Annotated in this window: 59 protein-coding genes, 1 tRNA gene and 1 pseudogene (1 of these 61 running past the window's edge); 21 read left to right on the plus strand and 40 right to left on the minus strand. The window is 56.5% G+C overall.

The window, feature by feature from the left end; translation table 11 throughout:
• Window positions 1-356: 356 nt before the first annotated feature.
• From HY868_00750 to HY868_00780, 7 genes are all read right to left on the minus strand, one after another.
• On the minus strand, window positions 357-1,571 hold the full coding sequence (locus tag HY868_00750) for a P1 family peptidase (protein MBI5300636.1): 1,215 nt from the start codon (window positions 1,569-1,571) through the stop codon (window positions 357-359).
• Complete coding sequence (locus HY868_00755) at window positions 1,546-1,983, minus strand: GNAT family acetyltransferase (GenBank protein MBI5300637.1); 438 nt, start codon at window positions 1,981-1,983, stop codon at window positions 1,546-1,548. Before HY868_00755 ends, HY868_00750 begins: the two co-directional genes overlap by 26 nt.
• Window positions 1,984-2,316: 333 nt before the next feature.
• Window positions 2,317-3,495, minus strand: a complete 1,179-nt coding sequence (locus HY868_00760) for a LysM peptidoglycan-binding domain-containing protein (protein MBI5300638.1) — start codon at window positions 3,493-3,495, stop codon at window positions 2,317-2,319.
• Between the two features lie 388 nt (window positions 3,496-3,883).
• Entirely contained in the window at window positions 3,884-4,129 is a 246-nt protein-coding gene (locus tag HY868_00765; protein ID MBI5300639.1) for a DUF433 domain-containing protein, read from the minus strand.
• A 5-nt stretch (window positions 4,130-4,134) separates the two neighbouring features.
• The gene (locus HY868_00770) at window positions 4,135-6,432 is read right to left on the minus strand and encodes a putative DNA binding domain-containing protein (GenBank protein MBI5300640.1); all 2,298 of its coding nucleotides are present in this window, start codon (window positions 6,430-6,432) and stop codon (window positions 4,135-4,137) included.
• Window positions 6,433-6,947: 515 nt separating this feature from the next.
• A complete protein-coding gene (gene lon, locus HY868_00775) occupies window positions 6,948-9,443 on the minus strand; it encodes an endopeptidase La (GenBank protein ID MBI5300641.1) in 2,496 nt (831 codons plus the stop codon).
• A gap of 6 nt (window positions 9,444-9,449) precedes the next feature.
• Window positions 9,450-9,869 carry an Hsp20/alpha crystallin family protein gene (locus tag HY868_00780; protein MBI5300642.1) on the minus strand — a complete coding sequence of 140 codons (420 nt, stop codon included), beginning with the start codon at window positions 9,867-9,869 and terminating at the stop codon, window positions 9,450-9,452.
• A 290-nt stretch (window positions 9,870-10,159) separates the two neighbouring features.
• On the opposite strand from HY868_00780, the gene HY868_00785 reads away from it, so the two are divergent.
• Both HY868_00785 and rpoD read left to right on the plus strand, forming a co-directional pair.
• Window positions 10,160-11,065 (plus strand): isoaspartyl peptidase/L-asparaginase, encoded by a 906-nt coding sequence (locus HY868_00785; protein MBI5300643.1) that lies wholly within the window; start codon window positions 10,160-10,162, stop codon window positions 11,063-11,065.
• A 197-nt stretch (window positions 11,066-11,262) separates the two neighbouring features.
• A complete protein-coding gene (gene rpoD, locus HY868_00790) occupies window positions 11,263-12,555 on the plus strand; it encodes an RNA polymerase sigma factor RpoD (GenBank protein MBI5300644.1) in 1,293 nt (430 codons plus the stop codon).
• 68 nt (window positions 12,556-12,623) lie between these two features.
• Here the strand turns inward: rpoD and HY868_00795 are convergent, their stop codons facing one another.
• Window positions 12,624-12,908, minus strand: a complete 285-nt coding sequence (locus HY868_00795; GenBank protein ID MBI5300645.1) for a hypothetical protein — start codon at window positions 12,906-12,908, stop codon at window positions 12,624-12,626.
• A 38-nt stretch (window positions 12,909-12,946) separates the two neighbouring features.
• The gene (locus HY868_00800; GenBank protein MBI5300646.1) at window positions 12,947-14,050 is read right to left on the minus strand and encodes a winged helix-turn-helix transcriptional regulator; all 1,104 of its coding nucleotides are present in this window, start codon (window positions 14,048-14,050) and stop codon (window positions 12,947-12,949) included.
• Between the two features lie 441 nt (window positions 14,051-14,491).
• On the opposite strand from HY868_00800, the gene HY868_00805 reads away from it, so the two are divergent.
• The 12 genes from HY868_00805 (at window position 14,492) to HY868_00860 (ending at window position 24,030) form a co-directional block, all read left to right on the plus strand.
• Window positions 14,492-15,157, plus strand: coding sequence for a response regulator transcription factor (locus HY868_00805; GenBank protein MBI5300647.1), 666 nt, complete (start codon window positions 14,492-14,494; stop codon window positions 15,155-15,157).
• A gap of 281 nt (window positions 15,158-15,438) precedes the next feature.
• Window positions 15,439-16,119 (plus strand): hypothetical protein, encoded by a 681-nt coding sequence (locus HY868_00810; GenBank protein MBI5300648.1) that lies wholly within the window; start codon window positions 15,439-15,441, stop codon window positions 16,117-16,119.
• Window positions 16,120-16,296: 177 nt separating this feature from the next.
• On the plus strand, window positions 16,297-16,659 hold the full coding sequence (locus HY868_00815; protein MBI5300649.1) for a PilZ domain-containing protein: 363 nt from the start codon (window positions 16,297-16,299) through the stop codon (window positions 16,657-16,659).
• A 165-nt stretch (window positions 16,660-16,824) separates the two neighbouring features.
• The gene (locus tag HY868_00820) at window positions 16,825-17,691 is read left to right on the plus strand and encodes a LysM peptidoglycan-binding domain-containing protein (GenBank protein MBI5300650.1); all 867 of its coding nucleotides are present in this window, start codon (window positions 16,825-16,827) and stop codon (window positions 17,689-17,691) included.
• Window positions 17,692-17,764: 73 nt separating this feature from the next.
• Complete coding sequence (locus HY868_00825) at window positions 17,765-18,295, plus strand: NUDIX hydrolase (protein ID MBI5300651.1); 531 nt, start codon at window positions 17,765-17,767, stop codon at window positions 18,293-18,295.
• Window positions 18,296-18,316: 21 nt separating this feature from the next.
• Window positions 18,317-18,931: a GNAT family N-acetyltransferase gene (locus HY868_00830; GenBank protein ID MBI5300652.1), complete on the plus strand. Its 615-nt coding sequence runs from the start codon at window positions 18,317-18,319 to the stop codon at window positions 18,929-18,931.
• Window positions 18,932-18,938: 7 nt separating this feature from the next.
• Window positions 18,939-20,078, plus strand: coding sequence for an alanine--glyoxylate aminotransferase family protein (locus tag HY868_00835; protein MBI5300653.1), 1,140 nt, complete (start codon window positions 18,939-18,941; stop codon window positions 20,076-20,078).
• 438 nt (window positions 20,079-20,516) lie between these two features.
• A complete protein-coding gene (locus HY868_00840) occupies window positions 20,517-21,179 on the plus strand; it encodes a metal-dependent transcriptional regulator (GenBank protein ID MBI5300654.1) in 663 nt (220 codons plus the stop codon).
• 8 nt (window positions 21,180-21,187) lie between these two features.
• Complete coding sequence (locus tag HY868_00845) at window positions 21,188-21,709, plus strand: hypothetical protein (GenBank protein MBI5300655.1); 522 nt, start codon at window positions 21,188-21,190, stop codon at window positions 21,707-21,709.
• Window positions 21,710-21,711: 2 nt separating this feature from the next.
• The gene (gene feoB / locus HY868_00850) at window positions 21,712-23,712 is read left to right on the plus strand and encodes a ferrous iron transport protein B (GenBank protein ID MBI5300656.1); all 2,001 of its coding nucleotides are present in this window, start codon (window positions 21,712-21,714) and stop codon (window positions 23,710-23,712) included.
• Complete coding sequence (locus HY868_00855; GenBank protein MBI5300657.1) at window positions 23,693-23,902, plus strand: hypothetical protein; 210 nt, start codon at window positions 23,693-23,695, stop codon at window positions 23,900-23,902. Before feoB ends, HY868_00855 begins: the two co-directional genes overlap by 20 nt.
• Before the next feature lie 52 nt (window positions 23,903-23,954).
• Window positions 23,955-24,030 (plus strand) — tRNA-Trp (locus HY868_00860).
• Window positions 24,031-24,121: 91 nt separating this feature from the next.
• Here the strand turns inward: HY868_00860 and HY868_00865 are convergent.
• The 9 genes from HY868_00865 to HY868_00905 all read right to left on the minus strand — a co-directional run bounded on the left by HY868_00865 (window position 24,122) and on the right by HY868_00905 (window position 31,964).
• On the minus strand, window positions 24,122-24,826 hold the full coding sequence (locus HY868_00865) for a hypothetical protein (protein MBI5300658.1): 705 nt from the start codon (window positions 24,824-24,826) through the stop codon (window positions 24,122-24,124).
• Between the two features lie 20 nt (window positions 24,827-24,846).
• A complete protein-coding gene (locus tag HY868_00870; protein MBI5300659.1) occupies window positions 24,847-25,593 on the minus strand; it encodes a hypothetical protein in 747 nt (248 codons plus the stop codon).
• Between the two features lie 61 nt (window positions 25,594-25,654).
• A complete protein-coding gene (locus HY868_00875; protein ID MBI5300660.1) occupies window positions 25,655-26,764 on the minus strand; it encodes an isocitrate/isopropylmalate dehydrogenase family protein in 1,110 nt (369 codons plus the stop codon).
• 93 nt (window positions 26,765-26,857) lie between these two features.
• On the minus strand, window positions 26,858-27,388 hold the full coding sequence (locus HY868_00880) for a 3-isopropylmalate dehydratase (GenBank protein ID MBI5300661.1): 531 nt from the start codon (window positions 27,386-27,388) through the stop codon (window positions 26,858-26,860).
• A 2-nt stretch (window positions 27,389-27,390) separates the two neighbouring features.
• Window positions 27,391-27,900, minus strand: coding sequence for an NUDIX hydrolase (locus HY868_00885; protein ID MBI5300662.1), 510 nt, complete (start codon window positions 27,898-27,900; stop codon window positions 27,391-27,393).
• Window positions 27,901-27,985: 85 nt separating this feature from the next.
• Window positions 27,986-28,765: a class I SAM-dependent methyltransferase gene (locus HY868_00890; GenBank protein MBI5300663.1), complete on the minus strand. Its 780-nt coding sequence runs from the start codon at window positions 28,763-28,765 to the stop codon at window positions 27,986-27,988.
• Window positions 28,762-29,796 carry an adenosine deaminase gene (gene add, locus HY868_00895; protein ID MBI5300664.1) on the minus strand — a complete coding sequence of 345 codons (1,035 nt, stop codon included), beginning with the start codon at window positions 29,794-29,796 and terminating at the stop codon, window positions 28,762-28,764. The genes HY868_00890 and add overlap by 4 nt, the downstream gene beginning before the upstream one ends.
• A 59-nt stretch (window positions 29,797-29,855) precedes the next feature.
• Window positions 29,856-31,274 carry a ribosomal protein L7/L12 gene (locus tag HY868_00900; protein ID MBI5300665.1) on the minus strand — a complete coding sequence of 473 codons (1,419 nt, stop codon included), beginning with the start codon at window positions 31,272-31,274 and terminating at the stop codon, window positions 29,856-29,858.
• A 60-nt stretch (window positions 31,275-31,334) separates the two neighbouring features.
• Entirely contained in the window at window positions 31,335-31,964 is a 630-nt protein-coding gene (locus HY868_00905) for an O-methyltransferase (GenBank protein ID MBI5300666.1), read from the minus strand.
• A gap of 65 nt (window positions 31,965-32,029) precedes the next feature.
• Here HY868_00905 and HY868_00910 point away from each other — a divergent pair, with 65 nt between their 5' ends.
• The gene (locus HY868_00910) at window positions 32,030-32,533 is read left to right on the plus strand and encodes a hypothetical protein (GenBank protein MBI5300667.1); all 504 of its coding nucleotides are present in this window, start codon (window positions 32,030-32,032) and stop codon (window positions 32,531-32,533) included.
• A gap of 24 nt (window positions 32,534-32,557) precedes the next feature.
• Here HY868_00910 and HY868_00915 read toward each other — a convergent pair whose 3' ends face one another.
• The 22 genes and pseudogenes from HY868_00915 to HY868_01020 form a co-directional block, all read right to left on the minus strand.
• Window positions 32,558-33,484, minus strand: a complete 927-nt coding sequence (locus HY868_00915) for a hypothetical protein (protein MBI5300668.1) — start codon at window positions 33,482-33,484, stop codon at window positions 32,558-32,560.
• 2 nt (window positions 33,485-33,486) lie between these two features.
• A complete protein-coding gene (locus HY868_00920) occupies window positions 33,487-34,806 on the minus strand; it encodes a 3-isopropylmalate dehydratase large subunit (protein MBI5300669.1) in 1,320 nt (439 codons plus the stop codon).
• 55 nt (window positions 34,807-34,861) lie between these two features.
• A complete protein-coding gene (gene lysS, locus HY868_00925) occupies window positions 34,862-36,028 on the minus strand; it encodes a homocitrate synthase (GenBank protein MBI5300670.1) in 1,167 nt (388 codons plus the stop codon).
• An 83-nt stretch (window positions 36,029-36,111) separates the two neighbouring features.
• Window positions 36,112-36,975, minus strand: coding sequence for a lysine biosynthesis protein LysX (gene lysX / locus HY868_00930; protein ID MBI5300671.1), 864 nt, complete (start codon window positions 36,973-36,975; stop codon window positions 36,112-36,114).
• Window positions 36,976-37,048: 73 nt separating this feature from the next.
• Complete coding sequence (gene lysW / locus HY868_00935; GenBank protein ID MBI5300672.1) at window positions 37,049-37,213, minus strand: lysine biosynthesis protein LysW; 165 nt, start codon at window positions 37,211-37,213, stop codon at window positions 37,049-37,051.
• Between the two features lie 227 nt (window positions 37,214-37,440).
• A complete protein-coding gene (hisE, locus tag HY868_00940; GenBank protein MBI5300673.1) occupies window positions 37,441-37,731 on the minus strand; it encodes a phosphoribosyl-ATP diphosphatase in 291 nt (96 codons plus the stop codon).
• Window positions 37,732-37,807: 76 nt separating this feature from the next.
• Window positions 37,808-38,155, minus strand: coding sequence for a phosphoribosyl-AMP cyclohydrolase (gene hisI / locus HY868_00945; GenBank protein ID MBI5300674.1), 348 nt, complete (start codon window positions 38,153-38,155; stop codon window positions 37,808-37,810).
• 57 nt (window positions 38,156-38,212) lie between these two features.
• Window positions 38,213-38,532: pseudogene (locus HY868_00950) on the minus strand (GxxExxY protein).
• Between the two features lie 97 nt (window positions 38,533-38,629).
• Window positions 38,630-39,421 (minus strand): imidazole glycerol phosphate synthase subunit HisF, encoded by a 792-nt coding sequence (hisF, locus tag HY868_00955; protein ID MBI5300675.1) that lies wholly within the window; start codon window positions 39,419-39,421, stop codon window positions 38,630-38,632.
• Window positions 39,422-39,583: 162 nt separating this feature from the next.
• The gene (locus tag HY868_00960) at window positions 39,584-40,045 is read right to left on the minus strand and encodes a four helix bundle protein (GenBank protein ID MBI5300676.1); all 462 of its coding nucleotides are present in this window, start codon (window positions 40,043-40,045) and stop codon (window positions 39,584-39,586) included.
• Between the two features lie 32 nt (window positions 40,046-40,077).
• The gene (gene hisA, locus HY868_00965) at window positions 40,078-40,809 is read right to left on the minus strand and encodes a 1-(5-phosphoribosyl)-5-[(5-phosphoribosylamino)methylideneamino]imidazole-4-carboxamide isomerase (GenBank protein ID MBI5300677.1); all 732 of its coding nucleotides are present in this window, start codon (window positions 40,807-40,809) and stop codon (window positions 40,078-40,080) included.
• A gap of 20 nt (window positions 40,810-40,829) precedes the next feature.
• On the minus strand, window positions 40,830-41,444 hold the full coding sequence (hisH, locus tag HY868_00970; protein MBI5300678.1) for an imidazole glycerol phosphate synthase subunit HisH: 615 nt from the start codon (window positions 41,442-41,444) through the stop codon (window positions 40,830-40,832).
• A 79-nt stretch (window positions 41,445-41,523) separates the two neighbouring features.
• The gene (gene hisB / locus HY868_00975; GenBank protein MBI5300679.1) at window positions 41,524-42,117 is read right to left on the minus strand and encodes an imidazoleglycerol-phosphate dehydratase HisB; all 594 of its coding nucleotides are present in this window, start codon (window positions 42,115-42,117) and stop codon (window positions 41,524-41,526) included.
• Window positions 42,107-42,748 carry a histidine phosphatase family protein gene (locus HY868_00980; GenBank protein MBI5300680.1) on the minus strand — a complete coding sequence of 214 codons (642 nt, stop codon included), beginning with the start codon at window positions 42,746-42,748 and terminating at the stop codon, window positions 42,107-42,109. The genes hisB and HY868_00980 overlap by 11 nt, the downstream gene beginning before the upstream one ends.
• A gap of 99 nt (window positions 42,749-42,847) precedes the next feature.
• Entirely contained in the window at window positions 42,848-44,008 is a 1,161-nt protein-coding gene (hisC, locus tag HY868_00985) for a histidinol-phosphate transaminase (GenBank protein ID MBI5300681.1), read from the minus strand.
• 40 nt (window positions 44,009-44,048) lie between these two features.
• Window positions 44,049-44,849 (minus strand): carbon-nitrogen hydrolase family protein, encoded by an 801-nt coding sequence (locus HY868_00990; GenBank protein ID MBI5300682.1) that lies wholly within the window; start codon window positions 44,847-44,849, stop codon window positions 44,049-44,051.
• Window positions 44,850-44,907: 58 nt separating this feature from the next.
• A complete protein-coding gene (hisD, locus tag HY868_00995) occupies window positions 44,908-46,233 on the minus strand; it encodes a histidinol dehydrogenase (GenBank protein ID MBI5300683.1) in 1,326 nt (441 codons plus the stop codon).
• Window positions 46,234-46,284: 51 nt separating this feature from the next.
• On the minus strand, window positions 46,285-46,908 hold the full coding sequence (locus HY868_01000; protein ID MBI5300684.1) for an ATP phosphoribosyltransferase: 624 nt from the start codon (window positions 46,906-46,908) through the stop codon (window positions 46,285-46,287).
• A gap of 83 nt (window positions 46,909-46,991) precedes the next feature.
• On the minus strand, window positions 46,992-48,170 hold the full coding sequence (gene hisZ, locus HY868_01005; protein MBI5300685.1) for an ATP phosphoribosyltransferase regulatory subunit: 1,179 nt from the start codon (window positions 48,168-48,170) through the stop codon (window positions 46,992-46,994).
• A 274-nt stretch (window positions 48,171-48,444) separates the two neighbouring features.
• Window positions 48,445-48,699: a YgiT-type zinc finger protein gene (locus HY868_01010; protein ID MBI5300686.1), complete on the minus strand. Its 255-nt coding sequence runs from the start codon at window positions 48,697-48,699 to the stop codon at window positions 48,445-48,447.
• A complete protein-coding gene (locus tag HY868_01015) occupies window positions 48,696-48,968 on the minus strand; it encodes a DUF4258 domain-containing protein (GenBank protein MBI5300687.1) in 273 nt (90 codons plus the stop codon). The genes HY868_01010 and HY868_01015 overlap by 4 nt, the downstream gene beginning before the upstream one ends.
• Window positions 48,969-49,107: 139 nt before the next feature.
• On the minus strand, window positions 49,108-52,053 hold the full coding sequence (locus HY868_01020) for a hypothetical protein (protein MBI5300688.1): 2,946 nt from the start codon (window positions 52,051-52,053) through the stop codon (window positions 49,108-49,110).
• Window positions 52,054-52,519: 466 nt separating this feature from the next.
• On the opposite strand from HY868_01020, the gene HY868_01025 reads away from it, so the two are divergent.
• From HY868_01025 to HY868_01050, 6 genes are all read left to right on the plus strand, one after another.
• The gene (locus HY868_01025) at window positions 52,520-53,527 is read left to right on the plus strand and encodes an N-acetyl-gamma-glutamyl-phosphate reductase (protein ID MBI5300689.1); all 1,008 of its coding nucleotides are present in this window, start codon (window positions 52,520-52,522) and stop codon (window positions 53,525-53,527) included.
• A gap of 87 nt (window positions 53,528-53,614) precedes the next feature.
• Window positions 53,615-54,352 (plus strand): acetylglutamate kinase, encoded by a 738-nt coding sequence (argB, locus tag HY868_01030; GenBank protein ID MBI5300690.1) that lies wholly within the window; start codon window positions 53,615-53,617, stop codon window positions 54,350-54,352.
• 73 nt (window positions 54,353-54,425) lie between these two features.
• The gene (locus tag HY868_01035; protein MBI5300691.1) at window positions 54,426-55,613 is read left to right on the plus strand and encodes an aspartate aminotransferase family protein; all 1,188 of its coding nucleotides are present in this window, start codon (window positions 54,426-54,428) and stop codon (window positions 55,611-55,613) included.
• 55 nt (window positions 55,614-55,668) lie between these two features.
• On the plus strand, window positions 55,669-56,397 hold the full coding sequence (locus HY868_01040; protein ID MBI5300692.1) for a GNAT family N-acetyltransferase: 729 nt from the start codon (window positions 55,669-55,671) through the stop codon (window positions 56,395-56,397).
• Window positions 56,398-56,487: 90 nt separating this feature from the next.
• Window positions 56,488-57,003 (plus strand): GNAT family N-acetyltransferase, encoded by a 516-nt coding sequence (locus HY868_01045; protein ID MBI5300693.1) that lies wholly within the window; start codon window positions 56,488-56,490, stop codon window positions 57,001-57,003.
• 118 nt (window positions 57,004-57,121) lie between these two features.
• Window positions 57,122-57,671, plus strand: the beginning of a protein-coding gene (locus HY868_01050; protein ID MBI5300694.1) for an argininosuccinate synthase. Its footprint extends 713 nt past the window's final position; the window shows 550 of its 1,263 coding nt (coding positions 1-550); the start codon lies at window positions 57,122-57,124; its stop codon lies beyond the right edge, outside the window.

A 57,671-nucleotide genomic window follows, 5' to 3' on the forward strand; every position in this document is an offset into this window, starting at 1 on the left:
TGCTTGGCTTTTGGTCTGACCTCGGGGTCAGGTAGTGCGGTCGTTGATGTTCCAGTCTGAGACATGTTGATCTCTCCCTTGCCCCCATTATACAGTTAATTGTCAGGGAGAGTTGTACCACCCCATATTAGCACAGGGGGTAACAGTATATACTGATTAGAAGTATAGGTTTACCACTCGGATTAACCAAAAACATTATCGCCGATTCAAATTCGCGCCAAGAGTACTTTCCTGCTTGCGTTCTAAATTCATCTTGGGCTTTAATGTACCAGGGGCTTGGACCAGGAACCATGTCAATTGGATCTATTTTCATAGGGAAAACCTAGAGATGGATTTGAGTGCACACATTTTTTTCATCACGGCAAATGTACATGCGTGTGTCCGTACTTTTTCATCAAATCAACTGTCTCTTCAATCGGCAAGCCCGCCGCGACGCGACCATCGCGCCCGATCATCGTGTCCGATTTGAACAGCGAGTTGAGCACCGCTTCTTCCGTCGCTTCGACGACCGACCAAAACATATTGTTGATGATGTCACCCTGCTCGATAATTTGCTCGGCGGTGTAGGTGAGCGAATCGGCGAAATGTTTTTTGCGGCGCGTGGTGCTGAACGCGATGACGAAATCGCCGCTGGTGTTTCCCGTGTGCGAGCCAGTGCGCGCGAGTCCGTTTTGCGCGCGCATCGCGAGTCGCGTCAAGATGCGTTGCGAGCACGGCGCGTCGGTCGCGATAATGACGATGACCGAGCCGCCATCAACGACCGGTGAACCTTGCGAAGGTTTTGGAACCTTCGCAAGGGTTTTAATTTCCGGCGGATTTTCGGATTTGCGACGAAGCGGTTTGTAGCGTTCGAGTTCGCGCCCGACCGGTACACCGTCAATCATCAACTGCGGTCGCCAACCGAAATTCGTTTGCACGAGCACGCCAACCGTAAAGTCACCGAGTTTTTCCGGCAATTTGCGCGACGCCGTGCCGATACCACCCTTGAAATCGTAACACGTCATCCCGGTTCCGCCGCCGACCGCGCCTTCTTCGACCGGTCCGCCGCGCGCGGTATCAATCGCGTGAAAGACATGTTCGCGTTTGACGTGACGACCGCGAATGTCGTTGAGGTACATATCGCTCGTCTCGGCAACGACCGGACTGATGCCCCAGGTGTCCACGCCCATCGCCTCGTTGCGCGCGATGCTCCAATCAATCAAGGCATCGGCAACGCGCGGCACGTTCCACGTGTTCGTGAGCAAGATCGGTCCCTCGATAAAACCCATCTCGTGAATCTGTTCCGAGTTGGTCACTTCGCCGAAACCGTTGATCCGCAAAACCGCGCCGGTCACTTTTTCGAGGAACATGTCGCCGCCGTGCGTGTGAATCGCGGTAACGCCGGTGCGAATCGGTCCGACGCCGGGAACGAGTTTGCCTTCACCTTCGATGAGCGTCATGTGTCCAACGCGCACGCCGGCAACATCGGTAATCGCGTTGTAGCGTCCGGGCTTGACACGCCCGATTTTGATTCCCAGGTCGCGCGCGCGTGGTCGTGTGGTCAACTCAGCACATCTCCTTTTTGCCGGCATCCAGGTTTTTGCCCATGATGGTAATGTCCATCACGTCCCAACCTAGCCCCTGATAAAACTCGATCACGTCTTCGTTCTCGCGCTTGACGAGCAAATAACTCTTGAGACAACCCTTTGCCGCCATCCGTTTTTCAACTTCCGCCATCAATATTTTGCCAAGACCATTGCCGCGATACACGCGCGCAACTGCGAGATGATAAATGAGACCGCGCCGACCATCGTACCCGCCAAACACAGTGCCGATCAGTTTGCCATCATCCGTCGCGACGAGGAACAAGTCTGGGTCGCGCTGTAACTTTTTCGCGATCTCGTCGCGCGTATCCGAACGGCTGAGACCGATCCCAGGTGCGGAGTCTTGCCACAGTGCGAATGCCACGTCGTAGTCGTCGAGGGTGAATTCACGAAGTTCAATCACAAGTGAACAATGCCTTTCTCTGAAGAGTTGCCAACCCTGTTATTTCCAAGCGAACCGTGACCAGTATGTCAGAACGATTCCAATGGAGGTTATCACAAAGCCAACGCGATTAAGGATATATTCATTCTTTGTCAAAATATCTTTGCCCAGCCAAAACTTCCGCCACACTTGATTGTCCTTTGTCCGTGCGCTGTACATTGCGTTGGACATGGTCAGCATAGCAATTCCGACAAATGCAATCAATACGAATAGATAGGTCAGAGACATAGTTTCCTCTCATTGGGTTTCCCAAATTCGACAACTCTAAACAAGGCTTGATCTCGATGACTGCTAGAGAATCACCAGCGCCATATTATCGAAATACGCCGACACGCGCCGATGGTCTGCCCAGGAAACAAAGCGCACCGTCGCGTCGTACGGATCGTGATACGTCACGCCGCGATCACTCGCGGCGATGATGACGCTCGCGTGTTCGTACGGAACCAGCTTGACCGTTGTGCCATCCGCCAATTTCACCATCACCGGCGATTGGTACGAATCCTGCCACGTATGCCACCAAATCACCGCGCGACCGGCGCGCAAATGCGCGAGCAATGCGTCTTTGAATTCGTCGTAACTCTGTCCGTACAAAACCTGGGATTGGATGCCGAGCGCAGTCAATCCTTTTTGCAAACCTTGCGCGTACACGCCGTAATCGTTCAAGCCGCCATAATACGTCGGGTTCGTTTGCCCGCGAATTCCGTCAAAGGGATTCTCACTGCGCGGCATCACCGCGAGCAGTTGATCTTCGGTGATCGCGCCGCGCGATGCCATCGCCGCGGACGCTTCCTCGCAGGTGAGCGCCTGCTTTTGTCGGAAGAGCGGAACGCCGGTGATCCGCACCTCATTCGCGCCGGCGACCGGCGCGGCGCGCGCCGGTGATTTGCCCGGGAGCACGAGTCGCTGACCCGCGTAGATCATCCATCCATTTGGCAAATCGTTCGCCTGCGCGAGCGCGACCGTCGTCGTGTCGTGCCGCAACGCGATTTGCGCGAGCGTCTCGCCCGACTGGACGACATAGGAACGCGCCGACCCAGCCAAGGTCGGCGCAGTACGCGTTGCCGTTGTCGGAATCTTCAACGTCCAACCGGTGTAGATCAAACCATTCGCGGGTAAATCATTCGCAGTGGAGAGGGCGTCCACCGTCGTATTGAATCGCGCGGCAATCGAAAAAAGCGTATCGCCGGCGCGCACCGTGTAGAAACCGCTCGGCGTTGTCGCGGGCGCGGGACTCGCATTGCCGGCTGGAATTTTCAGACGCATCCCGGCGTAGAGCCAGCCGTCCATCCGAATGTTGTTCGCGTTCGCGATCGCTTGCGGCGTGACACCGTACGTCCGCGCGATGCTGGAAAGCGTTTCACCCCACGCGACGGTGTGTGTGGTGGGCGTGTCGGCGGAGACGTATCCCGGCAACACAAGCAAACAGAAAACCGAGAGCAGAACGATCGGACGAAGAAATTTTATTTCCATGACCGTCTGCGCAAAGATTCGTCGCCTAACTGCCAGTACTCTACGCCCGTTACACCGACGCGCGCAACCTTGCCCATGCGCGCCGCTTTCGAATGGAATTCTGGTAAACGCAAAACTCTCCGAAGCATTTGAGGCAATTCATCCTGTTGATCATTCTGCAGAGGAAAACAAAGGACGCCATATCGCGGATTTCGCAATGATCTGTTCCAAAAACCCAGGTCAATCATCGCCAAAGTCGGCTGACGCAGACTGCACAGGATTTCTGGCACTCGTTCATCCTTGATGACCCCACCCGGACGCAATTCGCGCAGACGTTGGACGGTGATCCATCGCGCGATCGGGATCAAGACTTCTTGATCAAAGAGCTGGTCATCGAGAATGATTTGGCTCACGCGGCAATCTCAAGCGGAATGTGATAACGCAAGCGCAATGATTCGGTTGCCAATTCGACTACTTCTTCAATCGCGGGGCGTCTCAACTCTGGATAACTTTTGAGCAATTGCTCAACCGAGTATCCTTTTGCCAACAAGGCGAGGACCGTGTCAATGGGCACGCGTGTACCCGCAAATGTTATTTGCCCGTGACAGATTTCCGGATCAATCACGATGTACTTGCCGATTTCCGTCCGACTCATTAAAACTATTCCTTTCGTTCAGCGTTTTCCGATTTCGATGTGGGCTGTCCCGGATTCATCGCCGCCATCGCGCGTTCCAATTTCTCGCGCCACGTTTGCGCGCGCGTCTTGGGCGCAGGCGGCGCGACGGATTCCGCCAACGGCGGCGATGTCGGTTCCGATTCCGGAGTCTCGAATGGCGGTACGAGTTCTTCCGGCTCGGATTGAAGCATCTCGAACGGCGGCGCGACTTCTTCCGGGCTTTGGTCTACAATCATTGTGGATTCATCGGATGTTGCAACGAATTCCGCTTCTGGCTCAAAGTCATCCGCCGGTGGCAACGGTTCACCGAGCGGTGTGCGAAATTCGTCGTACTCGCCGAGCGCCGCGGGTGGCATAACCAGCGTCGCGGTTTCGTCCAGGTCTTCGGGCGGGATGTACGATTCGATTTCGTCGCCCAGCACCGGCGGCGGAATCATGTCGGCAGCTGGCTCGTGCCCGACAAGTGGGATCGTGTCCGGCATCGCATCGTACTCTGCCGCGATTTCCGTCGGCATCCCGATGTCGCTGCGCGTTTCGCCGGTCGCGCTGTCCTCGCCGCCGTTCTCGCCCTCGACCAGTTTGTGCCACGCGCCGTCCATCCCATCGTCGGTGACGCCGTAATACACAAGCACTTTATCGCCGACGCGTTGCGCGAGATCATAGCGCATCTTGCCGCCGCGCTTGTGCGTTTTCCAAATGCCAATGTCGCCCGTCCATTGCACGTTCTCGGCTTTGACCGGATTTTTTTCGTGTTCCGAAATCGCGTACTGCCACAAACTGCGCGCGCTCGCAAGCGTCACATTTTGCACGATGCGGCTATTTCGCAAATCGCGCACGGAATAATAGTGCGTGCCTTTCCGCACATCGGACGCGACGATCTCCACCCCGGTGCGCGGCGCGGGCACGTTCGGTTGGACTTGCGCGGGATGCTCGACCGGCGGCAACGGTTCGCTCACCGGCGACGCGGCAAATTCGACCGCGAGGGATTCGCGCACGAGTTGCACGATCTCGTCACGCATCGCGAGCGTCGTTTCGTTTTCGGAACGCACATAGATGTGCGCGCCGTCGAGCGCGTACGGTACATCGCTGCCGCGCGGGACGATCATTTGCAGAACGGTCTTGCCCTGGCTCTTGAGCGCCTCGATTTGCGTGTCGAGCGGTGGATTGATTTGTTTCGAGATCGCGCTCTTCAAATCCGCGATGGCGTGTTCGACGCGTTCAACTCCGACGACGGGTTGGCGCGCGTGCGCGTTCGCGCCGATATAGATCGTGCCGCCGTTCGTGTTCGCAAGCGCGACGACATCCTGCAAAATCGCTGGCGCGACGTTGCGCTTGTCGAGCATTTTTTCGTGGAACGCTTGCACGAGCGTTTCGCCTTGTTCGCGCGCTTCGCGAATCGGGTCGAAGGGTTCTTCGGTCGCCGCGCGATACGGGCGCGTGCGCGAGAAATCGTTGCCGACGAACACGTCCTTGATCGCGTCGAACGAAACGTCGTCGAGCAAGATTTCGGTCGCGCGGTCGCCGACGCCCATCTCGTTTTTGAACTTGGCGTCGTAATCGAGTTTGTGCGCGTCGCTACCCTGGATGCAGTGCATCCGGCGCGGATATTCCGGCTTGATGCCGTTGAAGAACATCGCGGTGCGCCGCCGCGAACGCGATTCGAGATCGGTCACTTCGAGCGCGTGCAAATTCGAATCCTGGGTGTACGCGATGCGCGTCTGCCCGCCGAAATCGAACCCAGGCATAGCGACGCCGTGCGACGAATTCGCGTGCGCGGCAATGACGAGACCGCCGGCTTGGTTGACCATGCGATACGCGGTCAGTACGTCGGTCGTCGCGCCAACTTCGCCGCTCCCGTCGTCGAGCTTATCGGCGGGCACGTTGAGCGACATCAACAGATGATCGAGTTCGCGCACGGTCGTTTCGGGTTGGAAAATCGCGAGGATGTGAAAACCCAGCGTCGCGGTCAATTCAAAGCCGGGCAAGATCAACAGTTTTTCGCGCAAGCGACGATACTCGCCAAGTTGCTTGCGCTCCTCGTCGGTCATGCGATCCAAGCGCGCGAGTGTTTCGAGCGTTTCGACTTGTTGCAGAAAACGCGCGTAACCCATCACCGAATTGTGATCGGTGAACGCGACAATGTCGAGTCCCTTGTCTTCCGCTTTTTTGAGAAAGTCAAGGTACGATACGCCAGATTGTTTGTAATCGGCGGAGGCAGGTGTGTGCAAATGCAAATCCATTCGCCGCCACTGGCGTTGTGAAGATTTTTTGCGTTGAGGCATGTGTCCCTTCCTTGGGGAGAGTAGGCAAGTAAACCGGTAGACAGGTAAACAAGGAACCAGGCAAGCTATATGCCAGTGAACTTGTTTACTTGTATCCTTGGCTACCTGCACGGGAAGGGTTGCGCGAGGAGAACCGTGGCGAAAAAATCTCGCCGGAAATGCGCCCAGGGTGCGAGCGATGCAATGGTTGTCGCGACGCAAGTCGGCATGACTCGGCGACACAATCACTCGCGGAGGCGTCCACGCTTCGGCAAATGTGTCTCGTCTGTTTTGTAATGCGAGACGAAATCAAAAATCGAATCGAGACGCGCAAATCGAGCGCGTTTGGTCTCTCGTCTGGCGTAACCCAGTCCAGAGTACAGGCAATCGGAAATATAGTGCGCGATTGTCTGCGGGTGGATACAGTTTGTTCGGTTGTTAAGTGTGCCTCACTCCTCACCCCCTTCGCCCCCTCTCCCCTCTCCTGATTCTCCGAATCAGGAGAGGGGAGAGGGGGTTGGGGGAGTGGGGCGAGGTCACCCGTTCTTTTTCTTCGCGGTGCGCGGTGTTTTGTCTTTTGATTCGGTCGCCGGTTCTGCATCGCGACCATTACCGCTGCCGTTGCCAGGGGCAACGCGTTTTTCGCCGAGTGCCGCGCTAAAGACATCGGTCACTTGCTCGGCAAAGACAAAGTTCAAGTCTTTGCGAACCTGGTCTGGAAGTTCATCCAAATCTTTTTCATTACGCTTGGGCAAAATCACAGTTTTCAATCCGGCGCGATGTGCCGCGAGCACTTTTTCCTTGATGCCGCCGACCGGCAGCACGCGTCCGCGCAACGTAATCTCGCCGGTCATCGCGACATCGCTGCGCACGAGCCGGTCCGTCACGAGACTCGCGAGCGCGGTTGCCATCGTTACGCCGGCGCTCGGACCGTCCTTGGGCGTCGCGCCTTCGGGGACGTGGACGTGAATGTCGCTCTGCTCAAAGACTTTATTTTCGACGCCCAGTTCTTTCGCCTTCGAGCGGACGTACGACATCGCGGCTTGCGCGGATTCGCGCATCACGTCGCCGAGTTGCCCGGTCACCATAAAGCCCTTGCCGCCCGGCATGCGCGTCGCTTCAATGAATACAATGTCGCCGCCGACCGGCGTCCAGACCAGACCGGTTGCCACGCCGGGAATCGTCGTGCGTTCTGCGACTTCGGCGTAGAACCTGGGTTTGCCGAGCAGTTCGCTCACCTTCGCGGGCGTGATGATGACGGGCGTCTCTTTGCCTTCCGCGATGTGCGTTGCCACTTTGCGGCAGACCGAGCCGAGATTGCGTTCGAGATTTCGCACGCCGGCTTCGCGCGTGTAATCGCGCGCGATTTGGCGAATCGCGTCATCCTCGAACGCGATTTCTTCCGGCTTGAGTCCGTTCTCTTTCACCTGGCGCGGAACGAGATACCCTTTCGCGATGTAGAGTTTCTCGTCTTCCGTGTAACCGGAGAGGACGAGAATTTCCATGCGGTCGCGCAACGCGGGCTGAATCGAATCGAGCTGATTCGCGGTGCAAATGAAGATGACTTGCGAAAGGTCAAAGTCCACGTCGAGATAATGATCGCGAAAGGTTTTGTTCTGCGCGGGATCGAGCACTTCGAGCAGCGCCGACGACGGATCACCGCGAAAGTCTGCCCCGATCTTGTCCACTTCGTCGAGCATCATCACCGGGTTGCGCGATTCCGCACGCTTGAGCGATTGGACGATGCGCCCGGGCAACGCGCCGATGTACGTGCGGCGATGCCCGCGAATCTCGGCTTCGTCGTGCATGCCGCCGAGCGACATGCGGATGAACTTGCGCCCGAGCGCGCGCGCGATGGATTGACCGAGCGAGGTCTTGCCTACGCCGGGCGGTCCGGCAAAACAAAGAATCGAACCTTTGTAGGTGCGCGCCTCTTCGTCGCCGCCGCGTTCGAGACGCAGTTTGCGAACGGACAAGTACTCGAGGATGCGTTCCTTGACTTCCTTGAGGTCGTAGTGATCCTCATCGAGAATTTGCCGCGCGCGCGCAATGTCGAGATTATCCTGGCTCGTTTTGGTCCACGGCAATTCCACCAGCCAATCAAGGTACGTCTTGATGACGTGGTACTCGGCGGCGGCGGGCGGCATCGTCTTCATCCGCGCCAGTTCGCGTTTGGCTTCCTTTTCCGCTTCGGGCGACATTTGCGCCTCGGCAATTTTCTTCTCGTACTCTTTGGCTTCGACGGTCTGCTCGTCTTCCTCGCCCAATTCCTTTTTGATCTGCTTCATCTGCTCGCGCAGAATGTAATCGCGTTGCGATTTAGAGAGTTCGTCTTGTGCCTGGGTCTGGATTTTCTTGCCGAGTTCGAGCACCTCCAACTCTTTCGTCATGATCGCGTCGAGTTTCTTCAACTTGTCCGCGACGTCGTCGAGTTCGAGGAGTTCTTGCGCGTCCTTCAATTCCAAGCGCAACACATTGCCCGCGAGCGCGTAGACGAGTTGACGCGGGTCGTCAATGTTCATCACCGCCATCAACACTTCTTCGGTGAAATGCGAGGTCAGCGCGACAAAGCGCTTGAACAGTTCGACGGTGTTCGTCATCAACGCTTTGACTTCGACCGTCTTTTCGGCGTTCTCGGGCGCTACTTCGACACGCGCTTTGAGGTACGGTTCTTGCGCGGTAAACTCGCGGATGCGAATGCGCTCCATCGCCTGGACGATCAAACGCACCGTGTCGTCCGGCGCGCGCAAGAGACGTACGATAATGGCGGCAGTCCCGGTCCAGTACACGTCGTCCGGTCCGCCGTCTTCGATAGCAGAGTCTTTCGTTGTGACGAGACCGATAAGGCGACTGCCTGTTGTGACATCGTCCACCAAGCGAATCGAGCGCGCTTGACCGACACTGAGCGGAATCATCGTCAGCGGATAGACGACTGTGCCGCGCAATGGCAGAATCGGCAATTCCTCTGGAATCGCCGGGGATTTCGGTTCTTCTTCTTTTTCAGATTCGCGTTTACCGGTGAAAATGTGCATAGGTGGTTACGCTGATGGCGTGCGAATTAGCACGTGATGCTCTTCACGATGTTTGGGCAAGGTGATGTAGAGAAAACCGTTTTCGTACCGCGCGTCGATCCGGTCTTCGGCGAATGTGCCCGGCAAATAGACCGGCACGCGAAACTCACCGTACGGAATTTCGAGCAAGTGGTAACCGAGTTTCGATTCGCGGTCGAGCCGCGCGCCTTCGACAGTCAACGTGTGGTCGGTGAAGGAAATTGTAAAGTCCGCGGCGTCCATCCCCGCGATCTCCATTTTTACAATGACGGCTTCGTCGGTTTCGTAGACATCCGTTGCCGGACGCCATTCACGCGGGCGGGTTCGGTGTTCGCTTGGAAAATAGGCGTACAACATCTTGTCCATCTGCCGTTCAAATTCGTCCATTTCGTCAAACGCTTTGAGCATCGCTTGTCCTCAAAACGAGTCTGCCATTCATCCGTGATGGCGAAATCATTGTAGCACAGATGGGCGATTCTCTCAAGTTCAATTTTTCTTAAAACGCGCGGCGCGTGATTTGCTCCACCGGTCGCGCGGCGTTATAATCGCCGGCACTAGACAAAAGTAGTAGTGTTCAGCCATGCGAAGGTTTGAAGGCACATTGCGCGCGGAAGCGAATTGGTTGTTGTCGCGCGATTCCTCGCCAGAGTGATTGGCTACCTTCGCATGGCTGAACTGAATACCAAATGAGGTTTAGCATGGCACAACTAGCAATCATCGTTCATGGCGGCGCAGGCGATATCTCCGACGCGGAAGCCAAACCACATCGCCGCGGCGTCGCTATCGCCGCGCAAATCGGCTGGAGCGTTTTGCGCGCTGGTGGCTCGGCGCTCGACGCGGCGCAAGCCGCGATCATTTCGATGGAAGACGACCCAGCGTTCGACGCGGGGTACGGCTCGTTCCTCAATCGCGATGGCGTCGTCGAGATGGACGCAAGTATGATGGACGGACGCACACTCGACGCGGGCGCGGTCGCCGGCGTGCAACGCGTCAAGAACGTGATCGTGCTCGCGCGGCGCGTGATGGAAAGCGAGTACACGTTGTTCGTCGCGCGCGGCGCAGAAGAATTTGCGGTCGCGCACGGGATCGCGCTCGTTGAGAACGAAACGCTACGCTCGCCCGCACAGATCGAAATTTGGAAGGAGTGTCAGAGAAATTCATCGGCGCGCGATACGACCCAGGATGTCGCGCCGCGAAACGGCGGCACCGTCGGATGCGTCGCGGTGGATCGCGCGGGAAATATCGCGGCGGGCACTTGTACCGGCGGGATGAAATTCAAGCCCGCGGGTCGCGTCGGCGATTCGCCGATTGTCGGCGCGGGCACGTACGCGGACAATTTGCTCGGCGGCGCGTCGGCAACCGGCTGGGGCGAAGCGATCACGCGTGTCGTGCTCGCCAAGTTCGCGGTGGACGCACTCGCCGGCAACCGCGAACCGAACGTGGTTGCCAAGACAGCAATCGAATATCTCGCCCAACGCGTCGGCGGCACCGGTGGCATCATCCTCGCTGACCGAGAGGGGCGCGTCGGCTTGGCATACAATACGTCGCGTATGGCGCGGGCGTGGATCACCGAATCAAGCCCCCAAATCATCGCCGAGTGCTAGTGGTTGTCATAAAATAAATGAGAGATTGTTAAAGCACGCTAGTCAGTTGCAAAGAAATCACAAAAAAGTATTGACTTGGCTTGTTTATTGTCATATAATCTCTGACAGAGGCGGGGTTGCTCCTGTCTCAATTTTATTGTTTACCACAGGGTTGACAAGGGCTGTCGGATAATCTAGTGGTTGATGGTGTTGGCGGAATGGTGAAAAAGGCAACAAAGGCGAAAACTGAAAAACAAGTGAAAGGCGCGATTGGGCGCGACGAAAAGCGACCGCGTTCGCAAGCGGCGCAGACTTTGCGCGCCGCGTTGGCGCGCCTTAAAACTCCGCCCGCGCCCGGCTCACCGCTCGATGAAGAATCCACGCTTGCGGAAGAGTTGATCAAAAAAGGCAAAGATCAAGGTTATTTGACCCAGGATGATATCCTGGTGCTCTTCCCGGAAGCCGAGTCGAGTCTCGAGCAACTCGAAGAAATGTACATCGTTCTCTTTGACGAGGGGATCCCGGTCGTTGAGGCGGAAAAGGCGCACGACGAAGCCGATGCCAAAGCAGAGGAACCGAAAGAAGATTTCGATCTCAGCGCGATCGGCATTGACGATACCGTTTCACTGTACCTCAAAGAAATTTCGCGCATTCCTTTGCTGACGGCAGAACAAGAAGTGGAATATGCGCGCGGGATGGAAACGGGCAAACGCGCGCGCTATCGTTTGACCAAGAATCATGTCCAAAACGGCGAACGCGCGCGCCTTGAGCAAAAGATTCGCGAGGGCGATCTGTATCGCCAGAAACTGATCAAAGCCAACTTTCGTCTCGTCGTTTCCATCGCGAAAAAATATATCGGGCGCGGCGTGTCGTTCCTCGACCTGATTCAAGAAGGCAACATCGGTTTGATTCGCGCGGTCGAAAAGTTCGATCACCATCGCGGTTTCAAGTTTTCGACGTATGCGACGTGGTGGATTCGCCAGGCGATCACGCGCGCGATTGCGGACCAAGGACGTACGATTCGCGTGCCGGTGCACATGTGCGAGCGCATCAACAAACTGACGCGCGTCTCGCGCCAACTCGTGCAAGAACTGGGTCGCGAGCCAACGAGCGACGAGATCGCGAAAGAGTTGAACACCACCTCGCGCAAGGTCGAGCGCATCATCAAGATTTCGCAGCGCCCATTGTCGCTCGAAATGCCGGTCGGCGAAGAACAAGATTCGCACCTCGGCGATTTCATCCCGGATGAAATGACGCTGGGTCCGACGGACGCGGCATCGCACCAACTGTTGCGCGAGCAGATGGAAGAAATTCTCACATCGCTCAGCCCGCGCGAGGGACGCGTGCTTCAACTGCGTTTCGGTTTGAAGGACGGCAAGGCGCATACGCTCGAAGAAGTCGGCAAGAAATTCGGCGTGACGCGCGAGCGCATTCGGCAGATCGAAGCCAAGGCGCTCCGCAAATTGCGCCATCCATCGCGATCGCGCAAGTTGCGCGATTACCTGGAGTGAAATGTGAGACCCGCAGGGTTTTTCAAACCCTGCGGGTCTTTATTTGCGCCACGTGAACGCCGAGCGCATCAACCTTGACGACTGGGACGCGCAACGGAAAGGGTTCCCTCGCAAGATGGGCAACTTGCGCGGCTGGAATATCGTCTGGTGCGCACGCGCGGTCGCGGCGCAGACATCGGCAGGTGCACGCACCACAGCAACAATCGTTGAACCAGCCAAACGAGCACGCGTAGGTAGAAAGGCGCCGACTTGGTGCGACTCGCCATCGCCTCACGCGCAAGCTCTTCTCTTGCCAGTTCGCGCCGGAGATCGTTGAGTTGTTCTTCGCGAACAAGTTTCTCCATTTCGAGCATTCTATCCTCCTCCCCTAAAAATGTTGACCCTGAAACAATCAGCGACCGAGCAGGAATGTGTCCAACGCGCGCAGGGTTTCTTCGATGCGCGCCCGGTTGAGCGCGTAGCATTTCGCGCCGTCACAACGTCGTTCCGTGAGGTACCCGATCGCCACAAGTTGCATGAGGTGCCGCGATACCGCGGGCTGACTCAAGCCGAGCGCCTGGATAATGTCCTGCGAACGCGTTTCACCTTGCTCGGCAATGTGCTTTAAGATTCGCAAGCGGCTGTCGTCGGTCAGCGCGCCGAGACGCACGATGGCGTCCGCACGACTCAATGCCGGGGCTACGACTTGAGCGCCTTCTGGCACGCGCGCGCCAAAGACGACCCAGAATGTATTGCCGGCTTGATGTCTGCCGGTGTACGGACCGACATGCGCGCTCGGTACGAAAATTATCTGCTCGCTCTCTTCAAACGGTTTCTTCCATTTGTCATCGTCCAACGCGTGCCCCGTGACCCAGCGATATGCTTCGGGTCGGGTCATCGCGCTGAAATCGCCGTGCGCGACCGCTTGGAGTGCTTCTTGCAACATCGGCATAACGCGATCCCATTCTGGCGCGAGATATTTTTTCCACATATTTCGCAGATGGGATATGATCAATTTTTTCATCGCCGGCGGATTTGAAACATACTTGTACGCCTGGGTTTCGATCTCGACGTTCACTTTTTCAGCGCCAAACATCTGTCGCAAAAATTCCAAATAGGCATCCGCCGATTTGAGCGCCGCACGCATGTCTGGGATGGGAGCAATTCCTAGCGCACCGGTCTTGCCGTAGCCCGGCTTGCGCGCATAGATCTCCAGCATCTTGTCGCGCAGCGCGACTGGGCTAGTAGTTTGGAGATGTTTGAGGTAAGCCGGGAAGCTCTCCCAACTTCGGCGCGGCATCACGGCAAAATAAAAACCGATGATGACCAAATCATTCAAGCGACGCTCTTCCGGCGTCATGGCGTGAGCAGTGCGAATGACCCAGTCGCCCAAGCCCGACACATCCTCGACTTTGGTCAGCAACAGCAAACTGTGCAGCGCGTTCAACGCCGGTTCCAATCGGGCGCTGATGCGCGCGCGACTGGACAGGGTAAGGGATTCTTCGGGTGGAGGCATCGTATTTCCGCTCTTTCGACCAAGAGTTTCCACTTATGCTTATTATTCATTTAAGTGGATTACAGGCATAATATAGGCGATAATCGCCGGTTTGTCAAGGCGCGCAACCTTAAAGATTTGCGCGTGGGCTTGCGGAGCAGGGCAACCCCGTTTCGAGCGTGGAGTTGGATAGTACACCTTGAAAACCAAACGGGCGCGCGCGCCGCGGTTCAGGCTGGTTCAACGCACTTGGTTTAATCCCAGGGTCGCATAACCGTGCGCCGGGTTCGTTGACACGCGGCGTTAGGTCGTCTATAATCCGCTCAGATTGGAACTCATGCCGCGCGGTTCTGTGCGCCCTTTTCCCCAAACAATCCGCTGATTTGAACGGAGACGCGATGGCTTGAAAGAATGGATGTCCAAGGATACCCGTCTGATAGATTATCGAATGGAATTTGTTCTATGAATGAAGCCATCCGCACCCTGATCGTTGACGCGCATGCGCTGGTTCGCGCCGGACTCAAGGAACTGATCGCTCATCAAGCGCACATTGTCATCGTCGGCGAAGCCGGGAATCGTGACGATGCCATCGCGCTGGCAACGCAAACGCAACCTGAACTGATTTTGCTAGAATTCAACCTCGATGAATCCGAGCATCTCGACATCATTCCCGCGTTACTGGGTGTCGCACCGCACGCGCGCATTATCCTCGTTACCGCGATCAACGACCTGCAGGTGCATTATCGCGCGGTCCAAGCCGGCGTGATGGGTGTCGTGCTCAAGCATCAGCCGCCCCAGGTTCTCTTCAAAGCCATCACCAAGGTTCATTCCGGCGAGGCGTGGCTCGACCGCGCGACGATTGCGACGATGCTTACTCAAATGTCGCGCGGCAAACCGAAGGACGATCCCGATACGCAAAAAATCGCCAGTCTGTCTCAGCGTGAACGCGAGGTCATTACGATGATCGGCAAAGGTCTGAAAAACAAACAGATTGCCGACATGCTCTCCATCAGCGAAGTCACGGTGCGACATCATCTCACTTCAATTTTCTCCAAACTCGAAATTACCGATCGCCTCGAATTGATCATTTACGCGTACCAACATCACCTAGCCGATTTGCCGCACTAACCAGTTTGCAAATCACGCTCTCTTCCATCTGGGAGAGAGCGTTTTTGTTTTCCTGACTTTCAAAATCATTCGGCACAATTGTGCCGAGGTGTTGGGATATTTGCGCCCATTTCGAATCCATGAAAACTGGCGCGAGTATCTATCGCGAAAACGCTATCTGTACGATGCGACATGCGAGCGAGTCGCATAGAATACCTGCACATTACCATACTCTTCACGATGCAAATCGAACAAACTCGCGCTGCGCGTTTGGTACTCGTGAAAACAAAAAGGAGGAAAGAATGACCAAGACGACTATTTTCCGAGCACTGTTGTTGGTCGCCATCATACTGATCGTGTCCGTAACCTTCGTCTCTGCCGCAACATTTGTTTTGCAGATCACCGGTGCTGGGACTGTCAACGGCACGCCGGATGAATGGGGCACACCGGACGCAAGCAATCCTTATTACATTACCGATTTGTGCATTAATGGGGATTGCGTCAATCAACCGCGCGTCGGACGATTGTTCGCGCACTATACATGCGATAACGATATGGTGTATATGTACGTCGCGCCATTCACCGGTTTAACCTATACAACTGACGCGACGAATAACTTTCTGGCACAAAATACGTTGAGCAACATCCTGATGAATGACGCGCCACCCTATACGACGAACACGAATCAGAACCAACCGATCTGGCGCGATCTAACGCCGGCTGGCTCCGGTTTTGAGGCGGGCTATCCTTTCGCGCGCGGCGTCCCCGTGACGTTGACTGTGAATGCGATCATCAGCTCGACCACGGCTTCGACCAGCTTTCACACCTTCGGTATTCCCGGCTGTGTGCCCACCGCGGTGTCCCTCTCGAATCTGCGCGCCGAGGCGACGGGGGGATTCGATATCATGTTGAGTGGAATCGCCATCCTTGGATTGATCGGCGTTGCCGGCGTCGGACTGTTCGTTTGGCGTCGCACGCTGTAACACTGGAAACGCGACATCAACGCTCTCTTCACAGGAACTGCGGAGAGAGCGTTTTCATTCTTGGCAAGCGCAAATCAGGGACGGCACATTTGTACCGTTCCACCCAGTCGCGAGTGTCCATCGCGAAAACACTATTTGCACGATGCTCGAACCGAACCCTCCGTGTAGAATACGAGTATGCTGAATAAACTCGATGCTTCTGCGACCCAGGTCGCGTCTCAACTGCATAACACGGATCGCCGAAGTAAGCCACGGGTTGCGTGCGCTTACTCGGCGGTCGTGCGCGGGATCGAAACCCAGGGCGCGCGATTTCAAGAGGCGGCGCAAGTACGCAACCTGAGTGCGTCGGGATTGTATTTGAAATTGGATCATGCGCTGACGAATGGACGCGCCTTGTTCGTCGTGTTTTGGTTTTCCTCTCACGCGAACCAAGCCGATTCAGCCGGGCTTGCCGTACGCGGCACGGTCGTCCGCAACGAGATTCAATCCGATGGTTCGTGTGGCATCGCCGTACGCTTTCGCCAACATCGGTTCATCTGATCATTCCAACGAGCACTAGGTCGCTTGCAATATCCGCACGACGCGCGAATTGGCGCGTCGCGTTTTTTTTGCGAAAAACCGAAAAACCATTTGACGCCGCGCGTAACTTGTGTTATGATAATTGTGCAACCCGGCAACACCGAACTTTACTAAGGAGGTTGCGCGATGAAGCGTTTGTTTATCTTGGCGGCATTTGTCGTTGTGGCACTTGCCGCATCGGCGTGTACTCGAGACAAGCCGCCAGAACCAACACCCGTCCCGCCGACGCGTGTATCCGCCGCGCCGACAGCCGCACCAGGAACCGCTACCGCGCGCGAAGGCGAAGGCACGGTCACACCAACGCTGGTCATTCCCATCACCGAAACACCGATACTGCCGCCACCGCCACCGACATCGGTCGTCACCGTGACGGCAACCATTCCGGCAGCGACGCCTACACCCCTACCCAGTTCCGGCAGTGGTCCGACGACGTACACCGTCCAATGGGGTGATTGGTTGAGCAAGATTGCTCAAAAATTCGGCGTGACGAATCAGGAGATTCTTACAGCGAACCCCGGATTAAATCCGAATCGCATCTACCCGGGTCAGGTGTTAAACATCCCCGCCGCGGGCGGCAGTGTGCCGGCGCCGGCGAGCGCGTTGACGCCAACGCCAGTGGCTGGCGCAACACCGACACCCGTCCCCGTTTCACCTGCGGGCGGACCGACGACGTACACCGTACAGCGCGGCGACTGGCTTTACAGCATCGCACGCAAATTCGGCGTTACTGTCAGTGGTTTGCTCGCGGCGAATCCTGGCATTAACGCGAACTTTGTCTACCCGGGACAAGTACTGAATATCCCAGGCAGTGCCGGTCCCAATCCCGCGCCACTACCGCAACCAGGCGGCAATACGTACACTGTTCAAGTTGGCGACACACTCTTTTCGATTGCCGCGCGTTTTAATGTTACGACGTACGCGTTGCAAATCGCGAACCATTTGCCGAACCCGAATTTCATTTATCCGGGACAAACGCTCGTCATTCCGCGCTGACGATAGATTTTGAACAGAGAGGCGTTGCGCATGTACGCGCGCCTCTCTTTTTTGTTGGACGAGTCTGACAACTATGGCTGAAGAAATCCTTCGCAGTGAGTACCTCTATCGTGGACGCGTCGTCAAACTTCGACTCGATCAAGTCCGCTTGGCAAATCGGAGCGTCGTCGCACGCGAGATCGTCGAGCATCGCGGCGCCGTCGCAATGGTGCCGCTCGACGCGCAGAATCGCGTCGTGATGGTGCGGCAATATCGTTCCGCCGCCGCGCGCGAGATGCTCGAAATTCCGGCGGGCACGCTCGAAGACGGCGAAGACCCCGCGTTGTGTGCGACGCGCGAGTTGAAAGAAGAAACCGGCTATACTGCGCTCGAATGGCACGACCTGGGTTTTTTCTACTCCAGTCCTGGTTTCTCCACCGAGAAAATGACGCTGTATCTCGCGCGCCAATTGACCGCCGGGAATGCCTCGCCCGAAGACGACGAACTCATTCACACCGAACACATCCCGTTCGCCGAAGCCATCGCCAAAATCGAACGCGGCGAGATCCTGGATGGGAAAACGATTATCGGACTGTTGCGCGTGAAAAGTTTGCTAGTGCTCTAGTTGCCGAGTTGAATAGTTCAAATGCCACACAACTACCCAACTATGATTTACGGCGACAACGTGATCCTTCGTCCCTTTGAGGACTCGATTACTGACGAGGACGCGGCGCGCGTGTGGCGTTGGAGCCGCGACGAAAATTTGTTGCGTTGGGCAGGCGGCACACCGACCGACCTTACGCTCTCCGAATTTCGCGAGCATCTGCGCGGCGAACGCTTTCACGCGCCGACGAATCGCCGCGCGTTTTTTGTGCTCACGAACGACGGCGCATTGATCGGGCGCATCGGCGTTTTCGCGATTGATTGGCTGAATCGCGACGGCGAAATGGGCATCGTCATCGGCGAGCCGGTGAACTGGGGCAAACACTATGGACGCGACGCGATCAAAACACTCGTGCGGCACGTTTTCGCGACGACGTCGCTCGACCGCCTGTACCTGTTCACCTTCAACGACAATGTGCGCGCACAACGGTGCTTCGCCGCGTGCGGATTTCGCACCCTGGGTTCCGCGCGACGATTTTCGCCGGACGTGGGTGAGTACGATGGCGTCGAAATGGAATTGACCCGTCAGGATTTTCGGGAACGACGCTTCCCGGAAAATACGAATCTAACCTTGAGGATACAAAATGAGCGAACGTGATTTGTTGATGATCCCCGGACCGATCAACTTTGATCCCGGTGTTTTGCGCGCGATGAGCGCGCCGACCGCCGGACACACCGCGCCGGAATTTCTCGCGCGCTTTGGCGAAACGCTGGAGATGATGAAGCAAGTATTTGGCGCGCCGAGCGGAATGCCCTTTGTAATCGCCGGTTCCGGCACACTCGCAATGGACCTCGCAGTGTGCAATCTCGTCGAGCCAGGCGACCGCGTGCTCGTGCTTTCGACCGGTTATTTCGGCGAACGCATGGCGGCAATTGCCGAACGCTACGGCGCAGAAGTGACGATTGCGCGCGCAGAGGTGGGTGAGGTCATCGCGTTAAATCGCGTCGAGCAAGAACTTGGGCGCGTCAAACCAAAGATCATCACGCTGACGCACGTAGATACTTCGACCGGCGTCGCGATGGATGTGCGCGGCATCGCGAAACTGGGTCGTAAGCACGGCGCGCGCGTGATCGTGGATGGCGTTTGCTCGGTCGCCGGCATGGAATTGGAACAGGACGCCTGGGGCGTAGACGTTACGTTGACCGCGTCGCAAAAAGCGGTCGGCGTTCCGCCGGGACTCGCGCTCCTCGTCGCGTCGCCGCGCGCGCTTGAAACGTTCAAGGCGCGCAAGCAACCGGTCGCGAGCTACTATGCCGATTGGACGAGTTGGCTTCCGATCATGGAGGCGTACCTTGCGCGCAAGCCAGCGTACTTTGGCACGCCGCCGGTGAATTTGGTGTACGCGTTGCACGAAAGTCTGAAACAAATTCTCGCCGAGGGCATGGACAAGCGCATCGCGCGTCACAAAAAATTGAGCGACGCGTTCAAAGCCGGCGTCACCGCGATGGGCTTGAAGCAAGTACCCGTACGCGCGGACATCGCGGCGACGACGATGACCGCGCCGTACTTTCCCGCCGGCGCGGACGCGAAATTGATCGGCAAGATTCGCGAGCGCGGAATTGTCGTTGCGGGTGGCTTGCATCCCGCGATTCGCGATAAATATTTCCGCGTCGGGCACATGGGCGTCGTCAACGCGGCGGATATTTCCGCAACGCTCTCCGCGATTGAAGGCGCACTCCTCGCCGCTGGCGTCGAGTTCGACGAAGGCGCGGGACTCGTAGCAGCAGAAAAAGCGATGGTGTAGTTCAACCAGTTGATTTGGGCACAGGGTGGTTTCCCGCATCTTGAGTGATGAACATTATTCTCAAATCCCTTGTCGTGACGAGAACCCCTGCTTCCACTCACTGATGGAGCGATTGCTCTCCACCGCGCGGCGTGCCACTCATTGCCATCGAATTACTCCGCGCCAGATCAAGCCTCCGTGCCCAACGCACAGATAATCTATCGAGGCGAGTCTTCACGACTCGCCTCTTGTTTTTCCCCGGCAACCAACCACTCCGCCAAGGTCACAGTTACCTTCTCTTTTTCTGGGTGTTTCAGTGTGGCGCGCAGCGTGTGGCTAATTCGACAGTGTCAATTAGTTACCTCGCAACATGCGTTAACCTTCGCGTGTTTTGACAAACCGCCGATGTTAGTGTATACTAACATATAGAATTCAGCCAAACTCACAAAGGAGACCGCTATGCCCAACGCCCCATCACACGAAATACCAGAAATGATTCTCCTCACGCTCGCGCGCGCCGAAGAGAACGCGCAGATGCTCACACTCGCAGACCTCGCGCGCACAGTGAACCTGTCGGCAGCGTCGCTCGACGCGCACCTCCACCCACTTTTCGCCCAAGCTCTCGTCACGCATACAACAAGCGCCGTAACCCTGACCGTGATCGGTCAGGCACGCGCGCGCATTCTCCTACGACGGCATCGTCTCGTCGAGCGACACTTTACCGATGTGCTGGGACTGGACTGGGCACGCGCGCACGACGAAGCGGATCGCTTGGAGCATTTCGTCTCGCCGGAAACCGAAGCGCAACTCGCCGATCAACTCGGCAATCCCGATACCTGCCCGCACGGCAATCCCATCCCACGCGCGTCGAGTGACGCCGCCAAGTCCGCGCAAAAGTTGCTCGCCGATTGCGCGCCCCGCACGCGCGCCACGATTGCGCGCATCGCATTGGAAACATCAGCCACACTGCGACACCTCGCGACGCTCGGCTTACTACCGAATGTTCAAGTCGTAGTTGAAAATCGCGCGCCCTTTGGCGGTCCCGTGCTTGTGCGCGTCGGTCACGCGCACTACGCGCTCGGACGCGACCTGGCAAATCGAATTTGGGTCACACCAACATAGGAAACGCAATGAAAACGATTATCGTCTTGGCAATGCACGGCGCGCCGCCACACGATTTCCCCAAGCGCGAACTGGGCGAATTTTTCGGTTTGCACAACCGAATCGAACTCGCCATCGAACCCGAACGCGCGACCATGCGCGCGCGTCTCGCGGAACTCGACGCGAAGATTCGCGCGTGGACGCGCACCGCGCAGAACGATCCGTACTGGGCTGGCTCGCACGCTATCGCGCGCGAATTGGCGCGCGTGATGAACTGCGATGTGATTGTCGGCTTCAATGAATTCTGCGCGCCAACGCTCGACGCGGCGTTCGATCAAGCCGCGGCGCGCGCGGAACGCGTGATCGTCCTCACGCCGATGATGACCCGCGGCGGTGAACACTCGGAAAAGGAAATTCCGCAAGCGATGGATGCCGCGCAGAAACGTCATCCGTCAATCACCTTTCAATACGTCTGGCCCTTTGACATGAATGCGATCGCGCAATTCCTTGCCGCGCAAATCGCGAATTACGAATCACGGACTAGAAATTAACTATGGCTTCCTGTCACACACTCACCCAGCATTTTGGACACACCGATTTGACAATTGCGCTTGCCGGCAATCCGAACGTTGGCAAGTCATCCCTGTTCAATCGTTTAACTGGCGCGAATGTCGAGACCGCGCATTATCCGGGCAAGACTGTTGCGCTGAACTATGGCACCACGCATTGCGATGGCAAACGCATCGGCGTGATTGATTTGCCCGGCACCTATGCGCTAGGCGCAATGAGCGAAGACCAGTGGGTCGCGCGGCAAGGCGTGCTCGACAATCACCCCGACGCGATTGTCGCAATCGCCGACGCGACGAACCTCGAACGCAACCTCTATCTCATTTTGCAATACCTCGACCTGGGATTGCCTCTCGTCGCCGCCGTGAATTTGATTGACGAAGCCGCGCGCGTCGGAATTCAGATTGATACGGCGCGACTCGCGCACGCCCTGCACGTGCCGGTCGTACCGACGATTGCGACGCGCGGGCAAGGCGTCCACGAATTGATCGAGACCGTCACCGCGTTGCCGCGCGATCCCGTGACGCCACCCGAGTACGACCTCGAAATCGAAACCGCGATCCACGCCTTGGCGCGCGTCATCCGCGAATCCGGCATCGTAGTGCCGAACGATTTGTCGCCGCGCGCGCTCGCGATTTTGCTGTTTGAGCAAGACTCGACGTTGACCCGCGCAATCGAGCAATTGCCAGACGGGGATGCGATTCTCGCGCGGGCGCGGCATCTCGCCGCCGAAATCGAAACGCGCGTCGGCGAACCGTTGAGCTTGCATCTGCCGCGCGCGCGTCACGCGCTCGCCAGCGCCATCGCGCGGGACGCGCAAGTCCGGAAATCGAATCGCGAACCGCTCGCGACCAAACTGTGGCGCTGGTCGGTCGAACCGGCAACGGGTATCCCTACCTTGATCGCCGTGTTGATCGGACTGTTCGCGTTTCTCTTTGCGGTCGGCGGCGCGCTCGCGGAACAGTTCGCGTCGCTCTGGGGAACCTGGGTCTCGCCGCAGATCCAGACCATCGTCGCGTGGGTATTGGGCGAGAGCGTGTTTGCGCGCATTGCGCTGTGGGGATTCGACGCCGGCATTCAAGCCGCGCTCGGCATCGGCATTCCGTACGTCCTGACATTCTATACGCTTCTCGCGATCTTGGAAGACAGCGGTTACATGAACTCAATCGCATTTTTGCTCGACGCGTTGATGAAGCGGCTCGGCTTGCATGGGCGCGCGGTGATTCTGTTGCTTGCCGGCGCGGGGTGCAACGTGCCCGCGATCATGGGGACGCGCGTGCTGACGACGCGACGCGAGCGCATCATCGCGAGCACGCTCGTGGTGCTGACACCGTGCAGTGCGCGCATCGCGGTGATCGCCGGCGGCGCGGCATTGTTCGCGGGCTGGCAGTACGGCGCGGCGATTTTGGTGTGCGCGTTCGCGCTGATCATCGCGGTCGGCATCGGACTGAATCGCCTGCTGCCGGGCAACTCGGACGATTTAGTCATGGAGATGTTTCCGTTCCGTGTGCCGACTTTGCGCGTGATCGTACGTAAAACCTGGGGGCGTTTCAAAGAGTTTCTGTTCGAAGCGTTGCCGATCGTGCTACTAGGCAGTTTCGCGATGGGCGCGTTGTACGAAACGGATACGCTGTGGGCGTTCAGCGCGCCGCTCGCGCCGGTCGTCGAAGGCTGGCTAGGGTTGCCGACTATTGCGGGATTGGCATTGCTTTTCGCCGTGCTGAGAAAGGAACTTGCGCTGCAATTCCTAGTCACGCTCGCGCTGGTCCAGTACGGCGCGGGCGCGGACAACTTTTTATCGTTTATGACGCCGTCGCAGTTGTTCGTCTATTCGCTCGTCAACACGATCTACATTCCTTGCATCGCGACGGTCGGGGTGCTGAACAAGGAGCTAGGTGCGCGCGCGGCAATCGGCATATCAACATTTACCATTGTCCTCGCGATTCTCGTGGGAGGGATCGCGCGCTATGTTCTCGCGTTGGTTTAAGACCGCCGACCGCCGACCACCGACCACCGACCCTCCGCCGGCGATTCGCCATTCGCCATCTGCCATTCGCTGCCCACTCTGCGGCAAACAATTCACGGCAAGCGAGGCGGCGCAATGCCCGACGTGCGCGCTCGCGAAAAAGTGCGGCTTGGTAATGTGTCCGCGTTGTCACTATGAATTTGCGGCTTAGGCGCGAACGAATTTGCGTGTTCGTCCCATTTGTGCTAGAATAATTCCGCCGAAGGGGTGTAGCTCAATTGGCAGAGCAACGGTCTCCAAAACCGTAGGTTGCGGGTTCAATTCCTGTCGCCCCTGCCAACGCAGACCTGAGAGGATTTGAAACCTTTCAGGTCGTTTTCTTTGTCGAATCAAAAACCCGAAAGGTCTTGAAGACTCTTCGGGTTTTCTTTTATCGCGGAACCTGGGTCGGTCGGCGCAGAATTTGCTTCGCCATCCAACTAAAGGATTTTGGCGCGCGATCCAGATCCTCTTGCAGTAACTCGATGCGCCGCCACACGAGTTGCTGTTCCTCCGGGTCGAGATACTTGTCGAGCGTTTGTTCCAGCAGAACCGAGTTGTCGTACACCGCCGTGAACACGCCCCAGTTGTGCGCCGCAAGTTTCGCGATGTACTCGCGGTCAACCTGGTCTTCACCCTCGCCGCGCCCGACGCGATGATCGAGCAACAGCGCGACGATATCCTGAACATCCTTTTCTTCCATGTTGACGCGTGATAATTTGATGAGAAGCAGGTCCGCGAATGTCACGGTCGGCGATGCGAGATCAAGCCGCGGCGTGAGATCGGCAAAAGGAAAAACCGGGTCGCACAACTCGATCTCGACGCCATCGCGATCAAAAATCCACGAGCCAGGTTGTTTCGTGCGCGTCACGCAACCGCGCGCCGTCAACACCTCGGCGAGCGCTTCAAATTCATCGCGCGGTGCGACGAAATCCAAATCCTTGTAGGCGCGTTGCAATGCCGTGTGCGTCTCGATGCTAGGACACGTGAGTAAAGTGGCGACGCCGGCGATCACACGCAGCGTCAGTTTCTTTTCCGCCGCCGCGTCCACCAATTCTTTGGCGAGTGTGATCAATTGTTCGTTGGTTATTGTCATGATTGAGATCATACCATTCATTACATGTATAGGTTCACACCAAGATCGGATCGCTTTACTTGAAGCGAACAGTCGTGTTTGTCCAGAAGATCTCTGACTCGATTCTCATCATGCTGATCACAGACAGGGGAAAGATAAACATGTTCAATGAGTTCATTTATGTCAGTATCCACGAAGATTCCGCTCTGGGACTGGAGTTTGCTATCTGCCTTGTTAATAATAGCTCGAAGTTCATTTTCATATTTGAAGTGGTGCCATTTCAAGAAGAAAGCTTTTAGGGTATTTGGCATGTCCACATTGAAAAAGCGATTTTCAGGTTTCCACTCTCTGAAATCTATATACTCCACTTCACCGATCCATATTCGTTCACTATTGATGTCAATGCTACGTTTTAGTCGCCCCACGGTAGATTGAATTGCAATAGCCCCTCTGTCATCTCCAGAGTAAATTTTCCACATCGCAAAAGACTCGTGCTCATTTGCATGCCAACAATTTATCCAATGTGATCGAGCTTCAATCTGCATTTGCCACTCAAGATGGGTATAGGTTTGTCCATTGATGAAGAGGGGTTGTTTCGCATCCAGATTAAACTTTTGAATCATCTTGATTGGAAAAACACCCTCCCATTTGTCATGGAACTTGTCAGCTCTGCAAAAATACAAAGCTCTGCTGCTAATGAGACTCACGAACTTGGCAAAATCCATGTAGCGCCAGATTTTGTGTGAATCATCATAGCTCAGAGTTAGCCGAGGATGTTCTACATACATTGTCACACCATCTCTGGACAGAACTAGGGATTTCCTTGTGGGCAGACAAATATGTCTGCCCCTACAATTTCCCGGCTACTGCTTCCGCCATCTCCATCGTCGTACTCTTGCCGCCCATATCGTACGTGCGAACCTTGCCCTCCGCGATGACTAAGCCAATCGCGTGTTCGAGTCGCGTCGCTTTTTCTTTTTCGCCGAGCCAGTCCAACATCAACATCGCCGCGAGAAACGTCGCGATCGGGTTGACCTTGTTCTGTCCGGCGTACTTTGGCGCGGAGCCGTGCGTTGGCTCGAACACGGCGAATTTGTTGCCGATGTTGCCACTCGCCGCGAAACCCAGCCCGCCGACGAGTTGCGCGCACAGATCGGACACGATGTCGCCGAACATGTTGCTCGTCACGATCACGCCGTACTGTTGCGGATTCTTGACGAGCCACATCATAATCGCGTCCACGTTCGCTTCCCACAATTCGATCTTGGGGAAATCCTTCGCAACCTGGCGCGCGACGCGTGTCATCAATCCGCTCGTCTCACGCAACACATTCGGTTTTTCGACGAGCGTCACGTTTGGATAGCCATGCTGTTGCGCGTACTCAAACGCGGCGCGGACGATGCGCTCGGAACCACGCCGCGTGATAATGCGCGCGGAGAACGCAATGTCTTCAGATGCAACATCCTTGAACGCGCGCATCCCGGGCGATGCTTCAAGCGCGCGGCGCACGTCGTCGGGCAACGGGTAAAACTCAACGCCGACGTACAGCCCTTCGGTGTTTTCGCGGAACACAACCAGGTCAATGTCGTCGCGATAGTTGAGTGGGTTGCCGTGATACGCTTTGCACGGGCGCAGATTGGTGTAGAGATCAAACATCTGGCGCAGCCGCACGATGGGACTGCGGTACACGAGTCCCTTACCGCGTAGATTCGGCGCGAGTTCGGCTTCGGCTTCTTCTTTGGGTTTCGAGGTGATCGCGCCAAAGAGCAAACAGTGCGACGATTTCAAAATATCAATCGTGCGTTGTGGAAGCGCTTCACCCTCGTTGCACCAAAATTCCCAGCCAATGTCGGCGTGAATGTACTCCGCGTCCAGTTTGATCGCGTCGAGCACAACCTTCGCCGCGTCCATCACATCATTTCCGATCCCGTCGCCAGGCATCCAAGCAATCTTGTACATTTTTGATTTCTGATTTATGATTTATGATTTTGGATTACGATACCTGATCGGCTACAAATCAGAAATCATCAATCGAAAATCATAAATTTCCAATCAGTCTCCTCCCGATTTTATTTCCGGCATCGGCAAATGTTCCGTGCCCAGTTTCTTGCGTAACATCTGAATCAATCCACCCGTCTCGATGATCGTAAACAGCGAGGGCGAGAGCGCGGGAAAGTCGAACGCGCCCGCCGCGCAGTGAATCGTGTGCGCGTCGAGATCAATCGCGATGGTTTCGCCGTTCGCAATCGCGTCCGCCGCCGGCGCGCACACAATCGGCACGACGCCGTTGTTCACCAAGTTGCGAAAGTGAATGCGCGCAAACGATTTCGCGATGATCGCGGTGACGCCCGCGTATTTCAAACACGTCGCGGCTTGCTCGCGCGACGAACCGTTGCCCCAGTTTTTTCCGCCGACGATAATGTCGCCGGGCTGGACATTCGCTACAAAGGTGGGATCCAAATCTTCGAGCGCGTGTTTCGCTTGCTCTTTGGGATCGGTGATGGTGTACGTGTACTTGCCCGGAAAAATCACGTCCGTGTTCACATCATCGCCGTACTTCCAAACTCGACCGCGTAGTTGCATCGCTAACCTCTGGTATGTTTCTGGCGGTGGTTGGTTTTCATCACCAACCTGATCGCTTCGTTCACAAATCGCAAAATAAAAAACACGACGCGCGCCGGATAAAGTTTCCACAACGCGAAATCAATCCGCCGCTCGACGGGAACGCCATCCGCCAACGTGTCCGCGATGATCTGACGATGCAGCGGTTCGAGCGTGCGCGGCAAGCGCGTCACATCGCACCATTTCAAGCCGGTGACTTCTAGACCAAAATGCTTGGCATTGCCGCCAACGACGCGTCCGCGAAAAGCATACGTCAGTTGGTCGCCGCGCCCATAGACGGATTGATGCAAATAACACCCGACGAATTTCTCCGCCACGATGTCGTACCCGACTTCCTCGGAAGTCTCGCGCACCGCTGCCTCTGCCGGGTCTTCGTTTTTCTCGATGCCGCCGCCGGGCAAATCCCACAAGAAAAAAATCTCGCGGCGCAACAGCAACACCTGTTTGCAATCGCCCGAAAGCACGACTGCCATTGCGCCGCGGCGCGTGATACGCGATTCGCATGGAGGATTGTTCACGGCGCGCATTATGCCACAAGCCCGCGCTATCGTCAAAGCATCACGCGCAGACGAACATCCCCACCGACTTGGTAATCACGAACGCGCCGTCACGCGCGATGCGGTCAGTTATAATCCGGCGCAATTTTTCTTCGCCATTTGCTTGATGGACCTGGGAACTCAACACACCCGACATCGCATACGCGACCAGCGGCTCAACCTCGGTCACGACGAGCGCGTCGTCATAATCGAAACGTTGCACGTTCGCAAAATAGTGTGCGAGATACGCCGCGCCATTTTCCAAGTTGAATTGCATTTCAAGGAATGGTTGTTCAATGCCAGCGATCTCGCCAATCAACGCGCGCAATTCGCGCAAATGTGTTTGACCATTCGTCGCCGCGAACAGTTTGCCCTGTGGTCGCAACACGCGTTTGAATTCGGCGAGCGCGCGCGGCACGTCAGGCACATGGTACAGCATGTGATTCGCGAGCACCGCATCGAACACGCCCCATTCGAACGCAACCGATTGCGCGTCAGTCACCGCGAATCGCGCGCGCGGCACAGCGACGCGCGTCGTCTCAATCATGCCCGGCGAAAAATCGGACAGCGTGATTTGCCACGACGGTGGAATGCGCGTGTCATTCTCGCGCCAGAGCGCGCCGGTGCCGCAACCGACTTCGAGCACACGCGCGCGCGCCGGCAAATCGAGATGATCGAAATACCAATCGAACCACTTGCGCGGTGCAGTGCCAAAACGTTCGTGTAACGCGGCGCGTGTCGTCAGATTGTTGCTCGCGCGATATTGATCGCGTACATAACCAGAATCACTCAAACTTGTCAAGGCAAATGCTCCGCGCGCAAACGCGCAAACTCTTGTTTGAATGACGCGTCCATCGCCGCACGTTGGTTTGCCGGCAACAATGAGGCGCGCAACGCGTTCAGCGATAATCGCTCCAACTGATCGGCGTCAAAATGAAAATACTGGGCAACCTTGAGGTACTCGTCGGTGAGCGTCGTGTTGAACATCGGCGGGTCGTCCGAGTTGAGCGTGACGTACAATCCTTGCGCAATCAAACGCGGGAACGGATGCTCGGCAAAACTCGGCACGACGTTGAGGCAGACATTGCTCGTCGGACACACTTCGAGCGGAACCTGGGTCTCGCGCAGATGCGCGACCAGTGCTGGATCTTCAACGCATCGCACGCCGTGTCCGATGCGTTGCGCGTGCAAATCGCGCAGCGCGCCCCAAATACTCTCAGGTCCGCTGATTTCGCCGGCATGCGGAACGCTCGCAAGTCCGGCTACCCGCGCGCGATCAAACACGTCGCGAAATTTCGCGGGCGGGTTGCCGGTTTCCAGCCCGCCTAATCCAAATGCAACAACGCCGTCGCTCATCGCGCTGATCGCCCAATCGGCGACCAACAACCCATCGTTCGCCGAAACCTCACGCGGGATGTCGAGGACAAGCGACATCGTTACGCCAAGTTCCCGCTCCGCCCAACGGCGCGCGCGGTTGATCGCCTCCAATTGATCGCGAAACGAAATACCATTGCGCCGAAATTGCGTCAACGCGGTGTATGTCACTTCGCTGTGGCGAATGTTTTGCGCCGCTTGCCCTTGCAAGAATTCGCACGCGACAAGTTCGATGTCATCTGACACCCGCAAGCAAGTGGCAATTATGGTATAGACTTCGACAAAATGCGGAAAGTCAACGAACGTGTACCAGCGATGCAGACCGGCGACATCCTGGGCGGGCAAGGAAACGCGATGGCGTTTCGCCAGTTTAAGCAGTGTCGCCGGGCGAATCGCGCCTTCGAGATGAACGTGCAATTCCACCTTGGGCATTGCGCGGATGTACGATTCAAGTGACATGGATGTTTGGAAATTGGAAGTTGGAAATTAGAGATTAGAGATTGGAACTATCCTCCAACTCACGGCTTGCTCAAAACGTACTTGAAAACCTGGGTGCGCGCGACGACGAACAATTCGTTCTTGTCGTTGAACACCATCCCCGATGGCGAGCCACCTTCGACGCGGAATGTGTCGAGATAGCGACCGTCCAGCGCGAACACGAGAACGGCATTACTATCCGCGACGTAGATGCGGCTTTGATTGTCAATCGCGATCGCTTGCGGCGAACGGAATTGTCCCGGCTCGTTGCCGCGACTGCCGAATTTATTTTCGTACTTGCCGTCGGGCGTGAATTTGAAAATCGTCGAACTCGCCAAGGCGAAAATATTGCCTGCGCCATCCACGGTAAGTTTGGCGTCAAACTCTGGACGATTCGTCAAACTGCTGATGAAACCTGGGATTGTTTTGACGACCTTCCCCTCGCGATCAAAGCGCACGAGATCATCGCGCACACCCTGGACGGAAGTGAAAAGACCGGTGCGCGCTTCAAACCACAGTGCAAGCAATCCACCATCCGGCAGAGTGATCACCTGATCGAAACGATTATCCGGGAATTGTACTTGCCCAAGTGATTTGCCGGTCGCGCCTTCAAATTTCGCGAGGATGCCTTTCTGCGCGATGTAAACCGTCCCCTTGCGATCGGACGCGAGCCAACGCAACGGCGCTTGCGCGTCCACCGTCCATTGCGTCGAAAACTTCCCGGCGGAATCGAAAACCTGGATGCGTCCGCCGGTGTACTCACCAACGTAGATGTTGCCCTCGCCGTCCACGGCGATACTGCGCGCGTCGGTGAACAACCCAGGTCCCGAACCACTGCCGCCGAATTTGAGCGCGAGGTTCATAAACGCCGGAGTCGGCGTCGTGGTTGGCACCCGCGTCGCGGTAGGAATCGGCGTCGCGGTCGCCGTTCGCGTGGGCGTTACGGTGCGCGTCGGTGTAGGCGCAAACGGATTGAGCGCGATGAACATTCCTGCCGGTACGATCAAAGCAGGAACGATGACGAGCGCGACAATCGCGGTCACAATCGCCGCGATAATACAACCCAGGTTGCGACCGGATTTGACGACTACTTGCGGCGTCGCATCGAAACGCGTCGTCACGACCGTCGCGCCGCCAACCTGGACTGGCTTGCCCGCCGCGAGCGCCTCGACCGCATCTTTCGCTTCTTTCAATCCAACGCCAAACACCTCGCGATAAATTTTGATCGCCTCAATCTTTTTGCCGGCGCGAACCATGTCCGCCATCTCGCCCAGTCGCGACGATTGCGCCGCCAACTGCGCGAGATCGGAAAAACCCGACGACGCCGATGGCGGTCCGACGCGCAATTCTTCCGGCACAATTACCGAATTTTTGCAGTGCGCGCACGTGATCGTTAGATCAGGTCCGCCATCGTAATCGAGCGGTGCGCCGCACTTGGGGCAGTTGAATGCTTGGGACACGTGTCATCCTCCATCAGACGACCTTGAAACGCATCGCCGACCAATCGTCGTCAATCGAAATCATGGCGACGCCTTTTGCGCGATTGTTTTATCCGACATCGTTCGCCCCGCTTCTTTCAACGCGAGAAACTCGCCATTGCCGACTGGCACAAGCGAAATGAGATAGCCCGGCGTTGCGCGCACAAGGCGCACGAAATCCGCCAGCTCACTCGCGTGCGACACGGCGTTGTCTGCGACGAGCAATCCGCCGGGCGCGAGGATGCGTTGCAGATCGCGCCACCAGCCGACGTACTGTCTGCGTGATGAATCCAAGAAAATCAAATCGAACACATCCACAGTTTGTCGCAAAAAACCGCTGGCATCGCCGACGCGCAGGTCAATGCGCGCGGCAAGTCCGGCGCGTTCGAAATTCGCGCGCGCCATCTCGATCTTGAACGCGGATTGTTCGAGCGTCGTCACGCGCCCATCGAACGGCTCGACGGCGTGCGCGAGCCACAATGTCGAGTAGCCATTCGACGTACCGATTTCGAGCGCGCGTTTCACTTGCAGCGCGCGAACGAGCAACAATAAAAATTCGCCGGTGTCCGGCGTGATGTTCAACATTCGTCGCGTGCGATCGGTCGTCTGCGCGTCGTTCGCCTCGCCGAAAATTTCGAGTTCGCGCAAGAGCGCCGCGAGTTGTTTGTCCATCATCTATTGACAATCCACTGGAACGTGAGAGAATATTCGAGCGTCTTTTGAAATAGGAGGATGAAATGAATCACATCTTGCTTTCATCTAGTTTTCTGTTCCTCGGTCTGACCATCGCGTTAACCGCTTGCGCGACCATTGTTCCTACACCCACACGTCAGCCGATTGACCCAACCGCGAACGCGCCGATCATCGTACCGACGCGCGCGGCGAATACACCTGCCGCCACGCCCTCGTTCGATCCCAAACCAGGCGATGATAAACTGCAACGCGGCAATGTTTTTCTGGACACGAGCCGCTTGCTATCAACAGCAAGCTTTCCGCCGCTACTCTTTCTCGAACTTACCGGCTCGCTGCCGACACCTTGCCATCAATTGCGAGTCCAGGTTTCGCCGCCCAACGCAAAGAATGAAATTCACGTCAGCGTGTATTCGCTGGCTGACCCGTCGGCAATTTGCGTGCAGATGATTGCGCCATTCAGTGCGAGCGTGCCGCTGAAAAATTTATCGCCGGGCAAGTACACCATCTGGGTCAACGAGAAACAGATCGGAGAGTTGACTGTGCCGTAACTCAAATCGCGTGCGGGTTTGCGTTCACCCCGCGCCCACATTCGCGGTGACAAGTTTGACGATACACGCCAACCCGCGTTCGGATTGACCTGGCTTGAGCACCCAACATTTGTCCGCGCTTTTGGGTCGTTCGGCGGCAACGCACAGCGTTTGCGATGGCGCGTCATAGTACTGCACGTCGCCGCTCGCGCCAGCAAACAACGCATTGGTCACACCCAGGTCGAGAAGATAGCGAACCAGGTCGTCTTCGGTTCCGCTTCTGTCCCAGTCCGCCGGATTCGTCACATCGCCAATCAGCCCCACCCAAACAACGCGTCCATCCGGCATCAAGCCAATGGCGCACAAGGCAGCGGGCGCGCCGAGCGTGTACAACGTTTCTCCGCTCATCGCGGTCCGACCCGGCGGCGGATTTTTCAGCGGCGCGCGCTGACCTTGCTTCAAAATATACGGAACCGAAAAACCATTGGTGCCGGCATAGATGTGGCGATCATCATCCGCGTGGATTTGATTCAGGACAATTCGCAAATCACGAATCTCGGCGCATCCGTTCGCGTGTTGCAGGAAAAAAGTGAATGCGCCGTCGAGCGGTTCCCATTCTTTTTGCCCAAGCACTCTGATTCCTGCCGGCTTGGTCAGCAAGCGTCCGTTTTCAACAAGCGGATTGATCATCACGCCGGATTCGCCAGCATTGAAATACGCGACGCCGCCTGGACACATGGCAATCATTTCGCGCACGCTCGTTCCCGGATGCGGCGCAAGTTTTTTCCACGGCTCGACGGTTTGGTAGTACGGCGCAAACGTGTTGGCGAAAAAATCATGCGCCATCGTTTCACGCGAGACGATCAACTCCAACCGAATCGCTTGCGGATTCCAAATGATCGCGTGACCGATGGTGTACGCGACACCCTGCGCGTCGGCTTTGGAGAGAGGAATGAAATTGTAGTCGAACAAAATCACACCTCGCGCGGATCCGCAATCACGCCCGCCACCGCGCTCGCGGCAACGACCGCCGGACTCGCGAGATAGATTTCCGAATCGCGCGTGCCCATCCGTCCGCGAAAATTCCGGTTCGCGGTCGAGATCGTCACTTCGCCCGGCGCGGGAATGCCCATGTGATTGCCCATGCACGGTCCGCATCCTGGCGTGCCGATCACGCCGCCCGCATCCACGAATGTTTGAATATAGCCGCGCGTCAACGCCTCGCTCAAAACCTGGGACGATGCCGGAATGACGAGCAAGCGCGTACCGCGCGCGATTTTCTTGCCGCGCAAAATCTCCGCCGCCGCCGCGAGGTCTTCGATGCGCCCATTCGTGCATGTGCCGATGAACGCCTGATTCACCCGCGTCCCGCGCACCTGCGACAACGATTTCACATTGTCAACGCGATGCGGACACGCGACGAACGGCTCAAGTGTCGCGGCATCATAGTGATACATTGCTGTATAGTTCGCGTTTTCATCAGGATAAAGCGCACCATCGCGAATAGTAGATCGCCAATGGCTAATGGCAGATGTTCCCTGCCCGCCATTTGCTATTTGCCACCTGCCATTTGCCCTTCGCTGTGCAAGCCACTCAAACACCGCGTCATCCGGCGCGAGCCACGCGTTCTTGACTCCAAACTCCGCCATCATGTTTGGAATCACCATGCGCGATTCGAGCGACATGTTCGAAATCGTGCTGCCGTGAAGCTCGACCGAGGCGTACAGTCCGCCATCCGCACCCAGGTCGCCGATGATACGTAAACACAAATCCTTCGACGTGACACCGCGCGGCAGTTCGCCGACGATGACAATTTTCATAGACTCGGGCACGCGCAACCACAACTCGCCTGTCGCCCAGATCGCCGCGACTTCGCTGCGACCCACGCCCGCGCCGAACGCGCCCATCCAACCATAGTGCGTCGTGTGCGAGTCCGCCCCGAGAATGAGTTGTCCCGGTAAAATGATCGCCTCTTCGCTCAAGACCTGGTGACAGATGCCGCGTCCAACCTCAAAGAAATTCGCGACGCCTTGTTCTTCGACAAACTTGCGCGCGTCCGCGTGATTCGTCGCGTGCACCGTTGTCGGTGCGGGAACCGCGTGGTCAAGCGTGATCGCGAGACGCTCCGGATATTTCACGCGCTCTACGCCGAGCGCGCGAAAAATCTTCCAGATTGCCGCGGTGTTATCGTGCGACAACACTACATCCGGCACCGCGTCCACGATTTGTCCGGCGACAACCTCGCGCAATCCCGCCGCGCGCGCGAGCGCCTTTTCCGCAAACGTCTTACCCATTTTTCATTTGCTCACTTATCCGTTTCCCATTTGCCATTCGCCATTCGCTATTCGCTCATTTTCCCGCTGTCTCGACCGTCACCCCCGCGCCGTCCGCCCAACGCATCAACAACTCGTCCACATCGGTCAAGTCCAAGCGCTTTTCATCGGCGAGCGCCTTGACGTGTGCGGTCACTTCTTTGATTTGATCGTCGCTCAGCGTCACGCCCAACTGCTCGGCGCGATCCTTGATCGCGTTCCAACCGGTCAACTTGTGGGCGATGCTGATGTAACGCGTGAGACCGAAATCCTTGGGATTCAAAATCTCGTACGTCTCCGGCTGATTCAGAATCGCTTTCGCGTGGATGCCAGCTTTGTGGGTGAACGCGGTCACGCCGGTGATGTAATTGTTGAACGGAATACCGATGCCGACCATCTTGGCGATCATCTCGTCAATCTTGCGGAGTTTTTTCAGTTTGTATTTTTTCTTGACGATGTCGCGATTGTTCGCATACATCCGCGCGATAAATCCGCCGAGCGGCGCGATGCCGTTGCGCTCGCCGATACCCAGGACGCTCGTATCAATGTGCGTCGCGCCGGCTTCGAGCGCGGTCATCGCGTTCGCAATCGCGCAACCGGAATCGTTGTGCCCGTGAAACTCGATGCCCGCTTTGACGAGTCGCCGCAAACCGGAAACGAGTTGATACACGCGCATCGGCGTCGCGATGCCGACCGTATCCGCGATGCCGAACCGATCCACGCCGACCTGATCCACCGCGAGATAGACGCGGAACAAATCGGATTCTTCGCTGCGAAACGAATCTTCGGTGCTGAAGCGCAATTCGAGATTCGGCGCTTGGGCGCGCAACCACGCGAGCACTTCGACCGCGCGATCAATCACTTGTTGCATCGCCATGCCGTGACTGAACTGGCGCAGATACGACGAGGTGCCGATCACCAGGTCAATCCCTTGCACGCCGGTATCGAGCGCGAGTTTCGCATCGTCAATGTGGCAGCGCACGTGCGTGAGGACTTTGGATTTTAGTCCGCGCCGCGCGATCAACTTGGCATCCTCCATGCTTTGGGGCGATGCCGCGGGCGACGTGAGTTCGATGTACTCGACGCCGAATTCGTCCAGCGCGTCCGCGATTTTCAGTTTATCCTCGGTCGTGAAATTCGCGCCGACAAACTGTTCGCCCTCGCGCAAGGTGGACTCGATGATATTAAAAGATTCTAGTGACATCCTTGCTCCATTTCAGATTTAAGATTTCTGATTTATGATTTCAAAACCTGGGAGAGAAAGTCATTAATCAGAAATCAGAAATCCTAAATTACTTTGATTTCGCCGCGCGCAACCGCGAGCACGTAATCGAGAATGCGGTCGGGAATGCTCACGCCGGTCGGCGCGCTGCTGTTTCGAAATTCGATGGTGTAATTGACTTCGTTCACGAGCAAACCACGCTCCGGGTCTTCGAGCAAATCCACGCCGACAATGCCCCCGCCGACCGCCTTCGCCGCGCCGACACAAATCTTGTTCAGTTCCGGCGTCACCGGACAATTCGCCGCTTGACCGCCGCGCGCGGTGTTCGTGATCCAGTGCTCCGAGTTGCGATAAATCGCGGCAATCGTTTCATCGCCGACCACGAACGCGCGAATGTCGCGCCCCGGCTTTTTGATGTACTCTTGAATGTAGAAAATCGAGTGGTGGTACGAGCCAAGCGTTTCCTTGTGTTCGAGAATCGCCTCGGCGGCTTCGCGGTCGTTGACCTTGGAAAGCAATCGTCCCCACGAACCGACGGCGGGCTTGAGTACGACCGGATAACCGAACTCTTCAATCGCGCGAATCGCAGATTCCGGCGTGAACGCGACTTTGACGCGCGTCGTCGGCACACCATCGCGCACGAGCGCGGCAGAGGTAACGAGTTTGTCGCCGCACACCCGCGCGGTATGCTCGGAGTTGATCGTCGGGATGCCCCAATTATTCAGAATCATCAGCGCGTTCAATGCGCGCGAGTGATTGACGCAACGTTCGAGCACCACCGCGTACTCGCGCCATTTGCCGGGATCGTCCAGGTCGAACACCACATCGCGGTCGTCAATGCGGTCATACGCAATGCCGCGCGCGTCGAGCGCATCGAACAATAATTTTTCTTCCGCGCGCGCGCGGGAATAAAGAATGGCTAGTTTCATCATTACTCCAAATTCCTACATTTCCTTCATTTCCCTCAATTCCCTCACAGATGGAAATAAGCGAAATAGGAATTTATTCTCCCCAATCTTCTTCTTCTTCCGGCGCGAGGTCGAGCGCGAGCGGGTTCTCGCTCGTCACTTCGAGTTCCGCGCCGCAATCCGGGCAGACGATGATTTCGCCGCGCAACGGTTTGTCGAGCGTGATTTCGGCTTCGCACTCTGGGCAGTTCGCAGTCATGGTTCCTCCTCAAAAATAGTTAAATAAAAACGCGCGCCATGCTTCTCATCCAAGACGGTGAGATGCGCAAGCGGCGTGCGTGAGCTGATCTAAAAATCACATCGGTGGGACGACATCAGCCGCCGTCCCCGACGTGGACTAGGTTCCATTCACTCTGATTTCGCAAAAGGTTTGCGCCGAATATAACACTATCGCCGCGCAGTGTCAACCTCTTGACCTTAAAATTCTCATTCACGCGGCTGGTGTCGTCGCGCGAGTTCGTCCTCGACCGCGCGCCACGCGATTCCGCGCGACGCGAGCAAGACAAAGGTGTGGTACATCAAGTCAGCCACCTCGGAAACGATTCGTTCATCACCCTGTCCTTTCGCCGCGACGATCACCTCAATCGCTTCCTCGCCGATTTTCTTGACGATTTCATTTTCGCCCGTCGCGAATAATTGCGCGGTGTACGATCCCGCCGGCGCGTTCGTCTTGCGCGATTCGATTGTGGCGTACAGTGCGTCAAGCACATCACTCATAATTGATCTGCCTCTCAAAGGATGAAGGATGAGGGATGAAGGATGAAAAGAACTCTTATCTCGATGAATTCATCCTTCATCCCGCGAAGCGTGCCTTCATCCTTTCGACCGTCCCCAGACTTCGATAAAAACAACTCACCTCGCCGGTGTGACACGCCGGACCCGCCGGGTCAACGAGCAGGAGAATCGCGTCGCCGTCGCAGTCGTACTTGATTTCGCGCACGCGTTGGATGTTGCCGGACGTTTCGCCTTTCAGCCACAATGATTTACGCCGCCGACTCCAAAACGTCGCGTTGCCGGTTGTGAGCGTTTGCGCCAACGACGCGGCATTCATGTACGCGAGCATCAGCACTTGCTTGGTCTGGATGTCTTGCACGATGGCGGGCACCAACCCGTTCGCGTCCCAATTGATTTCGTCGCTCATACCCACACTCCATTTGAATCAATACCACAGATTTCACAGATTTCACAGATTTTTTCGTTAGAGAATTCGACGCTTGTATTCCAAAGAGGCGCTCCCAAAATTCAGCAACGGACCAACCCGATGACCTGTCCCTTTGAGATAGTTCAACAGTTGGGCTTTATCAATTTGCGTTAGCGATTTGATCGCTTTCAATTCGACGATTACTTTGCCATCTACGACAAGTCCGGATGAAATTCACCGGCGGTGATCTCTTTATAACGAACCAACATTCGCGCTTGACGCTCGTGCGAGATTCCACGCAATCTCAATTCGTGGGCGAATGCCTCTTCGTAAACAGATTCCAAGAATCCGGAGCCTAAAATCCGATGTACCTCCATTGCCGCGCCGATGATCGAATGAGTTAGGTCTTGATACAAAAACTCTGCCACGATGATTCCCCTTTCCCAATCTGTGAAATCTGTGTAATCTGTGGTTTTACCTTCTTACCGGCACTCCCCGTGACGCAAGATAATCCTTCACCTGACCAATCGTCAGCTCGCCAAAATGAAACAGACTCGCCGCGAGCACCGCGTCCGCGTGACCTTTGATGATGCCATCGGCAAAATGTTCGATACGCCCCGCGCCGCCGGACGCGATCACCGGAATCGAAACCGTGTCCGCAATCGCGCGCGTCAGTTCGAGGTCGTATCCATCTTTCGTGCCATCGCGATCCATGCTCGTCAGCAAGATTTCGCCCGCGCCGCGCCGCTCCATTTCACGCGCCCATTCAATCGCGTCAATGCCAGTCGGCGTGCGACCACCGTGCGTGAAAACTTGCCAAGACAGTGGGGAGGTTGATGTCGTCCGTCCTCCGTCCTCCGTCCTTCGTCTTTTTGCATCAATCGCCACGACGACACACTGCGACCCGAATCGCTCTGCCGCTTCAGTAATCACCGATGGATTCTCGACTGCCGCGGTGTTCACCGCGACCTTGTCCACGCCCGCAAGCAGAATCGCGCGGAAATCTTCGACCGTGCGTACACCGCCGCCAACCGCGAACGGAATGAACACCTGGTCGGCGACCGCGCGCACGACATCGAGCAAAATATCGCGCCGTTCGTGCGACGCGGTGATGTCGAGGAACGTAAGTTCGTCTGCGCCAGCGGCGTCGTAAATTCGCGCTTGCTCGACCGGATCGCCGGCATCGCGCAATTGCACAAAGTTCACGCCTTTGACGACACGCCCGTCTTTAACGTCAAGGCAAGGGATAATTCTTTTGGCTAGCATAGTCACTTCCGGTATTCAGTATTCAGTATTCAGTATTCAGTATTCAGCATTGTGTGCAGTGAACAGTAAACAGTTGTCATTCAACTGAGTCGTCACTTCAACACCTTCGCCAAACGCGGATTCTGTTTGGCAATTTTGGAAAATTGCCCCACGATTTTGCATTCAGTTTTTGATTGGCGAAGGTATTGCACTTGAACCAGCAAAATAATCGGTGGCGGACTCGCACAGAGTTTTCGGCAATTCGCCACAGAAGAGATCCGCCTTATCCATCGTTCCACCAAGCAAGCGTCCAATCTCTTCGCATTTTTCCATGTACGGATTCGCTTTCTCACGGCTCAGATATTCACAGTCCACGGCAGTGCCGATCCAATGTTGCGTCTCGTACTGTTCGCCATCGGCATCAGTCAGTTTGCTCGCAAAATGCTTCTCGTATCGCCGCATGCCCCACGCTTCGGCGAGGTTTGCGCCAATCGAACGCGAAGAACGTCGAATCTGATCAACCAACGAAAACTGGTCATCCCTCGGAAATACTCGCGACAACAAAAAGATTTCTTTTTGCAACGCCCGCGCCTTTTGATACACCACCAACTCACAATAATTTTGCGCATGCGGCAAACCGCTCATCTTTTGCTCCTTCGCTATTTACTGTTCACTGTTCACTGCGCACTGTTCACTATTTCGAGCACCTGGTTCAACGACACCGCGCCCGTGTACAGCGCCTGCCCAATAATCACGCCTTCGATTTCCGGGAATGCGCGCAACGATTCGACATCGCGCACGCTCGCCACGCCGCCTGATGCGATGACCGCCAGCCCGCATGCGCGCGCGAGTTGCGCGGTTGCCTCCGCGTTCACGCCTTGCAACATTCCATCGCGCGCGATGTCGGTGTAGATAATGCGTTCGATGCCGCGTTCGCGCATCTCGCGCGCCAACTCAATCGCGCTGACTTTCGATTTTTCGACCCAGCCGCGCGTCGCGACCATACCATCGCGCGCGTCAATGCCAACGGCAATCGTTTCTGAGCCAAAGCGATTCAGAATCTCCGACACGAGCGCGGGATTCTCGATTGCCGCTGTACCGATCACAACGCGCGACACACCCCGATCGAACGCCGCTTGAATGCTTGCAAGGTCGCGCAGTCCGCCACCGAACTGCACCGGAATTTCCACCGTTGCGAGAATTTTTTCGAGCGCGCGCAGGTTCGCGCCGGTGTGTTCGCCGAACGCGCCGTCGAGATTGACAACGTGCAACCAGTGCGCGCCTTCGTCTTGCCAACGCACGGCAACCGATGCTGGGTCATCGCTGTATTTTGTTTCCGCCTCCGCGCGTCCTTGCTGCAATCGCACGACGCGACCATTTCGCAAATCAATCGCTGGAAAAATGATCATTCCTTCTCACTCACTATGCATCACACATCACGATTCACGATTCCCACAAAGTTTTCCAGAATCTTTAGCCCAACGGTCTGGCTTTTCTCCGGATGAAACTGCGTGCCCCACACGTTGCCGCGTCCGACGATGGAGGCGAAATCAACTCTGTAATCGGTTGTCGCAAGCGTGATGCTGGGATCGCTCGGCGCGCAATAGTACGAGTGAACGAAATAGGTGTATCCGCCATCGGGCACATCGCGCAACAACGGATTGGATTGACGAATTTGCAATTGATTCCAACCCATCTGCGGAATCTTGAGACCGTTCGGAAACCGTTTCACCGCGCCGCCGAAAATTCCTAACCCTTCGTGCTGTCCCATCTCTTCGCTCGTCTCGAACAACAATTGCATTCCGACACAAATTCCCAGGAACGGCACGCCGTCCGCGCACGCTTGTTTCAACGGCGCAATCCAGCCCGCGTCGCGCAAGTTGATCATCGCTTGACCGAACGCGCCGTCGCCGGGAAGCACAATCGCGCGCGCGCCGATCATCTCACGCGGCGACTGGACGATACGCGCCGCGCCGCCGACCTTTTCGATCCCGCGCAACGCGCTCCGAAGATTCCCCATACCATAATCAATAATCGCAATCATTGAAAAACCCTTTTGTGACGCGGACGAGCGCAGACAAACGCAGATAATTTTTCCGCGTTCGTCCGCGTTTATCCGCGTCCTATAAAACCCCTTTTGTCGAGGCAATGCCAACGCGCCGCGCATCGAACGCTGCCGCCATCGCGAGCGCGCGACCGAGTGCTTTGAACAGTGCTTCGGCTTTGTGGTGATCGTCACGTCCGTACAAAACTTTCGCATGCAAATTCATCCGCGCGTTCGTCGCAAGCGATTCGAGAAAATGCGCGATCAAACTCGTTGGCAATGCGCCGATCATCGGCGTCGCAAACTCGGCGTCCATCACGGCGTACGCGCGCCCGCTCAGATCAATCGCGACGAACGCGAGCGCTTCGTCCATCGGTACGTACGCGTGACCCATCCGCACGATGCCGCGCTTGTCACCGAGCGCGCGCGCGAGCGCATCGCCCAGCACAATTGCGATGTCCTCGGTCGTGTGATGCGCGTCAATTTGCAAATCGCCGGTCGCGCGCACTTGCAAATCGAACAAGCCGTGCACCGCGACGTGCGCGAGAAGGTGATCGAGCATTGGCACGCCGGTCGCAATGTCCGCGTTGCCCGTGCCATCGAGATTCAACGTGATGGCAATATCGGTCTCTTTCGTTTTGCGCGTGACGGTCGCAGTTCGATCATTCGACATTTTCGATCACCTCTTCTACTGTCCATGACCCCACCCCAGCCCTCCCCTTGGCAAGGGAAGGGAGTGTCTCAATCATTTCCCGCCCCTTGTCAAGGAGCGGGTTAGGGACGGGTGACATCACGACGATAGACGGCAAACCCAGCCGTTTCCAAAACTCGAACGGCATCGGGTTCGTGCGCGCGACGAAAAGTGAGATGACCGTGCCGTGCGCGACGACCGCGATATTTTTCTGCGGATGTTTTTCAATCACGCGTTCAATCGCGTCGGCAAATCGTGCGTGCGCCGCGTTCGCCGTTTCGTTGCCGAGCACCAACTCGTTTGGCTTGGCGAAAAATTCCGCAACGCGCGCTTCAAGTTCGGCGGTCGGCATAAACGGCACGTTGCGCCGGTCGTGCTCGTGCAAGCCCACGCCGATTTCGTGCGGCTTACCCAATCGCGTCGCGACAATCCGCGCGGTCTCGATGGCTTTTGGCTCGACACTACTCACGATCACATCCAGCGGATACGCGGCGAGTTTTTGCGCGAGCAATTTACATCGTCCGCGACCCAGTTCGCCGAGATGCCATTCGGGCGCAGGCACGGCGAGATTGAGTTCGGGCATCGAGTGTTTGATGAGATAGAGCTTTTGCATTTCTGATTCCTGATTTCTGATTTCTGATTTTTGATTTTTGATTTTTGATTCTCGATTTTCGATTGCCGATTTACGACTGCAGAATTCCAAATCCAAAATTCACGTGAGTTCCTTCAAATCCTGGATCAGCCGCTCGTCCTCCTCCGGCGTTCCAACCGTGATGCGAATGTACTCGCGCAACATGCCGGACTTGTACGCGCGAATCAGGATGCCGCGCGAAGCAAGCGCATCGCGCAACACAAGTGAATCGCGCCCGACAACGCGGCACAAGATGAAATTCGTTTTGCTCGGAACCGGTTGGAGAAATCCGAGCGATGCGAGTGCAATCGTCAAACGTTCGCGCTCGGCGATGATGCGTTCGATATTCGCACGCAGGTAGTCCACATCGTCGAGCGAGGCGCGCGCGGCAACAATCGCGGCGGCGTTCACATTGTACGGCGATTTGATGCGGCGCAGTTGATCGGCGATGCGCGGATGTGCGACGCAATAGCCGACACGCAAGCCCGCGAGTCCCGCCCACTTGCTGAACGTGCGCAGGATGATGAGGTTTGGCTGTGTTGGCACGCGCGCGACCATCGTCTCGCCGCCGAACTCGGCGTACGCTTCATCAAGCAGAATCATCACCGGCAACGCGAGCAATCGCTCAATGTCCGCGCGTGGCATCGGCGTGCCGGTAGGATTGTTGGGGTTGGTGAGGAAGAGTAATTTCACCCCCACCCTTCCCTCCCCCGTCTTTGACGGGGGAGGGTTAGGGAGGGGGCTGATTACCCTTTCAACCGCATCTACATCAATCGAAAAATCCGCGCGACGCGGAACATCCATCACGCGCGCGCCGATGATGTGCGCGTAATGCGAGTACATCTCGAACGTCGGCGGACAGTTGACGATAGTATCGCCCGGTGCGAGGAATGCGCACTCGATCCAATCAATCAATTCATCGCCGCCGTTGCCGACAACGAGTTGCGACGCGTCCACGCCGACGTAACGCGCGAGCGCGGGAAGCAATTCATCCTGGGTCGCGTACCGATGCCAGTGACGAAAATCGGCGAGCGCGGCGACGGTGCGCGGCGATGGACCGAACGCGTTCTCGTTCGCATCGAGTTTGATGATGCGAGCAAAATCGTCGGTCGTGACGGGCGCCATGGTGTACGGCGGAAAGCCAAGCAGGTCTTGGCGCAGAAATTCTTCGGGATCAAGTGGTGGCATGTGTAACCTCAAATGCGACGGAGGACGGAGGACGAAGGACGAAAGTTTTTGCATTCGCCATTTACCCCAATTCTTCGCAGTAGCGTTTTCGTAATCAAAGATTGGCATTCGTCATTCTTCGGGTAGCGCAGATTTCAACAATGTCTGTTCTGCATTGATTGAGATACCAATTGGAAACCTGCGATAAATCAAGATTGACGCGCATAAATGTCGGCTGGTCGGATGGTAACTCGCTCAGCACTTGACCATTCGGCGCGATGGCAACTGTGGGGCTTGTCTGTTCAGAAGCAACGTTGTTCGCGCTAATCACAAACCTTTGTGTTTCCGCTGCTCGACTGACAAGATGACTTTGCCAAATAGTCCGCTCGTGCAACTTGCCAATTGCATTGTTGAGATGAAGAATAACTTGCGCTCCATTTCGTGCTAACCATCCCCACTGTTCAGGAAACCGTAGTTCACGACAGAGCTGAACGCCAAGTGTAACCACACCATTTGGCATATTTATTTTGAATACAGGTAAATCTGTTCCTGCTGTGAACGTGCCACGTTCATGTGTTGCCAAGTTAATTTTGTGATACACATAGCTTTGCCCATCAGGATTAAACCCCCAAGCCGCGTTGAACCAATGACCATCCTTCTGATAGCACGCTCCTACCCACAAGGAAATTTTTCGGCAACGCGCTTCTGTTTTGAGATGGTCTAAAGCTGTTTCTAATTCGCACAGGTCAATCTCGTCAAGAAAAGCCAAGTCATCAGAGTAACCAGAAACAGACCCTTCAGGAAAAATCACTAATTCTCCTGGCTGCGTCTCTTTGAGAACATTCTGAATAGATATCAGGTTTTGTTGAATCGAAAATGAAACCAGAAATTGCGCCACCACCGCAGTGAGGTTCATTCAGCTTCTCCTATCACTTGCTTCCGTCCTTCGTCCTCCGTCGCTCGTCCGTCCTCCGTCATTCGTCCTCGGTCATCCGTCTTCTTATCGCGCTCGCGTGCCCAGTCAATCCTTCCGTCTCCGCAAGAATCGCCGCGCGTTCGCCCAACTCGTGCGCCTCGCGCGCGCTCACGCTGAATACGCTCGTAATTTTCACAAAATCATTCACGTTCAACGGCGACGAAAATCGCGCCGTGCCCGCCGTCGGCATCACGTGACTCGGACCAATCACGTAATCGCCGAGCGCCTCGTTCGTCCACTCGCCCACAAACACGCCGCCCGCATTCTCCACCTTGCCGACCCAGTTCCACGGTTCGCGCACGAGCAAGCACATGTGCTCCGGCGCAAACGCGTTGCCCAGGTCCATCGCCTCGTCCAAATTGGCGATGACGATAATCGCGCCCTGCCCTGCCAGCGATTTCGCGATGATGTCGCGGCGGGAAAGAGAGACAAGTTGCTTTTCGATTTCCGCAACCACTTGGTTGGCGAGTAATTGGGAAGTGGTAATTAGGATTGATGTCGCGAGTACATCGTGCTCGGCTTGCGCGAGCAAATCGGACGCGACCCACGCGGGATTCGCGGAATCGTCCGCGATGAGCAAAGTCTCGGTCGGACCGTACAAACCATCAATGCCGACAGCGCCGAACACTTGACGCTTGGCGAGCGTCGTGAACAATCCGCCCGCGCCGACAATCTTGTCCACGCCTGCAACTGACTCGGTGCCGAACGCGAACGCGGCGATGGCTTGCGCGCCGCCCATCGAGTACACGCGCGACACGCCCGCGACCTTCGCCGCCGCGAGAATCACCGGCGCGATTCTGGGCGGCGTGGCGACCGCGACCTCGCGCACGCCGGCGACTAGCGCGGGAATCGTGGACATTAACAGCGACGATGGAAGCGGCGCGGTCCCACCTGGGACGTAAATACCAACGCGCGCGAGCGGGATGATGCGTTGACCCAACGCGCCTTCGCCGTTCCATTCCAACCACGATTTCGGTTTGTGCTTTTCGTGGAACGCGCGAATACGCGCCGCCGCGAGTTCCATCGCTTCGCGCACCGCGATGGGCGTTTCCGCGTATGCCGCGTCAATTTCGTCTTGGGTAACCGCGATGTTGGCGAGTTCGACGCGGTCGAATGTGCGCGTCCAATCGCGCACCGCCGCATCGCCGCGCGCGCGAATATCGGCGAGAATGCGCGCGACACCCTGCTCCGGCGTCAGTGGCTCGCCAAATGTTTTTTGCAAACGTTCGAGTAGTGGCGGCGGATATTCTTTTTCCGCGTATCCACGATTCTTGAGAATTTTTTCGCGTCCGGCTTGTGCGCTTATGATGATGGGAATTTCCATTTTCGATTTCCGAGTTGCAAATTGCGAATTGCGAATAACAAAACGCAATTCCTAATTTTGCTTTTCAATTTTTTCGATTAGCCCACGAATCTCGCTTGCCCGCAACGTGTGCGAGGCGCGATTGACGATGAGCGCCGCTTGCGATTTGAAAATCTCTTCGAGTTCGATCAACCCGTTCGCGCGAAGCGTGTTGCCCGTGTCCACTACGTCCACGATCAAATCCGCGAGACCGACGGCGGGCGCGAGTTCGACCGAGCCGTACACCTCGATGATCTCAACCGACAAGCCGCGCGCGGAGAAAAACTTTTTAGCGATGCGCGGATATTTTGTCGCGACGCGCAAACCGGCGATCATGCGCCACTCGGCATCGCGATATTCCGGCTTGCCCGCGACCATCAGCCGACACTGACCATAACCCAGTTCGAGCGGCTCGTACACATTGACACCGCTCTCGCGCAACGCATCCTGCCCGACGATGCCAATATCCGCCGCGCCGTACTCGACATAGATCGGCACGTCCATCGGTTTCGCGTTCAAGAATTTTGCGCCGTGATTGGCGATGACGAGCTTGCGCGATGCGCGCACCTCGCGTGTATCGTAACCGAGCGATTCAAAAATTTTCAGCGACGGTTCTAGCAAGCGACCTTTTGCCAATGCAATTTTCAATTCCGACATTTCAACACTCTATATTTTTCCACGAAGGACACCAAGGTCACAAAAAATAATTCGTGTCCTTCGTGCTCTTCGTGGACAATAAATCACGCCGCGTCCAAATTCTCTTTACGCCCATCGCGCCACCAGATTTCGCGTGCGCCGCGCACGCGCGCGTACTCGCGCAACGCGTCGTCCGCGCGATTCAACACATCCACTTCGATCACCTGCCCGCTCACCCGCGCCGACTCGACGCGCGATGAGTACTCTTGCGCCAGCACATCGGGCGCGATGCTTGCCCGCGCGCGTTTCGCCATCAACACACGCTCGACGCCCAGCGCGAACCCAACGGCGGGAACGCTCGGACCAAAATGCGCAATGAGATTATCGTACCGTCCACCGCTCGCGACCGAAAAACCCAATCCCTGGACAAAGCCCTCGAACAAGATGCCGGTGTAGTACGCCATCCCACGATTCTCGGCAAGGTCAAGCGTGATGTGATCGTCCAAACCGAATCGCGCCAAACGTTCGACCACCACTTGCAAGTGTTCGACCGCCGCGCGCGATTCGTAATTGATCGCGTTGCGTAACGCGCGATCGAGCACATCCGCGCCGCCCCACAACGTCGGCAGTTGTGCGAGCGCGTTCTTGTGCGTCGCATCGAGATTGAGCGCATCGAGCAAGCGCGTCAGGTCGGGCACGCTCTTGCGGCGAATCGCCTCGCGCAACGCGACGTCGTCTTCGTCCGCCAGCGGCACATCGCGCAGCAAACCGTGCAAGTACGCCGCGTTGCCAATCGTGAAACGAAAATCGTCGAGACCCAGGACGCGCAGCGCGGTCATCGCGAGCGCAATCGCTTCCGCATCCGCATCCGCCGTCGCTGCGCCGATCAACTCGATGCCGGCTTGCGTGAACTCGCGGCGCATTCCCGCTTGCGGTTCCTCATATCGAAACACCGAGCCGACGTAAAAGAATCGCAGCGGCATCGCGCGGTCGAACAATTTCGTGCCGACCACGCGCGCGGTTGGGATCGTGAAATCGGCGCGCAGCGCGAGCGTGTGCCCATCGCGGTCGAAAAAGCGATACATCTCTTCGCGCAATTGCGGTCCCGCTTCCGCCGCGAGCGATTCATAATATTCGAACATCGGCGGAATAATTTCAGAATAACCCCAATGCATGAACGTGTCCGCGAGCGTGCGTTCCGCCGCGCGTTTGCGCGCCGCGTCGTTGAAAAACAAATCGGCGACGCCGTGAGGCAATCGTTTGTCGAGAGATTGAGAAATCATGAAACCCCCACCTCACCCCACTCCCCCCTTGCCCCCTCTCCCCTCTCCTGACCGCGAAGCGGTTCAATCAGGAGAGGGGAGAGGGGGTTGGGGGTGAGAGGTGAGGCAAACAAAAAAACCAAGTCGCAAGTGACTTGGTTTCGGGGTGCTCGGCGGTACGCCAAATATGGCGAATCGCTTACCGATCCACCCCGCTCGTGTGATGATGCTTGGCAAAAAAAACTTGGTTCGACATTTGCGGCGATTATAGGTGATGTACGGAGAGTTGTCAAATTCACAGCGAGTACACGGGCACGAGAATTTGGCGATTGGCTTGACGACGCCCGCGCACACTAGCTTGAACCGTCTTGAGCACGTTAGCCGCGTAATATCGCGTGCCGCATTTGACACACACACCCGCTGGAACATTTTCGATCAGGATGTATTTGCCGCGCATACGACGATGCAACGTCACGCGTTTTTCGACGATGTCGCCACCGCAATACTCACAGGTCTCACCTTCCCAAAAGCCCATTCTGTCCTCTTTCATTTCGGATTGTCTTCGTACACGGTGATAATCCGAACCTTACCTCTCAAGGTCACGCGACATACCACTCCGATTCGTCGTTTGTCCAGCGCCCGCCCAACGATTTCGAACGTGCTTTCCTTGGGCCAAGTTCGCCGAACTTTGCCGCTCAAAATACCCTGCTCAACATCGTAGATGTCAAAGCCATCGTTGGCGGCTTCGTCATCCGCATGTTCAGTCAAATAGTACAACCCATCTCGGACGAGCGACTGAATTTCTGCAATGCGAGTCAAGGCAATACTCCACGAATGTTTACGACGCAATCATAGCGGAAACGCGTGAGACTGTCAATCTGATTGCAATTGGATGTTAGAGATTGGAAATTGGAAGTTGGAAACGCGCTTCCAATTTCCAACCTCCAACTTCCAACTTCTATCTCGTATAGTTGATCGTATTGCCGCGAATGATGAGACGCACGAACGAGTGGTACACCGTCGGCGATGTTTCTTCGGAGAAGAAAGTGAAATGCACTACATCGCCCAGTTCCGGTTTGCCGCTATTTTTATTTACGACATCGTACGTCTGTGCGATCTTGTTGAGCGCGGCAGGATCGAAGACAAGTTCGAATTTGCCGTTCGTCACGGGGAGCGAACCTTGCGCCAACACCGCGCCGGGAATGACCGCGGCGTAGCGAATTTCTTTCGCGGTGCTCTTGCCGGTGAACTTGGCGCCTTTTGCCGGATCGAATTTCGAGAGCGGCGGCAAATCGAACGTGATGCCAGGCGCATTCGCGGGGCGCGTCGTTTCGACGACGTAAAACTCGCCGCCCTCTGGCGGCATTCCAGGCACCAGCGCCTTGTAGCCGCTCCACTCGCCGTCCACCGTGTAGCGATATACGCCCGGCACATCGAGCGCCCAACGATCCTTGCCCGCCCACGAACCCGTTGCATCGCCGACGCCTTGCGCGGCAACCTGGCGTCCATCGGGATAGTACATCGTGAACGACATATTGACCGGCACCATCGGATCAATTTGAAACGCCGGGGCGAACGTCGAACCTTGGTCGTACACCATCCCCGGTCGTACGTTCATCGCGAGAAAGATCCGCGATTTTTGTCCGGTCGAACCCATGATCTCTTCCGACCCCGGCGCGATGACGCGATTGTTGTTGCTGCCTTTCGGAAGAATGAACGCGTTCGCCATATAGCCGGCGTACATCGGCGCTTGGTCTTTTTTGCGAACGACGACGCCGCCGATCAAGCGATAGATTTCGCCGGGCGAATCGCCATTACTGCTCGCGTTGATTTGTCCGCCAAAGTTCGTGTTCGTCGTGGGCCAGTACGGCGCGCGCGTGCCATCTTCACCGACGAGAAAGCGTCCCATGAACCCAGGGCGCGGCGCGGCGGCGTAAAAGTACATCCAATCGGTGATGTATTCCGGGAACAGGTGCGGCGAGTACCCGTTCGACGTTTGCAATTGAACATTCGTCAAGCCGATGCTCTGAATCCTGGGATCGTAGCCCTTGGGGTTCGTCTTGTAATCGAACGACAACACCGGCTCGATCTTGTTCGCGCCTTGTTGCTCGGCGGCGATCAACAGCACGTCGCCGGCGTTGTACGGAAAGTTGATGTGATCGAGTTGTTGTTCGTCGGTTTGCAGATTGTGCCAGCCCTCAGAATTCGTTTCACCGCGCTCGACGAGTTTGTTGTTGACTTTGACCATCTTGCCGTGCGCGACAATCGGCGTATCCTCCGGATAAATCACCCCGGCGTGGCGCATGGACTCGACCCAGAGATGTCCGTCCTTGTCGGTGTACTTGGCAAACACGTGCGCGACGTACTCGCCCGGCGCATCGAATGGCAGCGGCTTCATCCCTTGCGCCGCGCCATACACGCCGCCGGCGGTCGCCTTGCCCGAGTACGTAATCGTGCGCGGGTTTTTTGAATCCGAGTTTGGGAACAACGTCGCGGTCACGGTCACATCGGCAGGCGCTGCCGGTGCGAATCCGATATCGCGTCCATAGCGATTGCCGACCGGGTACGCTTGACCCTGGAACGTCGCGGTCGCCAGCGTCATGCGTTTCGCGATCCAGAATTTGTACGTGCCGCCACCGTCGTAACGATTGCCCCACACATCCGCGATCCAGCCGGTCGCCTTGACCGTGTACTCGCCATACATCGGCGGCTTCCATTGCGTAAATTTGGGATTGCGCGTGGTGATGCCCGCGCGCGCTTGCGCGACGAATGGCGCTTTGCCAAGATCAACAACTTTACCATCGGGCTGGGTCACCTGCAGCGCAAGTTCGCCTTTGGTGTAATCCCAGGTAATGTTTTGACGATCCGAAATCGTATCTGCCGGGAATTGCGGTTCGAGCGAGTACGCGAGAATATTTTTTGGATTGTTCTCATCGTACATCGGCAGGATCACATCGTCTTGAATGAGGTTGCGATTCGAGAGGGCGAAACGCGCCTTGTCTTCTTCGGCAATCGCGCCGCGATACCCATTCGAGTTATAGTTGCCGAGCAAGACCCAGGGTACGCGCGGTTTGATCGTGGACGCGTCAATCATCTTGCCGCTGACATGTTTCGCATCCGCGCGAATCGGCGGCGAGTACGTTTCGGTGTCGCACGGACCTTTCGGAAAGCCGCGTCGCGCAAACGTTTCGGCGTTCATGCTGTATTGGCGATTCTTCACGGTGACGCCATAATCGAAACGCAAGCGATAAATGCCGGGCGGTAGATCGTTCGGCAGTTTAGTAGACACTTTGAACGACACCTGGAGCAAATTGTCCACTTTTTGCGTCGCGGTCATTGGCACCGACACCAGTTCGTCTACCGGTGTGCGAAAGCCATAGCCAAAACGTTTCGTTACTGCGCCTTGCACGCCGCCTTCAATCGCGAGACCTGTCGGCGTGAGGAGCGTGGACATTCGCTCGTCGCTCGCTAAACGCAAAATGCCATCCGCGTCGAACGTGCGCTCCGCCGTAACGAGCATCACGAATCCATCCGGCTTGATACCCTTCATGCCCATCACGTTGAGATACGTTTCAGAAACCTTGAACGTAACTTGGGCGGTTAGCGGCACACCGGGCGTCCAGCGCGCCGGCGCGATCACCACATTGCTTTTCCATTCGCCGAAGCTGGTGTTACCAGTATCGGCAAACGTCACTTGCGCTAACGCTGCTTCGTCCGCCGGATTCGTCGTGGCGGGCGCGGCTTTGGTCGGCGCGACAGTGGGCGCGAGTTGGCTCGCGATCGTTGGCGCGCTGGTCGGCGCGACCAGCGCTGGGACCGGCGTTGCGGTCGATTGGGGAATTTGCGCGCACGCGGTCAACAGTGCGAACGCCATCAACAGAAATGCAAATAAACGTGTTTTCATAACGCGATGCCTCCTTGCTCGTGTCGTCAAAACGATTGTATCGCGCTTGCACAACTTGATTGTAACCTCGTTGTAAAATCTATGCAAAATGTTTGTGTATGTGTGTTGCAAGTTGGAGGTTGGAATCTCTTCCAATCTCCAACCTCCAATCTCTAAATTCCAATTTCCAACTTCCAACCACCAATTTCCAATCTCCAAACATATTTGACATCACGCGCCGAGTGTGTTATATTCGCTTCACTTTCGGAGAAACGACCAATGCTTTCCATTCACACGATTAGCCCTCGCCCGCGTAGCACACCAGCCCCACGGTCTGGTGTATTTGTCGTTGCGCTCTGACTCCGCAAGCAATTACACGCGAATTTTGCAACCCAGACCAGTGAGACTCTCGGTCTGGGATTTTTATTTTAATCTTAATCTGTCATTGTGAGCCGCAAAGCAGCCCGCAATGACCAATGGAGTCACTATGATTCGGATTGGAATTTTTGGCGCGACGGGGTACACGGGAATTGAACTCGCGAAAATTTTCGCGCGGCATCCGCAAACCAAAATCGTGTTTGCGACTTCGGATACGCACGCTGGGAAGAAATTGAGCGATGCGCTGCCCTGCCATTTCGACATCCCGCTCGTCGCGCACGACGCCGCACCGCTCGACCAAATTGACGTGGCGTACCTCGCGCTCCCGCATGGCGCGTCCACCGATTACGCCAAACGCGTGCTCGACGCCGGCGCTAGAGTGATTGACCACTCGGCTGATTTTCGTTTGCATGACGCGGCGGTGTACAAGAAATTTTATGGACTCGATCACCACGCGCCGGAATTATTGCCGAACGCGGTCTACGGATTGCCAGAATTGCATCGCGCACAGATCAAGCAAACAAAACTGCTCGCGAATCCAGGGTGCTATCCCACGAGCGTCATCCTGGGTCTCGCGCCGATCTGGCGCGCGGAGGCGACGAACGACACGATCATCGTGGATTCAAAATCGGGCGTGTCCGGCGCGGGGCGCAAGCCAACGCTCACCGTCCACTTTGTCGAAGTGAACGAAAACCTCTCGCCGTACAACATCGGGCGCGTGCATCGGCACTTGAGCGAGATGGAACAGGAACTCAAAGAAATCAACGCGAAGGCATCACTCATTTTCTCGCCGCACCTCTTGCCCATCAGTCGCGGCATTCTTTCGACGATGTACGTGCGGCTGAACGCGGGCTGGGACGAACAACGCCTGCGCGATTTGTACACGGAAACGTACCGCGACGAACCATTCGTCCGCCTTCTGCCCGCCGGACAAATCGCGACGATCACACACAGCAATTACACGAACTATTGCACGATTTCGATTCACTACGTCCCGGATGTTCAGCAAGCGATCATCTGCTCAAGCATTGATAATCTCATCAAGGGCGCGAGCGGGCAAGCCGTGCAGAATATGAACTTGATGTTTGGGATTGAGGAAACGACTGGATTGATATAATTGGACGCGGACAAACGCAAACAAACACAGATTTTCATTATTATCCGCGTTTATCCGCGTCCCAATAAATTTTCGGGATGAGGAATCATGCTAGTCTTAAAGGTTGGTGGAAACGAAATTGACGACGCGAATTTCCTGACCGGATTCGCGAGTGCGATTGCAAAAATGGAAGAGACGCCGGTCGTCGTTCACGGCGGCGGCAAAGAGATCGCCGACTTGCAACTCAAGTTTGGTTTGACGCCGCGTTTTGTCGAGGGTTTGCGCGTGACGGACGACGCCTCGCTTGCGATTGCTGAAATGGTGTTGAGCGGACGTGTGAACAAGCGCATCGTCATCGCATTGTTGAATGCCGGGGTGGACGCGATCGGCATGAGCGGTGTGGATCGCGGCGTCGTGCGCGTCGAAAAGATGCAACACCCCGCCGGCGATTTGGGGCGAGTCGGGCGAGTCGTCGGTGTACGCGGCGAGGTGGTGCAGGATTTCGTCACGCGCCAAGTGGTTCCCGTCATCTCGCCGATTTCGCTTGGCGACGAAGGCGCGTATAATGTGAACGCCGATTCGGTCGCGTGCGCGATTGCCGCCGCGCTGAACGCAGACGCAGTCGTGTTCGTCACGAACGTCCCCGGCGTTCTGCAAGGCGACTGCGTGATTCCCACCCTCCCCGCGCGCGAAGCGGAAGCGCTCATCAAATCCCAGGTCATCAAAGGCGGTATGATCCCCAAAGTCCGCGCCGCGCTTGATGCCATTGCTGGGGGTGCGCAAGCCGCGCGGATTACGAATCTGGAAGGATTGTTGACCGGTAGCGGAACTGTGTTTTCGAATTGACCGCTAACTGCCGATGGCAGACCGTCGTCCAATTAGCGGCGGTCGGTCGTCTGCGGTCTCTCAAAGGAGAAACATGAAACCCGAAGAAATCATCCAAGCCGAAAAGCAGTACCTCGCGCAAACGTACATTCGCCCGCCGTTCGTATTGACGCGCGGCGAGGGCGTGTACGTGTACGATGCCGCCGGCAATAAATATCTCGACACTGCCGCGGGCATCGCGGTGAATGCGCTCGGTTACAGCGATCCCGAACTCGTCAAGGCGATTCAGGACGCGGCGACGGGGTTGCTTCACACGTCGAATTTGTTTTACACCGAATCCCAGGTCGCGCTGGCGAAAACCCTCGTCGAAAAATCGTTTGCCGACAAAGTCTTTTTTTCCAACACCGGCACCGAGGCAATCGAAGGCGCGCTCAAGTTCGCGCGCAAGTATCACGCGGAGCGCGCGGACACGCAACGCAAGAATTTCGTCGCGCTGCGCGGCAGTTTCCACGGACGCTCGATGGGCGCGCTCGCCGTAACCGATTCGGAAAAGTACCAAGCGCCGTTTCGCCCGTTGATGCCAGGTGTCTCGTTCGCCAATTTCAACGACCTGGATTCAGTGCGCGCGGCGATCACGAACGAGACTGCGGCGGTCATCATCGAGCCGGTGCAAGGCGAGGGCGGCGTGTATCCGGCGAGCGACGAATTCATGCGCGGCGTGCGTGCGTTGTGCGACGCGCGCGGCGCGTTGCTCATCTTTGATGAAATCCAATGCGGCGTCGGTCGCACCGGCAAATTGTGGGGGCACGCGTGGTCGGGCGTGACGCCGGATATTATGACCATCGCGAAACCACTCGCCGGCGGTTTGCCGATTGGCGCGATTCTGATGACGGATGCGGTCGCATCCGCGATGCACGCGGGCGAGCACGGCACCACGTTCGGCGGCGGTTCGTTCATTACCGCGATCGCGCTCAATGTGTTCAATCGCGTCAGCGATCCGAAATTTCTCGCGCACGTCAACGAGACTGGGAATTATCTGATGGAGCGACTGAGCGAAATCAATTCGCCGCACATCAAAGAGGTGCGCGGACGCGGTTTGATGATCGGCTTGGAGTTGGACATTGACGCGGCAAAGGTGCGCGAGCGCGGTTACACGCACGGCTTGCTTCTGATTCAAGCGCGCGAAAAGGTCGTGCGATTCGTCCCGCCGCTCGTATTCCAAAAGACGCACGTGGATGAGTTGGTAGAAGGGCTGGCAAAGGTGCTAACAGAAGTTGGTTAGTGCGATGGTGCACTAGTTTGATAGTTGCACAGTTGCATAGTTGAGGAACCGCAAAATGATCACACACATCGAAGAACTCTCGCTCAACGCATGGTCTTCACTGCAAACCATGTTCGTAGACGGCTGGGTGCTCCGCTTTGCGGACGGCTACACCAAACGCGCGAACTCGATCAATCCGATGTACGCATCGGCTCGCGATGTGAACGCGCAAATCGAATTTTGCGAGCAGGTCTATCGCGAGAAACAGTTGCCGGTCGTTTTCAAAATGACGACGGCAGTACACCCGGAAAACCTGGATGCGGTACTGGCAGAGCGCGGGTACGTGGTTGATTCGCCGACGAGTGTGCACACGATGGAATTGGACAACACGACTTGGACGGTGAACGCCGAGTTAAACCCAGCCCTTTCCGACGAATGGCTCGCAAGTTTCTGCCGCATGAGCAGCGTGAAAGATGAACGCCAGGTCACGTTGCGGCAAATCCTGGGGAACATCCTTCCGCAAAAATGCTTCGCTGCAATCCGGCGCGACAGGCAGATAATCGCATGCGGTTTGGGTGTGCGTCAAGGCGAGTACATCGGCTTTTACGACATCGTTACGGACGCGGCTTGGCGCAAGCAAGGGTACGGCAAACTATTGATGGCAAGTCTGCTCGCGTGGGGCAAAGCGAACGGCGCGCGCTACGCGTATTTGCAAGTGATGCTGAACAATCCGCCCGCGCTGCGGCTCTATGCCAATCTCGGTTTCAAAGAAATTTATCAGTACTGGTACCGAATCAAAGCATAATATTTTCCACGAAAAAATGTGAAGCGGACGGCTCGTCCGCTCGTGCGGGCTAGCAGCCCGCACCACAGACATAATCCAGAGGACGTTATGATGACCAAGAGTTTTATACACCTGCCTGTTTTTACTGTGGCGCAGAACGACATCATCGTTCGCCGCGCCACGCTCGCGGGCGCGCCCAGTATCGCCGCGCTCGTGAATCTCGGCGAACGCGAGGGACAATTGCTGCCGCGCTCGCTCGACGCGATTCGCGCGAGCATTGACGATTGGATCGTCGCGACGGATCAGCAGCGCGTCGTCGGCGTTGGCTCGCTCGTCGAGATGCATTCGGCGCTTGCCGAAGTGCGCTCGCTTGCGGTCGCGCCGGATTATCGCCAGTTCGGCATCGGCGGCAGAATCGTCAATGCGCTCGTTGACCTTGCACGCGAACGAAACATCGCGACAGTGTTCACACTCACACGCGCGGTGCTCTTTTTCGAGAAACTAGGATTCATCATCACGGACAAGGAAAATTTTCCGGAAAAAGTGTGGCGCGATTGTTCACTCTGCCCGGTGCAACTCGCGTGCGACGAAGTGGCGATGGTGAAATCAGTGAGAAGTGAACAGTGAACAGTGAACAGTGAACAGTAGACAGTCAGCAAACAAGATCGCCATTCGCTATTCGCCATTCGCTACTCGCTAATCGCAAATCATAAATCGAAAATCTGAAATCACAACAGGAGGAATCATGGAAAAGAAAAAAGCCGGCAAGGTCGTCCTAGCGTACTCAGGCGGGCTGGACACGTCGGTCATTGTGCCGTGGCTCAAAGAGAATTACGACTGCGAAGTCATCTGCGTGTGCGCGAACATCGGGCAAGGCGATGACTTGTCCGGCGTCGAGGCGAAAGCGATCGCGAGCGGCGCGAGCAAATGCTATATCCAGGATTTGCGCGAAGAATTTGTGACGGACTATATTTATCCAACCATCCTCGCGGGCGCGGTCTACGAGCGCAAGTATTTGCTCGGCACGTCGTTCGCGCGACCCCTCATCGCCAAGGCGCAAGTCGAGGTCGCCGAGTTGGAAGGCGCGGACGCGGTCTCGCACGGCGCGACCGGCAAGGGCAACGATCAGGTGCGCTTCGAATTGACGTACCAAGCGTTGAATCCAAGATTGAAAGTGATCGCGCCCTGGCGCGAGTGGAACATTCGCTCGCGCGAGGACGCGATCGCGTACGCCAAAGCGCACAACGTGCCGGTCACCGCGACGATCAAATCCATCTACTCGCGCGATTGGAACT

This window comes from Chloroflexota bacterium, assembly GCA_016219275.1.
Classification (GTDB): Bacteria; Chloroflexota; Anaerolineae; order UBA4142; family UBA4142; genus JACRBM01.

Bases quoted from the DNA above. Each gene is read 5' to 3' on its own strand.
- hisF (MBI5300675.1), bottom strand. From the start codon at position 39,421: ATGCTAGCCAAAAGAATTATCCCTTGCCTTGACGTTAAAGACGGGCGT.
- HY868_00855 (MBI5300657.1), top strand. From the start codon at position 23,693: ATGTTCTCGCGTTGGTTTAAGACCGCCGACCGCCGACCACCGACCACC.
- HY868_00820 (MBI5300650.1), top strand. From the start codon at position 16,825: ATGAAGCGTTTGTTTATCTTGGCGGCATTTGTCGTTGTGGCACTTGCC.
- HY868_00770 (MBI5300640.1), bottom strand. From the start codon at position 6,432: ATGCCTCAACGCAAAAAATCTTCACAACGCCAGTGGCGGCGAATGGAT.
- lon (MBI5300641.1), bottom strand. From the start codon at position 9,443: ATGCACATTTTCACCGGTAAACGCGAATCTGAAAAAGAAGAAGAACCG.
- hisH (MBI5300678.1), bottom strand. From the start codon at position 41,444: ATGATTGCGATTATTGATTATGGTATGGGGAATCTTCGGAGCGCGTTG.
- lysX (MBI5300671.1), bottom strand. From the start codon at position 36,975: ATGAAACTAGCCATTCTTTATTCCCGCGCGCGCGCGGAAGAAAAATTA.
- hisZ (MBI5300685.1), bottom strand. From the start codon at position 48,170: ATGATTTCTCAATCTCTCGACAAACGATTGCCTCACGGCGTCGCCGAT.
- HY868_00880 (MBI5300661.1), bottom strand. From the start codon at position 27,388: ATGCAACTACGCGGTCGAGTTTGGAAGTACGGCGATGATGTGAACACG.
- HY868_00920 (MBI5300669.1), bottom strand. From the start codon at position 34,806: ATGGGTAAGACGTTTGCGGAAAAGGCGCTCGCGCGCGCGGCGGGATTG.
- argB (MBI5300690.1), top strand. From the start codon at position 53,615: ATGCTAGTCTTAAAGGTTGGTGGAAACGAAATTGACGACGCGAATTTC.
- HY868_01010 (MBI5300686.1), bottom strand. From the start codon at position 48,699: ATGAAAGAGGACAGAATGGGCTTTTGGGAAGGTGAGACCTGTGAGTAT.
- feoB (MBI5300656.1), top strand. From the start codon at position 21,712: ATGGCTTCCTGTCACACACTCACCCAGCATTTTGGACACACCGATTTG.
- hisA (MBI5300677.1), bottom strand. From the start codon at position 40,809: ATGATCATTTTTCCAGCGATTGATTTGCGAAATGGTCGCGTCGTGCGA.
- HY868_01025 (MBI5300689.1), top strand. From the start codon at position 52,520: ATGATTCGGATTGGAATTTTTGGCGCGACGGGGTACACGGGAATTGAA.
- HY868_00980 (MBI5300680.1), bottom strand. From the start codon at position 42,748: ATGCAAAAGCTCTATCTCATCAAACACTCGATGCCCGAACTCAATCTC.
- HY868_01035 (MBI5300691.1), top strand. From the start codon at position 54,426: ATGAAACCCGAAGAAATCATCCAAGCCGAAAAGCAGTACCTCGCGCAA.
- HY868_01040 (MBI5300692.1), top strand. From the start codon at position 55,669: ATGATCACACACATCGAAGAACTCTCGCTCAACGCATGGTCTTCACTG.
- hisE (MBI5300673.1), bottom strand. From the start codon at position 37,731: ATGAGTGATGTGCTTGACGCACTGTACGCCACAATCGAATCGCGCAAG.
- HY868_00780 (MBI5300642.1), bottom strand. From the start codon at position 9,869: ATGCTCAAAGCGTTTGACGAAATGGACGAATTTGAACGGCAGATGGAC.
- HY868_00805 (MBI5300647.1), top strand. From the start codon at position 14,492: ATGAATGAAGCCATCCGCACCCTGATCGTTGACGCGCATGCGCTGGTT.
- HY868_00830 (MBI5300652.1), top strand. From the start codon at position 18,317: ATGCCACACAACTACCCAACTATGATTTACGGCGACAACGTGATCCTT.
- HY868_00960 (MBI5300676.1), bottom strand. From the start codon at position 40,045: ATGAGCGGTTTGCCGCATGCGCAAAATTATTGTGAGTTGGTGGTGTAT.
- HY868_00885 (MBI5300662.1), bottom strand. From the start codon at position 27,900: ATGGCAGTCGTGCTTTCGGGCGATTGCAAACAGGTGTTGCTGTTGCGC.
- HY868_00800 (MBI5300646.1), bottom strand. From the start codon at position 14,050: ATGCCTCCACCCGAAGAATCCCTTACCCTGTCCAGTCGCGCGCGCATC.
- HY868_01045 (MBI5300693.1), top strand. From the start codon at position 56,488: ATGACCAAGAGTTTTATACACCTGCCTGTTTTTACTGTGGCGCAGAAC.
- HY868_00750 (MBI5300636.1), bottom strand. From the start codon at position 1,571: ATGCCGGCAAAAAGGAGATGTGCTGAGTTGACCACACGACCACGCGCG.
- HY868_00875 (MBI5300660.1), bottom strand. From the start codon at position 26,764: ATGTACAAGATTGCTTGGATGCCTGGCGACGGGATCGGAAATGATGTG.
- HY868_00870 (MBI5300659.1), bottom strand. From the start codon at position 25,593: ATGTATGTAGAACATCCTCGGCTAACTCTGAGCTATGATGATTCACAC.
- HY868_00840 (MBI5300654.1), top strand. From the start codon at position 20,517: ATGCCCAACGCCCCATCACACGAAATACCAGAAATGATTCTCCTCACG.
- rpoD (MBI5300644.1), top strand. From the start codon at position 11,263: ATGGTGAAAAAGGCAACAAAGGCGAAAACTGAAAAACAAGTGAAAGGC.
- lysS (MBI5300670.1), bottom strand. From the start codon at position 36,028: ATGTCACTAGAATCTTTTAATATCATCGAGTCCACCTTGCGCGAGGGC.
- HY868_00810 (MBI5300648.1), top strand. From the start codon at position 15,439: ATGACCAAGACGACTATTTTCCGAGCACTGTTGTTGGTCGCCATCATA.
- add (MBI5300664.1), bottom strand. From the start codon at position 29,796: ATGTCACTTGAATCGTACATCCGCGCAATGCCCAAGGTGGAATTGCAC.
- lysW (MBI5300672.1), bottom strand. From the start codon at position 37,213: ATGACTGCGAACTGCCCAGAGTGCGAAGCCGAAATCACGCTCGACAAA.
- hisB (MBI5300679.1), bottom strand. From the start codon at position 42,117: ATGTCGAATGATCGAACTGCGACCGTCACGCGCAAAACGAAAGAGACC.
- hisC (MBI5300681.1), bottom strand. From the start codon at position 44,008: ATGCAAAAACTTTCGTCCTTCGTCCTCCGTCCTCCGTCGCATTTGAGG.
- HY868_00815 (MBI5300649.1), top strand. From the start codon at position 16,297: ATGCTGAATAAACTCGATGCTTCTGCGACCCAGGTCGCGTCTCAACTG.
- HY868_00760 (MBI5300638.1), bottom strand. From the start codon at position 3,495: ATGGAAATAAAATTTCTTCGTCCGATCGTTCTGCTCTCGGTTTTCTGT.
- HY868_00835 (MBI5300653.1), top strand. From the start codon at position 18,939: ATGATCCCCGGACCGATCAACTTTGATCCCGGTGTTTTGCGCGCGATG.
- HY868_00910 (MBI5300667.1), top strand. From the start codon at position 32,030: ATGAATCACATCTTGCTTTCATCTAGTTTTCTGTTCCTCGGTCTGACC.
- HY868_01020 (MBI5300688.1), bottom strand. From the start codon at position 52,053: ATGAAAACACGTTTATTTGCATTTCTGTTGATGGCGTTCGCACTGTTG.
- HY868_01000 (MBI5300684.1), bottom strand. From the start codon at position 46,908: ATGTCGGAATTGAAAATTGCATTGGCAAAAGGTCGCTTGCTAGAACCG.
- hisI (MBI5300674.1), bottom strand. From the start codon at position 38,155: ATGAGCGACGAAATCAATTGGGACGCGAACGGGTTGGTGCCCGCCATC.
- HY868_00990 (MBI5300682.1), bottom strand. From the start codon at position 44,849: ATGAACCTCACTGCGGTGGTGGCGCAATTTCTGGTTTCATTTTCGATT.
- HY868_00905 (MBI5300666.1), bottom strand. From the start codon at position 31,964: ATGGACAAACAACTCGCGGCGCTCTTGCGCGAACTCGAAATTTTCGGC.
- HY868_00795 (MBI5300645.1), bottom strand. From the start codon at position 12,908: ATGCTCGAAATGGAGAAACTTGTTCGCGAAGAACAACTCAACGATCTC.
- HY868_00865 (MBI5300658.1), bottom strand. From the start codon at position 24,826: ATGACAATAACCAACGAACAATTGATCACACTCGCCAAAGAATTGGTG.
- HY868_00825 (MBI5300651.1), top strand. From the start codon at position 17,765: ATGGCTGAAGAAATCCTTCGCAGTGAGTACCTCTATCGTGGACGCGTC.
- HY868_00785 (MBI5300643.1), top strand. From the start codon at position 10,160: ATGGCACAACTAGCAATCATCGTTCATGGCGGCGCAGGCGATATCTCC.
- HY868_00845 (MBI5300655.1), top strand. From the start codon at position 21,188: ATGAAAACGATTATCGTCTTGGCAATGCACGGCGCGCCGCCACACGAT.
- hisD (MBI5300683.1), bottom strand. From the start codon at position 46,233: ATGGAAATTCCCATCATCATAAGCGCACAAGCCGGACGCGAAAAAATT.
- HY868_00765 (MBI5300639.1), bottom strand. From the start codon at position 4,129: ATGAGTCGGACGGAAATCGGCAAGTACATCGTGATTGATCCGGAAATC.